Origin of the sequence: Neisseria sp. P0017.S009 (assembly GCF_051957375.1) — a bacterium.
Classification (GTDB): Bacteria; Pseudomonadota; Gammaproteobacteria; order Burkholderiales; family Neisseriaceae; genus Neisseria; species Neisseria perflava.
Genome location: NZ_JBQCWL010000002.1, coordinates 114,156 through 171,826, shown reverse-complemented (window position 1 = coordinate 171,826; position 57,671 = coordinate 114,156). Strand labels below are relative to the sequence as shown.

At 48.6% G+C, this 57,671-nt stretch carries 49 protein-coding genes and 1 pseudogene (2 of these 50 cut by a window edge); 28 read left to right on the top strand and 22 right to left on the bottom strand.

Annotated elements, in window-relative coordinates; all coding sequences use genetic code 11:
- Window positions 1-1,708: the 3' portion of an AsmA family protein gene (locus tag ACTHTG_RS03070; protein WP_440360543.1), read on the top strand. Its footprint begins 386 nt before the window's first position; only the last 1,708 of its 2,094 coding nucleotides appear in the window; the start codon falls outside the window, past its left edge; it ends in the stop codon at window positions 1,706-1,708.
- A 267-nt stretch (window positions 1,709-1,975) separates the two neighbouring features.
- Here the strand turns inward: ACTHTG_RS03070 and ubiD are convergent, their stop codons facing one another.
- Window positions 1,976-3,454, bottom strand: coding sequence for a 4-hydroxy-3-polyprenylbenzoate decarboxylase (gene ubiD / locus ACTHTG_RS03065; protein WP_308538372.1), 1,479 nt, complete (start codon window positions 3,452-3,454; stop codon window positions 1,976-1,978).
- Between the two features lie 249 nt (window positions 3,455-3,703).
- Between ubiD and ACTHTG_RS03060 the strand changes: the two genes are divergently transcribed.
- The 5 genes from ACTHTG_RS03060 to prfA all read left to right on the top strand — a co-directional run bounded on the left by ACTHTG_RS03060 (window position 3,704) and on the right by prfA (window position 8,985).
- A complete protein-coding gene (locus tag ACTHTG_RS03060) occupies window positions 3,704-4,366 on the top strand; it encodes a DedA family protein (protein ID WP_036491712.1) in 663 nt (220 codons plus the stop codon).
- A gap of 66 nt (window positions 4,367-4,432) precedes the next feature.
- Entirely contained in the window at window positions 4,433-5,416 is a 984-nt protein-coding gene (locus ACTHTG_RS03055) for an asparaginase (protein WP_308538373.1), read from the top strand.
- A 13-nt stretch (window positions 5,417-5,429) separates the two neighbouring features.
- On the top strand, window positions 5,430-6,197 hold the full coding sequence (locus tag ACTHTG_RS03050; RefSeq protein WP_070504434.1) for a TatD family hydrolase: 768 nt from the start codon (window positions 5,430-5,432) through the stop codon (window positions 6,195-6,197).
- A gap of 287 nt (window positions 6,198-6,484) precedes the next feature.
- Window positions 6,485-7,753, top strand: a complete 1,269-nt coding sequence (locus ACTHTG_RS03045) for an Nramp family divalent metal transporter (protein ID WP_049344377.1) — start codon at window positions 6,485-6,487, stop codon at window positions 7,751-7,753.
- Between the two features lie 155 nt (window positions 7,754-7,908).
- Window positions 7,909-8,985 carry a peptide chain release factor 1 gene (gene prfA / locus ACTHTG_RS03040; protein ID WP_049329850.1) on the top strand — a complete coding sequence of 359 codons (1,077 nt, stop codon included), beginning with the start codon at window positions 7,909-7,911 and terminating at the stop codon, window positions 8,983-8,985.
- Window positions 8,986-9,086: 101 nt separating this feature from the next.
- Here the strand turns inward: prfA and ACTHTG_RS03035 are convergent, their stop codons facing one another.
- Window positions 9,087-9,425, bottom strand: coding sequence for a helix-turn-helix domain-containing protein (locus tag ACTHTG_RS03035; protein ID WP_004519378.1), 339 nt, complete (start codon window positions 9,423-9,425; stop codon window positions 9,087-9,089).
- Between the two features lie 141 nt (window positions 9,426-9,566).
- Here ACTHTG_RS03035 and ACTHTG_RS03030 point away from each other — a divergent pair, with 141 nt between their 5' ends.
- The 4 genes from ACTHTG_RS03030 (at window position 9,567) to trmA (ending at window position 13,710) form a co-directional block, all read left to right on the top strand.
- Window positions 9,567-9,875 carry a hypothetical protein gene (locus tag ACTHTG_RS03030; RefSeq protein ID WP_003745794.1) on the top strand — a complete coding sequence of 103 codons (309 nt, stop codon included), beginning with the start codon at window positions 9,567-9,569 and terminating at the stop codon, window positions 9,873-9,875.
- An 18-nt stretch (window positions 9,876-9,893) separates the two neighbouring features.
- On the top strand, window positions 9,894-10,529 hold the full coding sequence (locus ACTHTG_RS03025) for a DUF805 domain-containing protein (RefSeq protein ID WP_440360532.1): 636 nt from the start codon (window positions 9,894-9,896) through the stop codon (window positions 10,527-10,529).
- A 475-nt stretch (window positions 10,530-11,004) separates the two neighbouring features.
- Window positions 11,005-12,507 carry a phosphate acetyltransferase gene (gene pta / locus ACTHTG_RS03020; protein WP_063067961.1) on the top strand — a complete coding sequence of 501 codons (1,503 nt, stop codon included), beginning with the start codon at window positions 11,005-11,007 and terminating at the stop codon, window positions 12,505-12,507.
- 117 nt (window positions 12,508-12,624) lie between these two features.
- Window positions 12,625-13,710 carry a tRNA (uridine(54)-C5)-methyltransferase TrmA gene (gene trmA, locus ACTHTG_RS03015; RefSeq protein WP_440360533.1) on the top strand — a complete coding sequence of 362 codons (1,086 nt, stop codon included), beginning with the start codon at window positions 12,625-12,627 and terminating at the stop codon, window positions 13,708-13,710.
- 69 nt (window positions 13,711-13,779) lie between these two features.
- Here the strand turns inward: trmA and ACTHTG_RS03010 are convergent, their stop codons facing one another.
- The gene (locus ACTHTG_RS03010; RefSeq protein WP_063067963.1) at window positions 13,780-14,820 is read right to left on the bottom strand and encodes a zinc-dependent alcohol dehydrogenase family protein; all 1,041 of its coding nucleotides are present in this window, start codon (window positions 14,818-14,820) and stop codon (window positions 13,780-13,782) included.
- A 162-nt stretch (window positions 14,821-14,982) separates the two neighbouring features.
- On the opposite strand from ACTHTG_RS03010, the gene mutY reads away from it, so the two are divergent.
- Window positions 14,983-16,017: an A/G-specific adenine glycosylase gene (gene mutY, locus ACTHTG_RS03005; RefSeq protein ID WP_063067964.1), complete on the top strand. Its 1,035-nt coding sequence runs from the start codon at window positions 14,983-14,985 to the stop codon at window positions 16,015-16,017.
- A gap of 6 nt (window positions 16,018-16,023) precedes the next feature.
- On the opposite strand, the gene ACTHTG_RS03000 is transcribed toward mutY, so the two are convergent.
- On the bottom strand, window positions 16,024-16,380 hold the full coding sequence (locus ACTHTG_RS03000; RefSeq protein WP_063067965.1) for a hypothetical protein: 357 nt from the start codon (window positions 16,378-16,380) through the stop codon (window positions 16,024-16,026).
- Between the two features lie 3 nt (window positions 16,381-16,383).
- A complete protein-coding gene (locus tag ACTHTG_RS02995; RefSeq protein ID WP_003745781.1) occupies window positions 16,384-16,581 on the bottom strand; it encodes a zinc-finger domain-containing protein in 198 nt (65 codons plus the stop codon).
- A gap of 113 nt (window positions 16,582-16,694) precedes the next feature.
- Here ACTHTG_RS02995 and ACTHTG_RS02990 point away from each other — a divergent pair, with 113 nt between their 5' ends.
- Window positions 16,695-17,189, top strand: coding sequence for a DMP19 family protein (locus ACTHTG_RS02990; RefSeq protein WP_063068054.1), 495 nt, complete (start codon window positions 16,695-16,697; stop codon window positions 17,187-17,189).
- Window positions 17,190-17,252: 63 nt separating this feature from the next.
- On the opposite strand, the gene ACTHTG_RS02985 is transcribed toward ACTHTG_RS02990, so the two are convergent.
- Both ACTHTG_RS02985 and ACTHTG_RS02980 read right to left on the bottom strand, forming a co-directional pair.
- Entirely contained in the window at window positions 17,253-18,026 is a 774-nt protein-coding gene (locus tag ACTHTG_RS02985; RefSeq protein WP_004519369.1) for a M48 family metallopeptidase, read from the bottom strand.
- A gap of 108 nt (window positions 18,027-18,134) precedes the next feature.
- Window positions 18,135-19,043: a serine hydrolase gene (locus ACTHTG_RS02980; RefSeq protein ID WP_371440889.1), complete on the bottom strand. Its 909-nt coding sequence runs from the start codon at window positions 19,041-19,043 to the stop codon at window positions 18,135-18,137.
- A 313-nt stretch (window positions 19,044-19,356) separates the two neighbouring features.
- On the opposite strand from ACTHTG_RS02980, the gene clpX reads away from it, so the two are divergent.
- A complete protein-coding gene (gene clpX, locus ACTHTG_RS02975) occupies window positions 19,357-20,622 on the top strand; it encodes an ATP-dependent Clp protease ATP-binding subunit ClpX (protein ID WP_004519368.1) in 1,266 nt (421 codons plus the stop codon).
- Window positions 20,623-20,830: 208 nt separating this feature from the next.
- On the opposite strand, the gene ACTHTG_RS02970 is transcribed toward clpX, so the two are convergent.
- Window positions 20,831-21,166, bottom strand: a complete 336-nt coding sequence (locus ACTHTG_RS02970; RefSeq protein WP_004519367.1) for a hypothetical protein — start codon at window positions 21,164-21,166, stop codon at window positions 20,831-20,833.
- 430 nt (window positions 21,167-21,596) lie between these two features.
- On the opposite strand from ACTHTG_RS02970, the gene ACTHTG_RS02965 reads away from it, so the two are divergent.
- Window positions 21,597-22,991: a DEAD/DEAH box helicase gene (locus tag ACTHTG_RS02965; protein ID WP_100066635.1), complete on the top strand. Its 1,395-nt coding sequence runs from the start codon at window positions 21,597-21,599 to the stop codon at window positions 22,989-22,991.
- Between the two features lie 183 nt (window positions 22,992-23,174).
- Here the strand turns inward: ACTHTG_RS02965 and acnB are convergent, their stop codons facing one another.
- Window positions 23,175-25,760: a bifunctional aconitate hydratase 2/2-methylisocitrate dehydratase gene (gene acnB, locus ACTHTG_RS02960; protein WP_004519365.1), complete on the bottom strand. Its 2,586-nt coding sequence runs from the start codon at window positions 25,758-25,760 to the stop codon at window positions 23,175-23,177.
- A 199-nt stretch (window positions 25,761-25,959) separates the two neighbouring features.
- On the bottom strand, window positions 25,960-26,997 hold the full coding sequence (locus ACTHTG_RS02955; protein WP_004519364.1) for a sensor histidine kinase: 1,038 nt from the start codon (window positions 26,995-26,997) through the stop codon (window positions 25,960-25,962).
- A gap of 92 nt (window positions 26,998-27,089) precedes the next feature.
- Between ACTHTG_RS02955 and argH the strand changes: the two genes are divergently transcribed.
- Both argH and ACTHTG_RS02945 read left to right on the top strand, forming a co-directional pair.
- On the top strand, window positions 27,090-28,469 hold the full coding sequence (argH, locus tag ACTHTG_RS02950; RefSeq protein ID WP_039861969.1) for an argininosuccinate lyase: 1,380 nt from the start codon (window positions 27,090-27,092) through the stop codon (window positions 28,467-28,469).
- Window positions 28,470-28,636: 167 nt separating this feature from the next.
- A complete protein-coding gene (locus ACTHTG_RS02945) occupies window positions 28,637-29,161 on the top strand; it encodes a hypothetical protein (RefSeq protein ID WP_004519361.1) in 525 nt (174 codons plus the stop codon).
- A gap of 50 nt (window positions 29,162-29,211) precedes the next feature.
- On the opposite strand, the gene fumC is transcribed toward ACTHTG_RS02945, so the two are convergent.
- Entirely contained in the window at window positions 29,212-30,600 is a 1,389-nt protein-coding gene (gene fumC / locus ACTHTG_RS02940) for a class II fumarate hydratase (RefSeq protein WP_004519360.1), read from the bottom strand.
- Between the two features lie 309 nt (window positions 30,601-30,909).
- Between fumC and ACTHTG_RS02935 the strand changes: the two genes are divergently transcribed.
- From ACTHTG_RS02935 to ACTHTG_RS02900, 8 genes and pseudogenes are all read left to right on the top strand, one after another.
- Window positions 30,910-32,829 (top strand): TonB-dependent receptor, encoded by a 1,920-nt coding sequence (locus ACTHTG_RS02935; RefSeq protein WP_308538375.1) that lies wholly within the window; start codon window positions 30,910-30,912, stop codon window positions 32,827-32,829.
- A gap of 57 nt (window positions 32,830-32,886) precedes the next feature.
- Complete coding sequence (locus tag ACTHTG_RS02930; protein ID WP_036491658.1) at window positions 32,887-33,864, top strand: ABC transporter substrate-binding protein; 978 nt, start codon at window positions 32,887-32,889, stop codon at window positions 33,862-33,864.
- 455 nt (window positions 33,865-34,319) lie between these two features.
- On the top strand, window positions 34,320-34,973 hold the full coding sequence (locus tag ACTHTG_RS02925) for a DarT ssDNA thymidine ADP-ribosyltransferase family protein (protein ID WP_308538376.1): 654 nt from the start codon (window positions 34,320-34,322) through the stop codon (window positions 34,971-34,973).
- Between the two features lie 2 nt (window positions 34,974-34,975).
- Window positions 34,976-35,683, top strand: a complete 708-nt coding sequence (locus tag ACTHTG_RS02920; protein WP_308538377.1) for a DarT1-associated NADAR antitoxin family protein — start codon at window positions 34,976-34,978, stop codon at window positions 35,681-35,683.
- A gap of 207 nt (window positions 35,684-35,890) precedes the next feature.
- Window positions 35,891-36,688: an ABC transporter permease gene (locus ACTHTG_RS02915; protein WP_049335418.1), complete on the top strand. Its 798-nt coding sequence runs from the start codon at window positions 35,891-35,893 to the stop codon at window positions 36,686-36,688.
- Complete coding sequence (locus tag ACTHTG_RS02910) at window positions 36,688-37,380, top strand: ATP-binding cassette domain-containing protein (RefSeq protein ID WP_009310824.1); 693 nt, start codon at window positions 36,688-36,690, stop codon at window positions 37,378-37,380. Before ACTHTG_RS02915 ends, ACTHTG_RS02910 begins: the two co-directional genes overlap by 1 nt.
- Before the next feature lie 309 nt (window positions 37,381-37,689).
- A pseudogene (locus tag ACTHTG_RS02905) lies at window positions 37,690-38,306 on the top strand (CadD family cadmium resistance transporter).
- A 251-nt stretch (window positions 38,307-38,557) separates the two neighbouring features.
- Entirely contained in the window at window positions 38,558-39,655 is a 1,098-nt protein-coding gene (locus ACTHTG_RS02900) for an NnrS family protein (protein ID WP_070588320.1), read from the top strand.
- Window positions 39,656-39,706: 51 nt separating this feature from the next.
- Here the strand turns inward: ACTHTG_RS02900 and pgi are convergent, their stop codons facing one another.
- From pgi to zwf, 5 genes are all read right to left on the bottom strand, one after another.
- Window positions 39,707-41,350: a glucose-6-phosphate isomerase gene (gene pgi / locus ACTHTG_RS02895; RefSeq protein WP_049335414.1), complete on the bottom strand. Its 1,644-nt coding sequence runs from the start codon at window positions 41,348-41,350 to the stop codon at window positions 39,707-39,709.
- Window positions 41,351-41,493: 143 nt separating this feature from the next.
- On the bottom strand, window positions 41,494-42,342 hold the full coding sequence (gene hexR, locus ACTHTG_RS02890) for a DNA-binding transcriptional regulator HexR (protein ID WP_004519348.1): 849 nt from the start codon (window positions 42,340-42,342) through the stop codon (window positions 41,494-41,496).
- Window positions 42,343-42,419: 77 nt separating this feature from the next.
- A complete protein-coding gene (locus tag ACTHTG_RS02885) occupies window positions 42,420-43,400 on the bottom strand; it encodes a glucokinase (protein ID WP_039861966.1) in 981 nt (326 codons plus the stop codon).
- Window positions 43,381-44,076 carry a 6-phosphogluconolactonase gene (gene pgl, locus ACTHTG_RS02880; RefSeq protein ID WP_039861965.1) on the bottom strand — a complete coding sequence of 232 codons (696 nt, stop codon included), beginning with the start codon at window positions 44,074-44,076 and terminating at the stop codon, window positions 43,381-43,383. Before pgl ends, ACTHTG_RS02885 begins: the two co-directional genes overlap by 20 nt.
- A 63-nt stretch (window positions 44,077-44,139) precedes the next feature.
- Entirely contained in the window at window positions 44,140-45,585 is a 1,446-nt protein-coding gene (gene zwf, locus ACTHTG_RS02875; RefSeq protein ID WP_039862026.1) for a glucose-6-phosphate dehydrogenase, read from the bottom strand.
- A 484-nt stretch (window positions 45,586-46,069) separates the two neighbouring features.
- Between zwf and edd the strand changes: the two genes are divergently transcribed.
- Together edd and ACTHTG_RS02865 are read left to right on the top strand one after the other, a co-directional pair.
- Window positions 46,070-47,905, top strand: coding sequence for a phosphogluconate dehydratase (gene edd / locus ACTHTG_RS02870; protein ID WP_004519344.1), 1,836 nt, complete (start codon window positions 46,070-46,072; stop codon window positions 47,903-47,905).
- 90 nt (window positions 47,906-47,995) lie between these two features.
- A complete protein-coding gene (locus ACTHTG_RS02865) occupies window positions 47,996-48,634 on the top strand; it encodes a bifunctional 4-hydroxy-2-oxoglutarate aldolase/2-dehydro-3-deoxy-phosphogluconate aldolase (RefSeq protein ID WP_003745733.1) in 639 nt (212 codons plus the stop codon).
- A 66-nt stretch (window positions 48,635-48,700) separates the two neighbouring features.
- On the opposite strand, the gene ACTHTG_RS02860 is transcribed toward ACTHTG_RS02865, so the two are convergent.
- The 5 genes from ACTHTG_RS02860 to ACTHTG_RS02840 form a co-directional block, all read right to left on the bottom strand.
- On the bottom strand, window positions 48,701-50,305 hold the full coding sequence (locus ACTHTG_RS02860) for an NAD(P)-binding protein (RefSeq protein WP_049335410.1): 1,605 nt from the start codon (window positions 50,303-50,305) through the stop codon (window positions 48,701-48,703).
- Window positions 50,306-50,372: 67 nt separating this feature from the next.
- A complete protein-coding gene (locus tag ACTHTG_RS02855) occupies window positions 50,373-52,064 on the bottom strand; it encodes a DUF4178 domain-containing protein (protein WP_049335408.1) in 1,692 nt (563 codons plus the stop codon).
- A 105-nt stretch (window positions 52,065-52,169) separates the two neighbouring features.
- Window positions 52,170-52,535, bottom strand: coding sequence for an adenosylmethionine decarboxylase (gene speD / locus ACTHTG_RS02850; RefSeq protein ID WP_070588314.1), 366 nt, complete (start codon window positions 52,533-52,535; stop codon window positions 52,170-52,172).
- Entirely contained in the window at window positions 52,532-54,229 is a 1,698-nt protein-coding gene (locus ACTHTG_RS02845; protein ID WP_070588312.1) for a DUF4178 domain-containing protein, read from the bottom strand. The genes speD and ACTHTG_RS02845 overlap by 4 nt, the downstream gene beginning before the upstream one ends.
- A 161-nt stretch (window positions 54,230-54,390) precedes the next feature.
- Window positions 54,391-55,404, bottom strand: coding sequence for an SPFH domain-containing protein (locus ACTHTG_RS02840; RefSeq protein WP_308538378.1), 1,014 nt, complete (start codon window positions 55,402-55,404; stop codon window positions 54,391-54,393).
- Between the two features lie 430 nt (window positions 55,405-55,834).
- Here ACTHTG_RS02840 and ACTHTG_RS02835 point away from each other — a divergent pair, with 430 nt between their 5' ends.
- The gene (locus tag ACTHTG_RS02835; RefSeq protein WP_039861962.1) at window positions 55,835-56,665 is read left to right on the top strand and encodes an outer membrane beta-barrel protein; all 831 of its coding nucleotides are present in this window, start codon (window positions 55,835-55,837) and stop codon (window positions 56,663-56,665) included.
- 201 nt (window positions 56,666-56,866) lie between these two features.
- Here the strand turns inward: ACTHTG_RS02835 and ACTHTG_RS02830 are convergent, their stop codons facing one another.
- On the bottom strand, window positions 56,867-57,265 hold the full coding sequence (locus ACTHTG_RS02830; RefSeq protein ID WP_039861961.1) for a DUF350 domain-containing protein: 399 nt from the start codon (window positions 57,263-57,265) through the stop codon (window positions 56,867-56,869).
- 205 nt (window positions 57,266-57,470) lie between these two features.
- Between ACTHTG_RS02830 and ACTHTG_RS02825 the strand changes: the two genes are divergently transcribed.
- Window positions 57,471-57,671 carry the 5' end (the start) of a CPBP family glutamic-type intramembrane protease gene (locus ACTHTG_RS02825; protein ID WP_004519330.1) on the top strand. Its footprint extends 552 nt past the window's final position, so only the first 201 of its 753 coding nucleotides appear in the window; its start codon is at window positions 57,471-57,473; the stop codon falls past the right edge of the window.

The following is a 57,671-nucleotide window of genomic DNA, read 5'->3' as shown; positions in this document are numbered from 1 at the left end:
CCTGCAACAAGACCCATCGTCAAAAGAAAGTTTTCAGCTCAACCGCATCATCATCAATAACGGCAGCATCCGTTACCACAATAAAGAACAAGATATTGCCTTAAACGATCTGCAATTTTCCCTGCGCAGAGCCGATTCAGACGGCCGTCCATTCGATATCAGCGGCACACTGCAAAACATAGGCAACCCCATCAGTTGGCAAGGGGCCGGCCATCTTGTACAAGATGATGCCGGCTGGAGCGTTCCCGCCCTCAAATTAAACCTGCAAACCGTATTACTCAAAAACAAGCTGGATGCCCAAATCGCAGGCAGCCTTAATTGGCAAAACCAAACCGCCCTTTTCCGCGACTTCAATCTGCAAGCTGAAAGCGGCTATCAAAACTTGCATATCAACGCACGCTCGCCCCTCTTGCAGTTTAAAAACGGCTATTTGCACCTCAACACACTCAACGGCGCATTGACCGCCGGCAGTGAAAACAACCAATGGGACGGTTCATTCAAACTGGACAAAGCCAACCTCTACGCAACCGTTTTGACCGCCGCCAATTTTGAACTCAAAGGCAGCCATAAAAACGACCGACTCCAAACCAACTTTACCTTTTCCAGCCCATTGGTTTGGCAAAAAGGCAAAGGCATTGATGCGCCCAAACTGCACCTCAGCACCCTGCAAGACACCATCAACCGCCTTCCCCGCCCCCGATTCATCAGTACACTCGAAGGACAGGCCAATTTCAGCCTCAATACATGGGAAGGCCGTCTGAAAGGCGCATTTGACAGACAAGCCCTCGCCTTGGCCTTTAAATACCAACGCGATGCCCAGCCGCGCCCGCACCTTGACGCCGGTATCGCCTTACAAAAACTCAATCTGACCCCTTACTTGGAAGATCTGAAAACCCAGCCATCACTGAATCTTCCTTCCCTGCTGGCCAAATCCTGGTTGCCCGACATTGAGGCCAACCTCCAAATCGGCACCATTCAAACTGCCGGCCTGCAACTTGAAAACGTCGAATCCCTGCTTACCGCAGATAAAGAACATATCGCCCTGCACCGTTTCAAAGCCGGGCTTTATGGCGGCAAAACAGAGGGCGGACTGAGTATTGCAGCCACCCAACCCGCTTCTTACCACCTCCAACAAAACGCAAAAGGCATACAAATTCAGCCTCTGCTGCAAGACTTGTTTGGCTTCCACAGCTTCAGCGGCAGCGGCGACGCCGTTATCGACATTCAAACTTCCGGCAACGACCGCGCCCAAATGATACAAGCCCTAAACGGCAGCCTGCTCCTCGATATTACCAACGGCGCATGGCACGGCATCGATATGGACAGCATTCTGAAAAACGGCATCTCTTCGGAAAAAATCGACAACAGCAACCTCAAAACCCCTTTCCATCATTTCATCCTCAATAGTGAAATCGAGAAAGGCATCAGCCATCATATCAATACCGAACTGTTTTCCGACAGCCTGCACGTTGTCAGCAGCGGCTATACCGATTTGAATACCCAAAAGCTGTCCGAAAACCTGCTTATCAGCAACGTACTGCAACCCAAAAACAAACCGATTCCCCTCAAAATCGGCGGAACCGTACAAAACCCTTCCATTACCCTTGACTACAGCCGTTTGACCAATGGCATGAACACACCGGCAGAAAAACAAAAAGCCCTGCAAGAAACCATACAAGAACAATGGAAGTGGCTCAAACCACGCTAAATTTTCAAATTAAAGGCCGTCTGAAACCCAAAAAGTTTCAGACGGCCTCTTAACAGATGTATTGTCAGAATAAGATGTTTATTGAGGAATGACCATATACACAATCAGTGCAACAATGACGGCAGACCATACGGTCAATATTATCAAGCCTTTTTTGGAGAGTTTTCTTTTTCTCCAATCGAGCCTCAATATTTTTACCGTACCCTCAAACATCGCCCCAATCATTTCCATCACGATTTGAAGTATAAATTCCAATAGAAATGACATCTATAAACCTAAACTCTCCCAAATCTCATCGATTTTGGCCGTAACGGCAGGGTCTTTTTTGATCACCCGACCCCATTCGCGGTCGGTTTCACCCGGCCACTTGTTAGTCGCATCCAAACCCATTTTGCCGCCGAGTCCGCTGACGGGGCTAGCGAAATCAAGATAGTCGATAGGCGTATTTTCCATCAAAACAGTGTCGCGAACAGGGTCCATGCGCGTGGTGACCGCCCAGATGACTTCTTTCCAGTCGCGCACGTTCACATCGTCATCAACCACGATGATGAATTTGGTATACATAAATTGGCGCAGGAACGACCAGCAGCCCATCATCACGCGCTTGGCGTGTCCGGCGTACTGTTTTTTCATGCTGACCACCGCCATGCGGTAGGAGCAGCCTTCGGGTGGCAGATAGAAATCGGTGATTTCGGGGAACTGCTTTTGCAAGAGCGGTACGAACACTTCGTTCAACGCCACGCCCAAAACGGCAGGCTCATCGGGCGGTTTGCCTGTGTAGGTAGAGTGGTAAATCGGATTTTCACGCATGGTGATGCGTTCGACCGTGAACACGGGGAAATGGTCCTGCTCGTTGTAATAGCCCGTGTGGTCGCCGTATGGGCCTTCCAACGCGGTTTCGTTCGGATGAATAACGCCTTCCAATACAATTTCGGCACGGGCAGGCACTTGCAAATCGTTGCCGATACATTTCACCAGTTCCGTCCGCGAACCACGCAGCAGTCCGGCAAACTGGTATTCGCTCAAGGTATCGGGAACAGGCGTTACCGCGCCCAAAATGGTGGCAGGGTCACAACCGAGCACGACAGCGACGGGATACGGCGTATCAGGATTGAGTTTGCGGAATTCCTGATAATCCAGCGCACCGCCGCGATGCGACAGCCAGCGCATAATCAGCTTGTTTTTGCCGATTAACTGCTGACGGTAAATGCCGAGATTTTGGCGTTTTTTGTTTGGTCCGCGCGTGACGGTCAAGCCCCATGTGACCAGCGGCGCAACGTCTTCCGGCCAGCAATGCTGAATCGGAAGTTTATACAAATCAACGTCTTCGCCTTCCCACATGATTTCCTGACACGGCGCGTTTTTCACCACGTTCGGCGCCATGCTCCAAATGTCTTTCAGCAACGGCAGTTTGGAAAACGCGTCTTTAATGCCTTTGGGCGGTTCGGGTTCTTTCAAATACGCCAGCGTCTGCCCGATTTCACGCAACTTGGACACGCTGTCCGCCCCCATGCCCAGCGCCACGCGTTCAGGCGTGCCAAACAGATTCGCCAACACGGGATAATCGTAGCGCGTACCGTCGGGCTTAATCGGGTGTTCAAACAACAGCGCCGGCCCTTCGGCACGCAATACGCGGTCGGCGATTTCGGTCATTTCCAAATGCGGCGACACCGGATGCTGAATGCGCTTGAGTTTGCCATCAGCTTCCAATCCGGCGATAAATTCTCGCAAATCTCTGTATTTCATGATTTCATTTTCCTGAACAGGCCGTCTGAAAACAGACCGCCATTTCGGGTTTGAAAGATAAACCAGCAGCTATTGTACCTGCCAAATCCGTCCATATCCCAACTTTCCACGTCCAAATTTCCATATTTTTTGCAAACTACCGTCAAATTTAAACAATATCTGCTTGTGATTGCTTTCAGACGGCCTTATCTTTGGTAGAATTCCAACTTAATCCAGTCATCAATCAATATCTATCGTGGGACGGCGGCCATGTTTGCATTTTTAGAATCTTTTTTCGTTGAATACGGCTATGCGGCCGTGTTTTTCGTTTTGGTTATTTGCGGCTTCGGCGTGCCGATTCCTGAAGATTTGACGCTGGTAACCGGCGGTGTGATTTCCGGCCTAGGTTATACCAACTCGCATATTATGTTTGCCGTCGGCATGCTCGGCGTATTGGTAGGCGACGGCTTTATGTTTGCGGCCGGCCGGATTTGGGGACAAAAAATCCTTAAATTCAAACCGATTGCACGCGTGATGACGCCCAAACGCTATGCCCAAGTACAGGAAAAATTCGACAAATACGGAAACTGGGTTTTATTCGTCGCCCGTTTCCTGCCCGGCCTGCGTACCGCCGTTTTCGTGACCGCAGGCATCAGCCGCAAGGTTTCCTACCTGCGCTTCATCCTGATGGACGGTTTGGCCGCGCTGATTTCCGTTCCGGTTTGGATTTATTTGGGTGAATACGGCGCACGCAATACCGACTGGCTGATGAAAAAAATGCACAGCCTGCAATCCGGTATCTTTATCGTACTGGGCATCGGCGCAGTCATTGTCGGTTGGATTTGGTGGAAAAAACACCGCCGCCACACCTTCTTCCGCGAGAAACTGCACGAAAAACGCGCGGCAAAAGCCAAAAAACAAACCAATCAATAAATCATTCCAGGCCGTCTGAAACACTTCCCCTCTTTCAGACGGCCTCAATCATTCATCAGAAACACCATGAAACAAAAAATCTTTGTCCTCTACACAGGCGGCACCATCGGCATGACCCAAAGCAGCGCCGGCCTGCGTCCCGATACCGCTCTCGTCGATAAAGCCCTCGCCCCCTTTTCAGACGGCCTTGATTTCGTATGGCACGTTTGCCAGCCGCTCATCGATTCTTCCGCGGTAACGCTGCAAAACCAACGCGACTGGTTGGAGCTTATTATCGCCAAGCTGCCTGACTATGACGGCATTTTGGTGTTGCACGGCACGGATACCATGGCATACACCGCCAACCTCTTCGCCCTCTCGCTGCAAGGTTTGGACAAACCCGTTATCCTGACCGGCTCGCAATGGCCTTACGATGCCGCCAACAGCGATGCGCCGCGCAACCTGGCCACCGCCGTTTCCGCTTTCTCGCTCAAGCTCAAACAAGTAGCGATTGCCTTTGACGGCAAGCTCTTCCCCGCCGTCGGCAGCAGCAAGGTCAGCACTGAAACCGCCGCAGGTTTTGACAATCTGCATTTTGGCGCACTCGCCGAATGGGAGGAAAATAAAGGTTGGCACAATATCCGTACCGCCTCGACCCAACATTCAGACGGCCTCAAACCGCGTCTTCCAAATCCTGAAGCCAAAGTTTCCGTCCGCACGCTGATTCCCGGTTATGCCGCGCAAGAACTTTCAGACGGCCTGCCCCACCTTTCCGCCCAAGCCCTGATTCTGCAAAGCTACGGCCACGGCAATGCGCCGAGTAACGATGCGTTTGTCCGAGCCGTCCAAGCCTTTACGCAACAAGGCAAATTGCTGCTCAACATCAGCCAAGTGCCGCAAGGTTGCGCCGCCGCCGTCTATGCCCAAGGCGATGCTTTGCGTCAGACAGGTATCATCAACGGCGGCAAATGCAATCTCGAAACTGCCACTGCGCTGATGACCCTTGCCATTTCCCATGACTGGAATGCAGATAAGGTGCAACAAGAATTGCAACAATTAAATCTGCTGTAAACCGCCATTTAATATGACTTTCACCGACACCCACTGCCATCTTGCCGACCCCAAACTTGCCGACATGCTGCCTGCCGTGCTTACCGAAGCGCAAGCCGTTGGCGTGGCGCGTTTTATCGTACCGGCCACATCCCCCAAAGATTGGCATCCCGTTGCGCAGTTGGAAAGGCCGTCTGAAAACATCCATATCGCTTTGGGCATTCATCCGTGGTTTGCAGACGGCCTCAACGAAGCGGCATTCCAAGAGTTAGAGAAAGAATTAATCCAGCATCCTCAGGCATGGGTTGGCGAAATCGGCTTGGATTTTTATGGCAAAGAGCAAACCCAAGCGCAACGCGACACGCAAACCGACGTCTTTATCCGCCAACTCATCCTCGCCCAAAACCTCAACCGCCGCGTCATCATCCATAATCTGAAAGCCACCGCCGCCATTGCCGCCGCCGTCAAAACCGCCGGTTTCACACAAGGCGGTATCGTTCACGCTTTCTCCGGCAGCGTAGAAGAAGCGCGGATTTTGGTGAAACTCGGCTTCAAAATCGGCATAGGCTCACTGCTGCTCAATCCCAATGCAAAAAAAGTCCGTGCCGCCTTACAAGCCTTAGATGACACGGATTTTGTTCTTGAAACCGACAGCCCTTTTATGCTCGGCCATGAAACCAATACACCAGCCAACATCCGCCGTATCGCCGAAATTGCAGCCGAACTGCGCGGCATACCGCTGGCGCAACTGGCTGAAATAACCGAGCAAAACGTGGATTCCCTGCTCCATACTTCCCCTTGATATGCCGACCTCAAGGCATCAAAAAGCCTTGCCCGGCCATTTCGTTTCCAAACCGACACACTCTGCCCTCCCTACCCCATATTCATGAATAAAAAGCGATACAAGGCCGTCTGAAAAAATGTTTTTGGCACAAAATATCGTTCACTCCGTCATCTCGGCTTTTTAACACCGTATTTTCCCTTTGATTGATAAAAAGTATTACGCATATTATTGGGCAAACTTTTTATTTACGTTAAAATATGCCTTTTTTTGATAATAAGGCCGTCTGAAAAAGGCGGAAACTAATTATGGCTGAACAACATACACACGCTTCCACCTGGAAGAGCAAAATCAATGCTCTCGGCCCGGGTATCATGATGGCTTCGGCGGCAGTCGGCGGCTCGCACCTGATTGCCTCCACGCAGGCAGGCGCACTTTACGGCTGGCAGCTTGCGCTGATTATCATTCTGACCAACCTGTTCAAATACCCTTTTTTCCGCTTCAGCGCACATTACACGCTGGACACGGGCAAAAGCCTGATTGAGGGCTATGCCGAAAAAAGCCGCGTTTATTTGTGGGTATTTTTGATTTTGTGTATTGCATCGGCAACGATTAATGCCGGTGCAGTCGCCATCGTTACCGCCGCCATCGTCAAAATGGCGATCCCATCGCTGACTTTCGATGCCGGCATGGTGTCCGTCATGATTATGGTTTCCTGCCTGCTGATTTTGGCAAGCGGCCGCTATAAAGCATTGGACAACGTTTCCAAAATCATCATCGTCAGCCTGACCATTGCCACCGTCGCCGCAGCCGCCGTGGCCATGTCTCGCGGCATGCAGATGAAACCCGACTTTATCGAGCCTACCCCGTGGACACTGGCAGGCTTGGGCTTCCTCATCGCACTGATGGGCTGGATGCCTGCACCGATTGAAATTTCCGCCATCAACTCTTTGTGGGTTACCGAAAAACAACGCATCAACCCTTCCAGCTACCGCGACGGCATTTTCGACTTCAACGTCGGCTATATCACCAGCGCGATTTTGGCGGTCGTTTTCCTCGCCTTGGGTGCATATGTACAATACGGCAACGGCGAGGAAGTGCAAATGGCGGGCGGCAAATATGTTGGCCAACTGATTAATATGTACGCCGTTACCATCGGCGACTGGTCGCGTCCGCTGGTAGCATTTATCGCCTTTGCCTGTATGTACGGCACCACCATTACCGTAGTGGACGGCTACGCGCGCGCGATTGCCGAACCGGTACGCCTGTTGCGCGGTAAAGATAAAACCGGCAACGTCGAACTGTTTGCTTGGAACGTCTGGGTTGCAGGCTCAGGCTTGGCCGTGATTTTCTGGTTCAACAGCGCGATGGCCGAGCTGCTCAAATTCGCTATGATTACTGCTTTCGTTGCCGCCCCAGTGTTCGCTTGGTTGAACTACCGCCTCGTCAAAGGCGACAAACGCCACAAACTGACGATGGGCATGAACTTCCTCGCCATTATCGGTTTGATTTATTTGACCGGCTTTACCGTTTTATTCCTACTGAACCAAACAGGCATCTTGGCTGCGCCTAAATAAGCCCATATAAAAAAGGCCGTCTGAAACTTAAAAACAGGTTTCAGACGGCCTTTCCAATCCATCATATCTTTTTGAATTTTCATTCAAACCCATTATAATGACTCCTTATTTCGCCGTTGCAGACCACCCGACGGCATCCGTATTTTGGAAAACTTATGAAGCCGTCTATCTTAGAAAAACTACAACAACTCAGCGACCGACTAGAAGAAGTCACACATTTGCTCGGACAGCCTGAAGCCACGTCCGACATGGACAATTACCGTAAACTCACACGCGAACACGCCGAACTGACCCCCGTCGTCGAAGTCTTCCAAAACTATCAGCTGGCGCAAAGCGACTTGGCAGATGCCGAAGAAATGCTGTCCGACCCTGAAATGAAAGACTTTGCCGCCGAAGAAATCGAAGCGGCAAAAGCCAAAATCGACGAACTCGATACCGAATTGCAAAAACTGCTGTTGCCAAAAGATGCCGATGACGACAAAAACATCTTTATTGAAGTGCGCGCCGGTACCGGTGGCGACGAAGCCGCGCTGTTTGCAGGCGATTTACTGCGTATGTACAGCCGCTACGCCGAGCGCAACCGCTGGCAGGTTGAAATCGTGTCCGCCAACGAAAGCGAGTTGGGCGGCTATAAAGAAGTTATCGCCCGCATTATCGGCTTGGGCGCATACAGCCGTCTGAAATTTGAATCGGGTGGTCACCGCGTACAACGCGTTCCTGCCACCGAAAGCCAAGGCCGTATCCACACCTCCGCCTGTACCGTCGCCGTCATGCCCGAAGCGGACGAACTCGAAGACATTGAACTGAATCCGGCCGACCTGCGCATCGACACCTTCCGCGCATCCGGCGCGGGCGGTCAGCACATCAACAAAACCGACTCCGCCGTCCGCATTACCCACTTACCGACAGGCATGGTAGTCGAATGCCAAGACGGCCGCAGCCAACACGCCAACAAGGCGCAGGCGATGAAAGTCCTCGCCGCCCGCTTAAACGATGCACAAAAACGTGAAGCCCAAGCCAAAGAAGCCGCCGAACGCAAATCCCTGATCGGCAGCGGCGACCGCAGCGAACGCATCCGCACCTACAACTACCCGCAAGGCCGCGTGACCGACCACCGCATCAACCTTACCCTGCACAAACTGGATTTTGTGATGGACGGCGATTTGGAAGAAATCACCAATGCCCTGATTGCCGAGCATCAAGCCGAGCTTTTGGCGGCCATGGGGGATTGATATTTGCCTCACTCTGATCATCATTACCAATATAAAAGCCGTCTGAAATGTAAATTTCAGACGGCTTTTATTTAAAAACAAACAAACCTATAAAACAGTATTTATTTTGAGATTTGCTCCAAAGTCTGGATCATCAATAATTTAAAAGACTGTTGTAAAGGTTCAGGAAGTTGTAAAAAAATCAGTTCGACCGGCATTTCTTCTAAATCCTTTAATGTATTGTTTTGCTGTCTTTCCAAGTATTCTGCTAGCAGAAAAATAGACGAAACACGGCATCCCAATGCATCAGCAAGATATTTTAAGATAGCCTCACTGTATCCTTGATTACCATTCTCAAGATTGGAGATATTACTTTTCGAAGTATTTGCAAAATCAGCAAGTTGCTGCTGTGTCCAACCTTTTTGTTTTCTCAAAAATCTAATTGCACGACTTATATTCATGCAAAAGATATTAGAGAGAAATAGATTCAATTAAAATTGTATTGCTGTACTTCTTGACATAAAAATACTTAAATGCAATACTTCATACAGTTTTACTGTACTTTTCTATTTTTATGAAACTTTAAATCTTGAGGTGACCAAATGAAAATTAAACACTATCTCTTTGCTGGGATTTTACCAGTGATGTTATTAACTGGTTGTATGGGGGGCTTACCTTCATGCGGTTCAAGTGATGCAGAAGATTTGGTTAAAAAAATCATTAACCAACGCTCATTTCTTTTAGGTCAATTTGTTTCATTGGATGATGTGGAAGAAACTGCCGTTAATCATGATGCCGAAATAAGAGTATGTTCTGCCAAATTGACCACAACAAAAGGAAGTGAAAACATCACTTACTCAATCAAATGGCAGAATAAAGATAAAAGTAGTTTCTACTTAGAAATTAATTAAATATTAGGAGTGATACAAATGAAGGGACAAATTTTAGACTTTTCAATTCAAAACGGTGGTGGTCTGATCAACGGGGAGGATGGTAAGCGTTATCCATTTAAAAGCGAAGAATGGAAAGAACAAAACATTCCTACTCGAGGCATGAATGTTGATTTTGATATTAATGGAGATGGTCAGGCTATTGGTATTTACAAGGCACTAAATAGCAGTTCATCTAATAATGTCGTAAATGCATTCAATACTGTGGCGCAATCCAAAAATGAAAATGGACAATTATCACTGTTTGCCTTATTTTTGGAAACGCTATCTAAACGTTATGCACAATTTTCAGGGAGAGCATCCAAACGAGAATTTTGGGGATATACACTCTTTAGAATAATTGCAGATTTTTCCATTTTTATTGTCGCAATAATAATGTCTGAAATTAGCAGAAGTCTTGGAGATATTTTCTTCCTCCTATATTACCTATTTGCTCTAGCTGTAATTATTCCATCTTTATCTGTCGTTATTCGCCGTCTCCATGATATAGGAAAATCAGGTTGGTGGTTTCTCATTATACTTATTCCTATTATTGGCCCAATCTGGCTAATTGTTTTGATGTGCCAACCATCCTTCAATGGGGATAATCAATGGGGTAGTATGCCTGAAAACTAACCTTCTAGAGTAAGGCCATCTGAAACAAAAATTTCAGATAGCCTTTCCCAATGAATTAATCAAACTTTGTCTTACTCATTTCTATTTTACTGATACTCTAATACTTCCAAAAATTATGACTTAACCTTCAATCACTGATCTCCATTTCTAAATTACCTGAATACCAGAATTTCCCCTATGAACAGTATATTTAAAATAGTGCGATCTTTTTTAAAATTAAAAAATATTTATTTTGAGTAAATATGTAAACTGATACTTTTAGAGAAAATCATGATGCCCTGATTGCCGAGCATCAAGCCGAGCTTTTGGCGGCAATGGGGGATTGATGGATTTGGTCCATTGCGTTTATACTTTTCAGACGGCCTGATGACATATGTCAATATGACCGTGTATATGTTATCCCAAAGTGATAAAATGCAGCACCAGCTGCACAACAGCAACACCCTTCTACAATCACCGAAAGAGAGGACACAAAATGGCAAAAATCCTGATCGCACCGGTATCTACCGGCCTGAGCGCCGATGCAGCGGCAAAAGCATTTGCAGCGGCATTGAATGCGCAAGTTTTCCAAGCCGTTGACTCCACTACAGAAACCCTGTTGGCTCAAGGCAAGAGCGACGACTGGTTTGACGCGCTTGTCGGTAAAGTTGCAGCATTGAATGCAGACAATCTCGTTATCGAAGGCATCACTCCTGATGCAGACAAATTGTTCTTGGCAGGCAAAAACGTCGAATTGGCGCTGTCTTTAGACGCTGGCGTTGTATTGGCGCTGAAATCCGACAATACCGACGCGGCCGCCATCGCCCAACAATTAAACCTCGCCAAACAGCTCTACACTAACTCCCCGGGCTTATTGGAAGGCTTTATCATTGACGGCGCAGCAGCCGCTTTAGGCGCACAAGTTGCCGAGCAAACCGGCCTGACTTTCTTCGGCTCCAGCGACAACCTACAAGACGTATCCGCTTTGGCCAAACGCGAAGCCAAACGCCTGTCTCCAGCCCAATTCCGCTACAACCTGATCGATTTTGCCCGCAAAGCCGATATGCGCATCGTCCTGCCTGAAGGCGCAGAACCACGCACCGTCGCCGCTGCCGCTATCTGTCACGAAAAAGGCATCGCCCGTTGCGTACTGTTGGCGACCCGCGAAGAAGTTGAAGCCGTAGCTAAAGAGCGTGGCATTTCCCTGCCTGATTCTTTGGAAATCATCGATCCTGCCTCTTTGGTTGAGCAATACGTCGAGCCAATGTGCGAATTGCGCAAATCCAAAGGCCTGACTCCGGAAGATGCTCGCAAACAGCTGCAAGATACCGTCGTACTGGGTACCATGATGATGGCTCAAAACGACGTGGACGGTTTGGTTTCCGGCGCAGTCCACACCACTGCCAACACCATCCGTCCTGCCCTGCAACTGATTAAAACCGCTCCGGGTGCAAGCCTCGTATCCAGCGTATTCTTCATGTTGCTGCCTAACCAAGTATTGGCATTCGGCGACTGCGCGGTTAACCCGAACCCAACGCCTGAACAACTGGCCGACATCGCCATTCAATCTGCCGACAGTGCCAAAGCCTTTGGTATCGATCCAAAAGTAGCCATGATTTCCTACTCTACCATCAACTCGGGCAGCGGCCCTGATGTCGATGCAGTGATCGAAGCAACCAAACTGGCGAAAGAAAAACGCCCTGATTTGGCCATCGAAGGCCCGCTGCAATACGATGCGGCTACCGTTCCATCCATCGGCAAATCCAAAGCTCCGGGCAGCGCTGTTGCCGGTCAAGCAACCGTTTTGGTTTTCCCAGACCTCAATACCGGCAACTGTACTTACAAAGCCGTACAACGCAGCGCCAACGTCCTGAGCGTAGGCCCGTTGTTGCAAGGTTTGCGCAAACCGGTTAACGACTTGTCCCGTGGCGCATTGATTGAAGACATCGTCTTCACCATCGCCCTGACTGCCGTTCAAGCCAAACAAATGCAAGGCTGATTGACAAGCTGATGCTTTGAAATCAAAGGCCGTCTGAAACCGATGTTTCAGACGGCCTTTCGTATCTTTGCGCCAACTATATTATAATTCGCCATTATTTTCTGAAAGACTGCCCCAATGACTGCCTACCAGCAACAACTAGCCGACAAAAAGCAATATCTTCAGCAACTTTTCCAAGGACTGGATTTCCCTGAAATCGAAGTCTTTGAATCTCCGGAACAGCATTACAGGATGCGTGCCGAGTTCCGTATCTGGCATGAGGGCGGCGAAATGTTTTACGCCATGTTTGAGCGCGGGCAAAAAGCAAACGGGGCAAGCCTGATCCGTTGCGACCAATTTCCTGCCGCATCCGAATCCATCAATACCTTGATGCCGAAACTGATTGAAGCCGCGTCCAATCATCCCGAGCTGAAAAACCGCTGGTACGCCGTCGAATTTTTGTCCACTTTAAGCGGCGAAATGCTGGTTACCATGATTTACCACAAGAAGCTGAACGACGCATGGCAACAAGCCGCGCAAGAGCTGGCGCACAATTTGGGCATCCACATCATCGGCCGCAGCCGCGGACAAAAAATCGTATTAAGCCAAGATTTTGTGACCGAAGCGTTGGAAGTCAACGGCAAAACCTTCCGCTATCGTCAAATCGAGGGCAGCTTTACCCAACCCAATGCCCAAGTATGCCAAAAAATGCTGACTTGGGCGTGTGATGCTGCGCAAAACTTAGGCAAAGACATGCTTGAGTTGTACTGCGGCAACGGCAATTTCACCCTGCCGCTTTCGCAACATTTCAATCAAGTGTTGGCGACCGAAGTATCTAAAACCTCCGTCAACGCCGCCCAATGGAATATTGAAGCCAACCAAATTATCAACCTCAAAATCGCCCGCCTGTCTGCGGAAGAGTTTACCGAGGCCTACACGCAAAACCGTGAATTCCGCCGCCTGCAAGAACAAGGCGTCGACTTGAAAAACTATGATTTTTCAACCATTTTCGTTGATCCTCCACGCGCTGGTGTTGATGATGAGACGCTCAAATTAGTTGCCCAATTCGACAACGTCCTCTATATTTCCTGCAATCCTGAGACCCTGCGCACCAACCTCGACACGCTCTGTCAAACCCATACCATCGAACGCGCCGCCCTGTTCGACCAATTCCCATTTACCCACCATATCGAAAGCGGCGTTTGGTTGAAGAAGAAAAAATAAAACCATACAAAAAGGCCGTCTGAATGTTCAGACGGCCTTTAATTAACGGCATATTAAGTGATTTTCAAATCAATCCGCTTCCAAAACCACTTTCATGGCTTGGTTTTCAGCAGCGTGTTTGAATACATCGTAAGCTTTTTCCAATTCGCTGAATTTGAAATGGTGGGTCATCATTTTGGTGTAATCCACTGAGCTGCTGGAAATGGCTTTCATCAGCATTTCGGTGGTATTGGCGTTAACCAGGCCGGTAGTGATGGCAAGGTTTTTAATCCACAGTTTTTCCAGTTTGAAATCAACAGATTGGCCATGTACACCAACCACAGCGATATGACCGCCGGGTTTCACAATGTCTTGACACATATTCCAAGTCGCAGGGATACCGACCGCTTCAATGGCGCAATCTACGCCGTCTTCGCCAACAATGTCGGCAACTTGCTTGCTCACATCGCCGGAAGCAGGGCTGATGGTATGGGTTGCGCCCAATTCTTTCGCCAGTTTCAAGCGGTTTTCGTCCATATCGCAAACGATGATGGCGGCAGGGCTATACAGTTGCGCAGTCAGCAACGCAGACATACCGACAGGGCCGGCACCGGCGATGAATACGGTATCGCCAGGTTTCACATCGCCATATTGCACGCCGATTTCGTGGGCGGTCGGCAGGGCATCGCTCAACAGTAGGGCAACTTCTTCGTTGACGTTGTCAGGCAGCGGAACCAAGCTGTTGTCGGCATAAGGAGTACGGACGTATTCGGCCTGAGTACCGTCAATCATATAGCCCAAGATCCAACCGCCGTTGCGGCAGTGTGAATAAAGTTGGATTTTACAGTTGTCGCAAGTACAGCATTTGCTGACACATGAAATAATGACTTTATCACCGACTTTGATGTTTTTTACAGCATCGCCGACTTCTTCTACAATACCGATACCCTCATGACCGAGAATACGACCGTCGGCAACTTCAGGGTTTTTACCCTTCCAAATACCCAAGTCAGTACCGCAAATCGTGGTTTTAACGATTTTGACGACTGCATCGGTCGGATCGATAATTTGAGGGCGGGTTTTTTCTTCGAAACGAATGTCGTTTGCGCCATGATAAACCATTGCTTTCATGTGAATCTCCTTGAGCGGTTAATAAACTTTAACAATACAACGTAAATCCACGTTAACTATATTTATATACCCCTCCACCAGATAAGTCAATCCTGATTATTATTTCGTATGTTATAGTGTAACGCTATGTTTTAAAAATAAATAATTAAAAAGTAAATATTAATGAACACATCCACATCCTTCGCGCGACGACTCATCGATTGGCAACGGCTGCATGGCCGTCACAACTTGCCTTGGCAGGTCAAAGACCCTTATTTCGTCTGGCTTTCAGAAATCATGCTCCAACAAACGCAGGTTGCTACCGTATTGGACTACTATCCGCGTTTCTTAGCCAAATTCCCAACCATACAATCGCTTGCCGCCGCGCCGCAAGACGAGGTTTTATCCTTGTGGGCAGGCTTGGGCTATTACAGCCGCGCACGCAATCTGCACAAAGCATCGCAACAAGTCGTCGGACAATTCGGCGGTATCTTTCCATCCGAGCGCAAAGACTTGGAAACACTCTGCGGCGTAGGCAGAAGTACAGCCGCCGCCATTTCTGCCTTTGCTTTTAACCGACGAGAAACCATCTTGGACGGCAACGTCAAACGCGTTCTCTGCCGTGTTTTTGCCCAAGACGGCAATCCGCAAGACAAAAAATTTGAAAACTCGCTCTGGTCACTCGCCGAAAGCCTGCTGCCGTCTGAAAACACTGATATGCCTGCCTACACGCAAGGCTTGATGGATTTGGGCGCAACCGTCTGCAAACGAACAAAACCTTTGTGCCATCAATGCCCTATGGCAGACATCTGCGAAGCAAAAAAACAAAACCGCATTGACGAGCTACCCCGTAAAAAAACTGCTCCCGAAGTGCAAACCCTACCGCTTTATTGGCTGATTATCCATAACACTGACGGCGCATTATTGCTTGAAAAACGCCCTGCCAAAGGCATTTGGGGCGGTCTGTATTGCGTACCCTGTTTTGAAAAATTAGACGATTTGTATGCTTACGCAGAACGCTTCGGTATTATTTCAGACGGCCTTGAAGAACAAACCACATTTACCCACCGCCTGACCCACCGCTTATTGATGATTACCCCTTTTCAGACGCAACAAAGGCCGTCTGAACATCTTTCAGACGGCCTTTGGGTATCATTGGAACATTTAGCAGATTATGGTTTGCCCAAGCCTTTAATCAAATATTTGGCTAAAGGCTAAACCGCCCTATTCCACAATCTCTTTAAATACAACTTCTTTTCCGCCGCGAATCAGCACGGCAAACCCGTCGCCAATCTGCCAACGCGAGCTTGGATTGGCGTACTCGACACCCTGACTGCGCAAGCGGACTTGCACCAGTTTCTCAACTGTATTGCCTTCACGCAGCTCAACCATCATCGGGCTGTGGCTGTTGATATAAATTGCAGTAATCGTCCGACCTTGTACGGATTGATAACGGACAGAATACGTCTGCGCCTGTGCAATGACCGGTAACGGCGCGTCTGGACGCACGGCCTTATACGAACCGCACGCAGCGCACAAACTCACACACAAAGCGCAGATGATTTTGTTCAACATAGGCATAGATTAGTAATGGTGATGCGGAATCTCGCCATCAAGACGGTAATAAGTGCCGCAATACGGGCATTCAATCTCACTGTTGGACTGAATCGGCAAGAACACGCGCGGATGGCCGTTCCATGTTTCATGATTAGGGCCGGAGCAATGCAGCGGCAAATCCTGCGGCTTGATGACTACAACGTTTTTTTCAGACTGTGTACTCATGGTTTGGTTCCTCACTATGTTTTCTTATCTTCCAATATTGTAAAGCAAAACGGCCGATAGGTTCAGACTGAAAACATTATATAATCACTTTTTTCAGACGGCCTTTAATGATTATGACTACCCTGCTCCGCCTTCAAGATTTCGATACTTCCGATTCCGCTTCATTTCTTTATACACTCAGCGCAGCCTATTTGGATCACACCGAACAGGCAGGTGATGAGGAAATGTCCGGCCTCAACGACGAACAGCATACATTAATCGCACTTTGTTATCTCGACAGCCAAATTCAAGAAGGCGGCTTCGTACAGCTTATCGCTTCAGGATACGGAGAATACATCTTTGGCAACCCGGTTGCCGACAGCCTGCGCCGCTGGCGCATCAAGCCGATACCGAAAATCTTAGACAAAGCCAAAGCCCTGTACGAAAAACACGGCGAAGCCATTGAAAAAATGGCAGACGAGCAAAGGGATTTCGACGAAATCCGCAAAGCTTTTCCTGATTTTGAAGAGCTTGACGGCGATTATTATGACGTTGCCGACGAAGACTTGGAAACTGCGGCAGCGTATGTTCAGGCAAATTGGGATAAATTTGCCAAACTGTCAGACTGAAACCATAAAACTTTGCCGGTTCGAATCATCTGTTCAAACCGGCAAAATTATAAGTACATCAAATTAACGTTTGTTTTTCTGATAAATCGGCATTACTTCAGGCAACATTTTGCGGATTGCATTGATACGCGCCTGATTGGTCGGGTGGGTCGACAAAATAGACAATGAGCTGCCGCCATGTACTTTGTTCATTTTTTCCCACACGCTTACCGCAGCCTCAGGGTTGTAGCCTGCTTCAGCCATCAAACGCACACCGCCGGCATCCGCTTCGCTTTCCTGATGGCGTGAGAACGGTTTGGTTGCCAACAAATCTGCTCCCAAGCCAACCAAATCACCATCTACACCGGTTGAGCTGGCCAAAATCGAACCACCCAAGCCGGTCAATACTTGCCCGCCCAAAGCTTTTTTACTGTGCTCCAACAGAGCATGGGTCATTTCATGGCCGACAACGGCGGCAATTTCAGCATCCGTCAGCTTCAATTTTTCTACTATGCCGGTGTACACGGCCATTTTACCTCCCGGCATTGCCCATGCATTCATTTCATCACTGCGGATAACGTTCATCTGCCAATTGAAAGGCACACCGGTTTTGTTAGCGCGCTCAGCATGAGGACGCAGACGTGCAAACACACGTTGAACACGTTGAGCAGTTGGAGAGGAAACATCCAAAGCTTTTTGACCACGCGCTTTTTGAATGACTTGTGAATAACTTTTAGCCGCGTCTTCATTTAAAGTCGCAGTATCGTAGCCAACCATATCCGCTACAGAAGTACAGCCGGTCAACGCCAAAATCACGCCCATGCCGGCCCAATATTTTTTATTCCATTTTTTCAACATGTTTTCTCTCTGTGTTTTTAAGTTAATGTAACGACATTGTACCCAAATTTAATACACTTTACACAAAAGGCCGTCTGAACGGTTTCAGACGGCCTTTAAGCGTAATATTTAAGAACGGCGCTGCAGCATCCAAGACTCAATCTTACGCGCATCGTTCACGCGGGTTGTGGAAGACGGAGAGTTGAGCAACACAATGGTAATCGGCTGATTCTGCACATTGGCCTTAACCACCATAGAACGTCCTGCTTCACGAATATAGCCTGTTTTCTGCAATTCAATATTCCAGCTGCCCTCACGCACCAAGGCATTGGAGTTTTTGTAGTTTTGACGACCGTTTGCCGTCCAAACCGAGCCGTAATTTGAAGTCGAATTTTTACGGATCAGCGGATATTTGCTGGCTGCCGCAACCATGCGGTTCAAATCACGCGCAGTTGAAACGTTTTGGAAATTCAAACCGGTAGGCTCATAGAAACGGCTGCTGGTCATACCCAGGCTTTGCGCTTTGGCATTCATTGCCGCAACAAACGCGCTCATACCGCCCGGATAAGTACGGCCCAATGCATGAGTGGCACGGTTCTCACTGCTCATCAGGCTCAAATGCAACAATTCGCCGCGTGTCAGCGTCGTGCCGATGCTCAAGCGGCTGCCCGTACCTTTCAGACGGTCGATTTCAGCCTCGGTAATCGTGATCGGCTCGTTCATATCCAGATGCGCATCCAAAACCACCATCGCACTCATCAATTTGGAAATAGAAGCAATCGGCATGACACGATCAGGGTTTTTCTGATACAGCACTTCACCGGTTTTATTATTGAAAATCAAAGCAGATTGCGAAGAAAGCAGAGGACCGGCCAAAGCGGCTTGAGCTTCGACTTGGTCGGCATGACTCAACGCAAAAGCTTCCATCGGGTCATTTTGCACTGGGAAATTTTGCTCCAAAAATTGTCCCAATACATCCATATCATCGGCAACGGCAGGCGCGGAAGCAAAAGCCAATGCCACACCTGTCCATACCATTCCTAAAGTTTTATAGAATTTCATATCTGCCAATTCAAAAAAATACATTTAATTCAACATTCTGTTAAATTTTTCGCTAATTGTAAAGCGAGTTGAGAAAACTTTGCGTTTGTTTGCGAGATATTCAAATCCAGCGCCCTCATCTGTTTCTTAGACGATACGGCGCAATGCCTGCTCTGATTTGAAAAAACACAAGATAGTCATTATACTTAGGCTCCCTTGTCAGAGGCATTCCCTCAATCCGGCAATACGCCCGAAATATCTGTTCCCCCTTTACAACACAGCCTCCATACAACCATACGAAGAAATTATTATGTCTGAAGAAAAACGCACCTGTTCATTTTGCGGGAAGTCCGAAAACGACGTTAAAAATCTGATCGAAGGCGAACACGCCTTCATCTGCAACGAATGTGTAGAAACTTGCGGCATGATGCTGCAAGACAACGAATCCGGCGAAATTGAAAACGAGCTTGCCAAAGCAAAAGAAGAAAACACCGAGAAAAAACTGCCTACCCCGGCCGAAATCGTTGCCAACCTCAACGACCACGTTATCGGTCAGGAACACGCAAAAAAAGCGTTGGCAGTATCGGTTTACAACCACTACAAACGCCTGCGCCATCCAAAAGCGGAGGGCAAAGTCGAGTTGTCCAAATCCAATATCCTGCTCATCGGCCCTACCGGCTCAGGTAAAACCCTGTTGGCGCAATCTTTGGCGCGCAAACTGGATGTACCTTTTGTCATGGCGGATGCCACAACTTTGACCGAAGCCGGTTATGTCGGTGAAGATGTCGAACAAATCATCACCAAACTTTTGGGCAAATGTGATTTTGACGTTGAAAAAGCCCAGCGTGGCATCGTTTATATCGATGAAATCGATAAAATTTCACGCAAAAGCGACAATCCGTCGATCACGCGCGACGTATCCGGCGAAGGCGTGCAACAAGCCCTGCTGAAACTGATTGAAGGCACGGTAGCCAGCGTTCCCCCTCAAGGCGGCCGCAAACATCCGAACCAAGAATTCATCAACGTTGATACCACCAACATCCTCTTTATTTGTGGTGGCGCATTTGCCGGCTTGGAAAAAGTCATCCGTCAACGTACTGAAAAAGGCGGTATCGGCTTTGGTGCGGCGGTGCACAGTAAAGATGAAAACGCCGATATTTCAGCTCTGTTTGAGACAGTCGAGCCTGAAGATTTGATTAAATTCGGTTTAATTCCCGAGCTTATCGGCCGTCTGCCCGTGATTGCTACATTGGCAGAATTGGACGAAGATGCTTTAGTCAACATTTTGACCGAGCCGAAAAATGCCTTGGTCAAACAATATCAAACCTTGTTTGAAATGGAAGATGTCGGCCTTGAGTTTGAAGAAGATGCTTTGCGCAGCATCGCCAAACTAGCAATGGAACGCAAAACAGGTGCGCGCGGCCTGCGCTCTATCGTCGAACGTTGCCTCTTAGACACCATGTACACTCTACCAGATTTGAAAGACGTAGCAAAAGTCGTCATCAATAAAGAGGTCGTGGAAAAAGGCGAACAGCCAAAACTTTTCCGTGAAGACGGCAGCGAATATAAGCAATAAGGTTTATTCTCCGAAAAAGACGTGTACCCGTTACACGTCTTTTTTATTTTCTTAATAAAACCAAAACCATATTTCCTAATAATGCCCTTATACATAAAAAAACAAAGGCCGTCTGAAACATATTCAGACGGCCTTTGTTTTCAAGTTGCTCTAAGTCTGTCTTCATCCGGAGTATTGATGAGAGTGACTTCCTTGAATTTTATGAAGCTTATTTTTTTGCTTTTTTAGCAGCTTTTTTTGCAGGAGCGGCTTTAGCAGCAGGCTCGGATGCGGCAGCTTCAGGAGTAACAGCCTCAGGCGCTGCTACAGGTTCAGAGGCAGCAGGCTCGGAAGCAGCTGATTCAGCGGTACGTTGATAGCCTTTGTCTTTCATGCAGGCGTCAAACACAGCGCGGTCAGCATTTTCACCAGATGCCTGTTGGCATTGGGTCATTGCTTCTTCAACAGTGACGCGTGGCGCTGCCGCTTCTTCAGCAGGTTTGGAAGAAGAACAAGCTGCCAACATCAGGCTACCGGTTGCAAGAGCGATCAATAAAGTTTTCATAATTGTATATTCCTAAATTTTGATTTTATGGTTTACCGTTAAACGGGAGATACAGGCTACAAAACAAGCTCTGCACCTCAATATTGAGTACGTGAGTACAATTTAGTTTCATTTCAGCCTGTAAGTTTTTGATAAATTAATTCTATTGACGTTAAGACAAATGCTTAATCCTCAATAAACTCAAAACCTTGCAGGCCAGTAAATTTTTCTGTTTTTGAACTGTAAAAATATCAAAACTTGGTCAATTCTAGCCGCAACCATCATTTGGGGAGTCCATCTTTTTATGGCATAATGGGCTACTTGACGGATTATTCCGCTCCCCATTTTTTTCAAACCGCAGAATCAAAATCATACTGCGGTTTATCCATTTCAGAATCAGATTTTTCAGACGGCCTCACCATTCAAAAAGCCGTCTGAACAGAAAGCCACCATCATGAATCCTTTCTCTTCACTCGGTTTAGGCAGCGAATTAGTCTCTGCCCTGACCGATCAAGGGTATGAAAACCCGACGCCTATCCAAGCCGCAGCGATTCCTAAAGCCTTGGCAGGACACGATCTTTTGGCCGCAGCACAAACCGGCACAGGTAAAACCGCCGCCTTTATGCTGCCCAGCCTCGAACGCCTGAAACGCTACGCCACATCCAGCACCTCCCCTGCCATGCACCCTGTCCGCATGTTGGTATTAACCCCTACCCGCGAACTGGCCGATCAAATCGATCAAAACGTGCAGGCATACATTAAAAATCTTCCTTTGCGCCATACCGTCCTCTTCGGCGGCGTCAATATGGACAAACAAACTGCCGACTTGCGCGCTGGTTGTGAAATCGTTGTCGCTACGGTTGGCCGACTGCTCGACCACGTCAAACAAAAAAACATTAATTTAAACAAAGTTGAAATCGTCGTACTCGATGAAGCCGACCGTATGCTTGATATGGGTTTCATCGACGATATCCGCAAAATCATGCAGATGTTGCCCAAACAGCGACAAACCCTGCTCTTTTCCGCCACTTTCTCACCGCCTATCCGCAAACTTGCGCAAGATTTTATGCACACGCCCGAAATGGTTGAAGTGGCTGCGCAAAATACCACCAACGCCAATGTCGAGCAACACATCATCGCCGTTGATGCACTCAAAAAGCGCAACCTGCTCGAACGTCTGATTGTTGATTTGCATATGAATCAAGTCATTGTATTCTGCAAAACCAAACAAAGCGTCGATCAAGTTACCCGCGACCTCGTCCGCCGCAACATTGCCGCTCAATCCATCCACGGCGACAAATCCCAACAAAGCCGACTGGAAACCCTCAACGCCTTTAAAGAAGGCACATTACGCGTTTTGGTTGCCACCGATGTTGCTGCGCGCGGTTTGGATATTGCCGAGTTGCCTTTTGTCATCAACTACGAGCTGCCAACCCAACCTGAAGACTACGTCCACCGCATCGGACGCACCGGCCGGGCCGGTGCCGACGGCGTTGCCATTTCCTTGATGGATAAAACCGAACAGAAAATGTTTGAATCCATTAAAGAGCTGACCGGCAGCGATTTGAATGTGGAACGCATCGAAGGCTTTGAGCCGTATTGGTGGGGCAACGACAATCAAGATGAAGCTGAAGCACAACCGGTTCAGCACAACGACAGCCGCTCTCGCCGCGAAGATAGAAACAAACGCAACGAATACGCGAATAAATCAGATAAAAGCTCAAAAAAAGCAGAAGAGAAAAACGATCCGGGTATTGTCTGCGGCAAAATTGCCGGCAGAACACGCCGCAGCCGTCACGAGCGTCAGCCTTGCGCCCTGCTCCAACCTGGTTTTGGCGTAAAGTAAACAACGCTGATTAATCGGTTTTCTGATTATTTATCCTAAGCAAAGGCCGTCTGAAACTTATCTTTCAGACGGCCTTTTATTAAACTAAAAATAAAAAGGACGTGATGAACACGCCCTTTATTTTTCCGTTTCAGACGGCCTTTATTATTTAAGGCCGTCTGAAAATCGGTTTACCTTGCTATATTAAACATTCACTTTCTCGGCTACTTCGTTGTAGCTGTCGATTTCATTGAAGTTCATGTAGCGGTAGATTTGGTCGCCCTGCTCGTTAATGATGCCGATATTGGCTTGGTATTCTTCAACAGTCGGGATTTTACCCAGTTTGGAGCAGATTGCCGCCAACTCAGCCGAGCCGAGGTAAACAAAGGTGTTTTTACCCAAGCGGTTCGGGAAGTTACGGGTAGAAGTGGACATTACAGTCGCACCTTCGTGTACTTGCGCTTGGTTACCCATACACAATGAGCAACCCGGCATTTCCATACGCGCGCCTGCACGGCCGAGTACACCGTAGTGACCTTCGTCAGACAACTCTTTCGCATCCATTTTGGTCGGCGGTGCCATCCACAGACGTACCGGGATGTCGCTCTTGCCTTCCAAGAGTTTGGAGGCGGCGCGGAAGTGGCCGATGTTGGTCATACAAGAACCGATGAACACTTCGTCGATTTTGGTGCCGGAGCGTTCAGACATGAAGCACACGTCGTCAGGGTCGTTCGGGCAAGCAATAATCGGCTCTTTAATGTCGTCCATGTTGATTTCAATCACGGCGGCGTATTCGGCATCTTTATCCGCTTCGAGCAATTCAGGATTTGCCAACCATGCTTCCATGGCTTTGATACGGCGTTCCAAAGTGCGTGAATCTTGATAGCCGTCGGCAATCATGTTTTTCATCAACACAATATTGGATTTCATGTACTCGATAATCGGCTCTTTGTTGAGCTTCACGGTACAGCCAGCAGCAGAGCGTTCGGCAGACGCGTCAGTCAATTCAAAGGCTTGTTCCACTTTCAAATCAGGCAGGCCTTCGATTTCGAGGATGCGGCCGGAGAAGATGTTTTTCTTACCGGCTTTGGCAACAGTCAGCAAACCTTGTTTAATCGCGTACAACGGAATTGCATTTACCAAGTCACGCAGGGTGACGCCCGGTTGCAGTTTGCCGCTGAAGCGTACCAATACAGACTCAGGCATATCAAGCGGCATTACGCCCGTGGCTGCTGCGAAAGCAACCAAGCCCGAACCTGCAGGGAAAGAAATACCGATAGGGAAACGGGTGTGGCTATCGCCGCCTGTACCGACTGTATCAGGCAACAGCAGACGGTTGAGCCATGAGTGAATCACGCCATCACCCGGACGCAGGGATACACCGCCACGGGTAGAGATGAAAGCAGGCAATTCTTTATGAGTTCTCACATCGACAGGTTTTGGATAAGCCGCGGTGTGACAGAAAGACTGCATCACCATATCTGCTGAGAAGCCCAAGCAAGCCAGGTCTTTCAATTCGTCGCGAGTCATCGGGCCGGTAGTATCTTGCGAGCCGACAGTAGTCATGCGTGGTTCGCAGTAAGTACCCGGACGCACGCCTTTGCCTTCCGGCAAACCGCAGGCGCGACCAACCATTTTTTGAGCCAATGTGAAACCGGCTTTGCTTTCAGCTGGCGCTTGAGGCAGACGGAACTCGGTAGAAGCAGGCAATTTCAGTGCTTCGCGCGCTTTGGCAGTCAAACCGCGACCGATAATCAGGTTAATACGGCCACCGGCTTGCACTTCGTCCAGCAATACTTGTGATTTCAATTCAAACTCGGCAACAATCTCGCCGTTTTTCACGATTTTGCCTTCATAAGGCAGGATATCGACGACATCGCCCATTTTCAGAGCAGATACATCGACTTCAATCGGCAATGCGCCGGAGTCTTCTTGAGTATTGAAGAAAATAGGAGCAATTTTGCCACCCAAGCACACACCGCCGAAACGCTTATTCGGTACGAACGGAATATCTTCGCCTGTATGCCAAATCACGGAGTTGGTAGCAGATTTACGTGAAGAACCGGTACCGACCACGTCGCCAACGTAAGCAACCGGATGGCCTTTGGCTTTGAGTTCTTCCAACAATTTAATCGGACCGACTTCGCCCGGTTTGTCAGGATTGATGCCGTCGCGCGGGTTTTTCAACATAGCCAGCGCGTGCAGAGGGATATCAGGACGGCTCCATGCATCAGGTGCAGGAGAGAGGTCGTCTGTATTGGTTTCACCGTCGACTTTGAAGACGGTAACAGTGATTTTTTCTGGAACTTTGGCACGAGAAGTGAACCATTCGGCATCTGCCCAAGATTGCAATACTTCTTGCGCGTATTTGTTGCCTTTTTCGGCTTTTTCTTGAACATCGTGGAAAGAGTCAAACATCAACAGAGTGTGTTTCAGACCATTTGCAGCGATAGGCGCAAGTTTGTCGTTGTCCAAGAGTTCGATGAGTGCATGAATGTTGTAACCGCCAAGCATAGTACCCAACAGCTCGGTAGCATACTCAGGGGAAATCAGCGGACTGGATGCGCTGCCTTCGGCAACGGCAGCCAAAAATGAGGCTTTAACTTTGGCGGCATCGTCCACACCGGGTGGTACGCGGTGAGCCAACAGCTCAACCAAGAACTCACCTTCACCGGCAGGTGGATTTTTCAGCAGCTCAACCAAATCAGCAGTCTGCTGAGCAGTCAGAGGAAGGGCGGGAATACCAAGGGCGGCGCGCTCGGCGGCGGCTTTACGATAGGCTTCTAACATCTCTTTGTTCCTTTTTCTGTTTTTTCTTCTGGACAATTGCAAATGATTTGCAATTAAGGATTGTAAACAATCCTTTTAAGTATCATAGACCAGTTTTCAAAAAATGGGAACAGTTATGTTACTAAGTGTAATAAATTTAAACTATTTTATTTAATGTGTTAATAGTCTAATTATCTAAAGCTGCCCTATTCTAGGCGTTTTAGCCAAACAGACGGGAAACTTCGGCTGATTTTTTACGGTACGGCAATATGATTTCAACGCGGAACAGGCCGTCTGATTGGATATATCTGATTTTCGCGTCGGTGTCATACATCAAAGTCAGGCGCTCTTTCAGATTGCGCAAGGCCATAGAATTACCTTTATGCGGCTTGGTATTTTCGTTGGGTTCCGTTCCGCACGGATTTTCGATACTGATGAAAATAGATGATTTTTCCAATTTTGTTAATACCGTAATTATCCCTGGACGGTGGATAGATTCGACACCATGGAATACGGCATTTTCCAAAAGCGGTTGCAACAACAGATGCGGTGTTTCCGCATCATCAGGCGCATGGTGCTGCCACATGACCTGTACGCGCATATGTCCCATGCGGATTTGCTCGATGGCAATATATTCCTGCGCCCACTCGATTTCCTGTCCTAAGGTACTGTTTTGACTACCGTCGCGCAGTTGTGCGCGGAACAAGTTGGCCAAATTTTCCAGCAAAGTCTCCGCGTCATACGGACGCAGACGGATTAAGCTGATGGCGGCATTCAAGCTGTTAAACAAGAAATGCGGACGGATACGCGCTGTCAACGCGCTCAGTCTGGCTTCGGAAATGGAAGGCGCAAGGCTATTGCGACGGGCTGCTTCGATGTACATGAAACTGAAACAAAAAAAGGTCAGCAAGAAGAAGTGTTGAATCAGCAGCCAAATTTCCGTCTTCAAAATCACTAGATCGACAAACAAGAAAATCAGCAGGTTGGAGACGTAGGAAACCACAACGCTGTACTGCGAGCGAAGCAGGGAAGGCGCAAATGCCTGTAAGAAATAGACCTTGAGTAAAATTAAGAGGATGACGGGGCAAGCCCATGAAAAATGTTGGAAAATCTGTTCCGGATAAGGCACACCCGATACCGTCATCAACGGAAAGATAAACAAACTGATTAATAAAACAATAAGCAGGCGCACCAAAGTTGCGGAATTGCGCAAATCCGGCACTGCGAAATTCTGGTTTATTTGACGTATAATAGACATGATTTCAACCGTTTTCTTTCATAATGTATAGACGGGTCTGCTATATTGAAGACGTAGACCCTGTTTTTTATTTATATTTTAAGGATGCTGATATGAGCAAGGACAAAACCTGGTCAGGCCGTTTTAACGAACCTGTTTCCGAGCTGGTCAAAAAATATACCGGCTCGATTGATTTTGACAAACGGCTGGCAGAATGGGACATCCAAGGCTCGCTGGCACACGCGCAAATGCTGACACAGTCGGGCGTTTTGAGCGAAGACGACCTCTTTGCCATCCGTCAGGGCATGGCCGAGATTATAGCAGAAATCAAGGAAGGAACGATTTCCTGGTCGCTGGATTTGGAAGATGTCCACATGAACATCGAACGCCGCCTCACCGACAAAATCGGCGATGCCGGCAAACGCCTGCACACCGGCCGCAGCCGCAACGACCAAGTCGCTACCGACATCCGCCTGTGGCTGCGCGACCAGATTACCGTCATTCAAGACCTGATTCAAAACCTTCAGACGGCCTTGGTTGATTTGGCGGAACAAAACGCCGAAACCGTCATGCCCGGCTTTACCCACCTGCAAGTTGCCCAGCCGGTCAGCTTCGGGCATCACATGCTCGCCTACGTTGAAATGCTCGGCCGCGATTTCGAGCGCATGGTCGACTGCCGCAAACGCGTCAACCGTATGCCGCTCGGCGCCGCAGCCCTTGCCGGTACCACCTACCCGATTCAACGCGAAATTACCGCCGAGCTGCTGGGATTTGAGCAAATCTGCCAAAACTCACTCGATGCCGTATCTGACCGCGATTTTGCCATTGAGTTCACGGCCGCCGCTTCTCTGATTATGGTCCACCTGAGCCGCCTTTCCGAAGAATTGATTTTGTGGATGAGCCCGCGTTTCGGCTTTATCGACATTGCCGACCGTTTCTGCACCGGCTCGTCCATCATGCCGCAAAAGAAAAACCCCGACGTACCCGAACTCGTGCGCGGTAAATCCGGTCGCGTGATTGGCCACCTGATCGGCCTGGTTACCCTGATGAAATCTCAACCTTTGGCATATAACAAAGATAATCAGGAAGACAAAGAGCCTTTGTTTGATACTGCCGATACGCTTATCGACACCCTGCGCATTTACGCCGACATGATGCGCGGCGTAACCGTCAAACCCGACAACATGCGCGCCGCCGTAATGCAGGGTTTTGCAACTGCTACCGATTTGGCGGATTACTTGGTGAAAAAAGGCATGCCTTTCCGCGACAGCCACGAAGTTGTTGCCCAAGCCGTGCGCCATGCCGATGAAGCTGGCGTTGATTTGAGCGAATTGCCGCTTGAAGTCTTGCAAGGTTTCAGCGGTTTGATTACCAACGACGTTTACAGCGTGCTAACACCCGAAGGCAGCTTAAACGCGCGCAACCACTTGGGCGGCACCGCGCCTGAACAAGTCCGTTTCCAAATTAAACGCTGGCGTGAATTGTTGGCTTAAACCCATCTAAATACATAATAAAAGGCCGTCTGAAAATTTTCAGACGGCCTTTTGATTACCCGTGTTACACTCAACCGCACAATAAAAACAGATAAACCTAAACTTACCTTCAAACGAGAAAACACGCCTCCTGACTTTGCCGCCATCTTCAAACAAAAGGAGCAAGGATGAAAAACATTGTCTTAAAATTGGTTATGATCTGCCTATGCTGCGGATGCTATGCCGTATTCGTTGCCTGGGAAAATGGCGGATTCAGCCAGCTCCATGATTTTCAAGCAATAGAGAGCAACGGCATGAGCGTATACCTTCATCAAATCTCCGCCGCCACCATGCAGGCTGAAAAAAACGAGCTGTCGATTTTGCAAAACAACCAAAACAGCTTAGCCTCTTGCGTCGGCATTGAATCTTTATGCGAACACGCCAAGCCGGGCATCTGGGTTGAACATGCCAAATTCTTACAGCATAAGGACACGGGCAAATTATTGGTACTTTCGTTGGACTATTTAGAAAACAGTGACACCGCAAAAACCCTACACAACCGCTATTCTGCATCGCTCCTACCCCAAGCAGATAGAAAGGATGCGTGGCATTACGCCTGGCGTACATTTTTGAGCTCAATAATATTTCTAATGGTCGTCAATCTGACGCCAATGATTTTTGCCCTATTCGAAGAAAAGACAAGCGCAGCATAAAAACATGCCGTCTGAAAACATTTTCAGACGGCATGTTTCATTATTAAAGCTTAACGCGGATGAACCATATCGGCAGGAACGACCAATTCGTCAAACTCTTCGCCTGTCAACAAGCCCAATTCGATGGCGGTTTCGCGCAACGATTTGTCGTTTTTATAGGCGGTTTTGGCGACTTTGGCGGCGTTTTCGTAGCCGATTTTGCGGTTTAACGCAGTAACCAACATCAGAGAATGGTGCAAGAAATAATCGATTTTTTCCGGTACGGGTTCGATGCCGACGGCGCAGTTTTCGTTGAAGCTGTTGCACGCATCGCCCAACAGGCGGATGGATTGCAAGAGGTTGTAAGCGATAACGGGCATATAGACGTTCAGCTCGAAGTTGCCCGATGCGCCTGCCATGCCGATGGTGACGTCGTTGCCGAACACTTGGCAGCACACCATGGTCATTGCTTCGCATTGGGTCGGGTTGACTTTGCCCGGCATGATGGACGAACCCGGCTCGTTTTCGGGGATTTTGATTTCGCCCAAACCGCAGCGCGGGCCGCTTGCCAGCCAACGGATGTCGTTGGCGATTTTGTTCAGGCTTGCCGCCAGCGTTTTCAATGCGCCCGAAGCGGCAACGGCGGCATCGCGTCCGCCCAAGGCTTCAAATTTGTTCGGCGCGCTGACAAATGGCAGGCCGGACAGTTCGGCGAGTTTGGCGGCGGCTTTTTCGGCGTATTCGGGATGGCTGTTTAAGCCCGTGCCGACCGCCGTGCCGCCCAAAGCGAGTTCATACAAGTCTTTAAGCGCATCGTTCAGACGGCCTAAACCGTGATCGAGCTGGGAAACGTAGCCGGAAAATTCTTGTCCCAAAGTCAGCGGCGTCGCGTCCTGCAAATGGGTGCGGCCGATTTTGACGATAGGGGCGAATTCTTTGGCTTTTTTGTCCAATGTATCGCGCAGGGCTTTTACCGCCGGAATAAGGTGGCGGTTGATTTCAATCGCGGCGGCAACGTGGATGGCGGTCGGGAACGCATCGTTGGTCGATTGCGCGTGGTTCACATGGTCGTTGGGATGGACGGGCTGGTACGCTGCCAAACCCGTACCAGCGATTTCGTTGGCGCGGTTCGCCAGCACTTCGTTCATGTTCATATTGGACTGCGTGCCGGAGCCGGTCTGCCACACTACCAATGGGAACTGCCCGTCAAGCTTGCCGTTCAACACATCATCTGCCGCCTGCGTAATCAAATCTGCCTGTTCGGGCTTAATCCTGCCGAGGGAAACATTGGTGGCGGCTGCGGCTTTTTTTACCAGCGCCAAAGCATAAATCAACGGCTGCGGCAGGGTTTCGCCGCCGATTTTGAAATTGTTGCGGCTGCGCTGGGTCTGCGCGCCCCAATAGGCTTCGGACGGGACTTCGACATTGCCCATGGTGTCGTGTTCGGTACGGGTACTCATGCGTTTCTCCTATATTTAAACAGAAATAATAATGATTCTTAAATTTATTATACCCAGCAAAAGGCCGTCTGAAAAGAGAGGGGTTTTCAGACGGCCTTTTGCTTTATTACCCTGAAATATTAATAGTAGACAAAACCCGATTTCGGAGCAAATACAACCTGCGCCGCCACTCCCCTCTTCTAAAAATTCTCCTTCTTGCCGATTTGTATTTTGCGCTAGGTGTTTATCGACAATAAATACCTTATCGTTTCTTTACTTTGCTTCTCTCTAAGAGCATAATAAATAAAAATGATTATCAGGATATAGATCATGAAACAAAACCATTTGATTTGCTTGTTAATGAGCAGTTTTGCCGCCGCAAACGGCTTTGCCGAAACCTTGGCAGACCCAGACGAAATCCAGCCTGTCAAAACCTTCTCCCCTCCCAAACCGATTGCACCAACCGCCGCACAAGGCTATTTCCCCGAAAACCAATTCGACCGCACCGACCGCAGCGATCATTACTTTGTTACCGAAAACATAGACCAAGCCTTCCGTCCGCTGAAAGCAAACAGCGGCTTCTACGGCAAAAGTTTTTACAATTCCGTTACCGCGCAAGCGCGTGGAGCAAAAGTGTACGGCGTGGTCAACCTCAATCACACCAAGGCCAACGGCTATAAAGACGGCGACAGCAATCAGACCGATTGGAAATATAGCCGTTTTAATCAAGCTTTGGTACTCGGTTTCGTGCCGTCTGAAAATCAGGAATACCGCCTCACCTACCTACACGACGACATTAACAACGACCGCCAGCCGCAGTTCGTCAATGACGCATTGGATACCGAACGCCACATCGCCAAACTCAACGCGCGTTGGGGTAATGCCGATTTGAGCAATACGGTCAGCGCGGAAGCAGGCATCATCAAACTCAAACGCCGCGCCGACAATTACTCCCTGCGCCCAAACAACACGCCGCAGCAAGTGTTCGTAGAACTTGACCGCAAAGTGTACGACTTCTCACTCAAACACGATGCGGACTTTGGTAAATTCCACAACAACGTCGCCGTCAGCTACCGCAACGACAGCCAAAACGGCGAGCGCAACGCCCACACCGCCATGCGCGACTTCCTCAACGGCTACCGTTTCGCCGATGTACACATCGACCGCTGGCGCATTGCCGATACCCTGTCTTACAAGTTTGACGACCGACACAAACTGGGCTTGGGCTTAAGCTACGAAATCAACGAAGCGGACGTACGCAAAAATACGGCGCAGCCCGCCCATCCGATGAACCGCAACCTCGCCTTCGCCTCATCACAACAAATCTGGAAAACCCATTACGGCTACGACTTCGACGGCAAAGTGCGCCGTCATGCCTTCTCAGGCGAACTCAAATACGATTTCACGCCGTCTGAAACGCAAAAATACAGCGTTTCCCTTGCTCACTTAGAACGAATCGGCGACAACACCGAACGCTTCAACTCGCTTGCCGCCATCGTGCAAAACCGCATGAACGGCATGCTGATGAACCAAAACCCAGCCGCCGCCATCGCAGGCAATCCCCTGCTGAAAACCGAAAAACACAACCGCATCAAGCTCACCGCCGACAGCCGCAACGACTACTACAACGGCTACATGAACTCGCTCGCAGGCGCAGGCTGGAACGTAGGCGGCACGCTTGTGGCGGATAAAGTCAAAGACCTGATTATTTTTGACCGCGCCCACGGACAAAGCGGTACGGCCTCCAAAGGCGGCGGCATCATCACACGCAACGTGGATGCGCGATTGTTTACCGCTCAGGCCTACGCGCGTTACAACTTCAATCCGCACTGGGCGGCAGGCATCAAAGCAGCCTACAACTACGGACACAACGAAACCGACGGCAGACCGCTCTATCAAATCCGTCCGTTTGAAGCCGCAGTCCAAGCCGACTACAAAAATTATTTTGCCCACGGCAGCTACAACATCGGCGCCGCAACACGCTTTGTCGCCAAACAAACGCGCGGCGATTTTGACGCGGCAAGCGGTTTGGGCATAGACAAACGCGAAGCCGCCAAAGGCTTTACCGTTGCCGACCTTTACGCAGGCGTAAACATCAAAGACAAATACGGCTTACGCTTAGGCGTGAACAACGTGTTCAACAAAAAATACGCCGAATACATCAGCGGCGACCACGTCCTCGCCCTGTCGCCCAGTGTCGTGTATGCACCGGGCAGGACATATTGGTTGAGTTTGCATGCGGCATTTTAAAATCAGGCCGTCTGAAAGAATACCTGCATTGGCTTATTAAGAATTAGGAGATAAAAAATGGAACTGAAAAGACGCGATTTCTTAAAAATGACCGCCGCGCTGGCAGCCGCAGGCGTTTCGCCTTCATTGTTGGCAGCCGGTAAAGAGCAATTTACCGTGTACGGCGCACCGGCGATGCCCAGCGTTACCATTGCCGTAGCGGCGTTGCAAGGCAAGCTGGCGAAACAGGCGGATGTATCGCTGAAAATCTGGCGTTCGCCCGACCAACTGCGTGCAGGCGTAGCAAGCGGACAATTTAAAGTGATGATGAGTCCGAGCAATGTCGGCGTAAACCTGCGCAACCAAGGGCAGAAAGTCGGCATGGTCAATATTTTGACCAACGGCATCACGCAGCTGATGTGCAAAGGCAGCGCGATTACCTCGCCGCAGGATTTGGTCGGCAAAAAAATCCTTGTGCCGTTTAAAAACGACATGCCCGACATCGTGCTGCAAGCCTTGTTGAAAAAACTGAAAATCGACGCACACAAAGTCGGCATCACTTACACCGCCACGCCGCCCGAAGCAGTCGGACTGTTTTTGAGCAAGGACTACCACGCCGCCATCCTGCCTGAACCGATGGCAACCGCCAGCCTACTTAAAGGCAAAACCATGGGCGTAAACGTCGTGCGCGGCTTTGATTTAGTGAAAGCATGGGGACAGGCGTTTGACACCAAACCGCTGATTCCGATGGCGGGCATCATCGCCAACGAAGAATATTTCCACGCACACAAAGCGCAGTTCGACATCTTCCATCAGGATTTGAAAAACGCGCTCAACTGGATACTTGCCAACCGCCAAAGCGCGGCGAAAATCGGCAAAAACTACCTCCCCGCCCCCGAACCCGCCCTAGTCATGGGCTTGGACGGCGCGCGGCTGACGGTAACCAAAGGCAGCGAAGTGAAGAACGAGATTTTAAAGTTTTACGAAATCCTGATGCAGTTCAACCCGAAACTCTTGGGTGGCAAGCTGCCAGATAATGGGTTCTTCTTGGCTTAAAAGGAGAAGAGGCCGTCTGAAAATAGTGGAATAGCCATAAATATCTGATTTGTCATTTTCAGATGGCCTGTCAGATAATAATTAGAACAGTACACAAAAAGCCGTCATTCCCGCATAGGCGGGAATGACGATCGGTGGTAACCGTGGATTGGGTTGTTAAAACCCAATAAAACCGTCGGATTGCCTGAAAAATTGGGTTATGAGCCAATCTACGCTTGCTGATTTATCATGTTTCAGACGATCTATTAGAGGATTATCTGCCATTGATGTTGAGTAGAAATCCCCATAATCTTTGGACTACCTAAAAAGTTGAGTCATAATCTAGCCTATGTTTGCAGGAAAGCCTGATTTTTGATGAAGATTTATCAGACGGAGTTGCTGGGGAAAAGGGATAGATTGGTAAGTTATGTGACGAGGTTATTTGAGTAATTGTTTAATATTAAGGGAGTATTTTTATGTGTATTCAAAATATATTGAGAGAAAGACAAATTCAATATTTATGTCATTTCACAAGATTAGAAAATCTTGAGTCAATTTTAACTCATGGATTAATTCCTAGAGCTGATTTATATAATAAGGAATTTAACGATAAGCATAATTTATCTATTCATGGCATTTTTAATGATGAGCATCGCTTTGATGGAAAACCAGAAGCGATTTGTCTGTCTATTTCATTTCCCAATAGTAGTATGTTTTATAGATTACGTCGTGCAGATAACCGCACTAAATGGGCTGTAATTGTGTTAAGTGCTGATGTTTTAATAGATAAAAATTGTGCTTTTTATCCGACTAATGCTGCAAATAATTGTGTTCGTCATTTACCTACTGCAAACTTTCAAGGAGTTGATGCTTTGAATGCTTTATTTGAGGGAGCTGATGAAGAGCGTGAATATCTTTTACCCAAAGATCCAACAGATGTGCAGGCAGAAGTTCTCGTCTTTGATAAAATTGAGCAGAGGTATATCGTTAGTTGTGTATTTGATTCAGATGATTTAAAAAATGAATTCATGAATAAATTTCCAAATTATAAATTTAAATCCAATCAAAATAGATGGGGCGTATTTAATGATAGATTTTACGCACGAAAAAACGGTTTTAAGGATTATTAAATATGGCAATTCGTCCGATTTTTATTCCAAAATTTGAAGGCAATTTTTTAGTAAAAACCCAAAATATAGACTTTGAATGGTTTCCAGGTCTTTCAGTTTCACAAAAACAAAAGTCCATAGATTCACTACATTTGGAAGCTAAAAAACTTGAAGATGTAGAAAAAGTTTTAGAAATTTCAAGCAAATCTAAAAACGAATTAGGTGTTGCCTTAAGTGCTTTTAATCTGATGATTAAAAGTGCAAGAGGTAAACAAGTAAGTGTTGAGTGTGTCTTCCAAAGCAGCAAAGTTTTTGAGGGAGATATTCAATACTTAGATTTGCTTGAAGTGTCATCAAAAGAAGCAAAAAAAGACTCTAGACTCAAATCATCTGGAAGAGTAATAGCTTTTCGTACCTATGGAAAAAAAGATAAAGAATGGGGAACTGAACCTATTACAGCCTATTATGATTGGCTATATGTTAATGCTTTAAATCAGCATACAGAATTTCATGAAGAGCTTCTGGAATATTCAGCATTTAGTGATATTGAATTTAATCCTGAAAAATCGCTCAACTGTCAGGCATATTCAGTAGCATTATTCTGTGCTTTGTATAGAAGAGGAATTTTACAGGACATTCTCAAATCTCAAAAAGATTTCTTATCTATATATAAAGATTACAAAATTGATAACTCTTATACTTCAAGAAAGCAGTTAGGAATATTTTTATAAATCATTTATAGCTTGTACCGTTTTTCTGCAATCTTAGGTTGGCTTAGTCGCAGTCGTAACCCAACAAAATACCAAAATCCCAAACCAAGGTCGTCTGAAAAACACTATTACCGTTTCGTTGGATTGCGGCGTTCCATCTAACCCAATCAACCATTTTTCAGACGACCTACTGTCCCCAAACCATCCCTATCAACCAACACTCAAACCATGATTAAAACCGACAAAATCCGCAAACCGCAGCCTGCGCTGTTTTACATCATCGACTACCTTTGGAGCGGCTTTGCCGGTCTAGGCGTGGCGATGGTAGTGGTGGCGTTGTGGGCGTGGGGCAGTGCCGTGTTCGGCGAGTTTATGCTGCCTGCGCCGGTGGAGGTGTTTCAAAAATCTTTGGCTTTATTGAAACATTTTCAGGAAAACGAAATCGGGATTTCGCTGTGGCGGTCGGTGGTGGGGATTTCGGTTGCGCTGGTAGCGGGATTGGCGGCGGGACTGGTGGCGGGCAGTTTTAAGACGGCGATGGCATTGCTTAAACCTGTGATTACGACTTTGTTGGCGATGCCGCCGATTATTTGGGTGGTGATGGCTCTGTTTTGGTTCGGGTTCGGCAATCCGAGCGTGCTGTTTACCATCATTGTGTTGGTTGCGCCGCTGACGTTTGCGAGTGCGGCGGTCGGGATGGCGAGCGTGAACAAGCAGCATGAGGAATTGTTTGACGCTTATAAATTAGGCCGTCTGAAAAAAATCCGTTATCTGTATATCCCGCATCTGACGGGTTATGTGATTTCCAGCATCGGCGTGGCGGTGGCGATGGGGGTGAAGGTGGTGATTATGGCGGAACTCTTGGGCGCGAGCGAAGGCGTAGGCGCGCGGATTGCAGACGCGAGGGCGATGCTGGAGACTTCGACGGTGATGGCTTATGTGGTGTTGGTTATCGTGTTTGTGTCACTGTTTGAATACCTGATTACCAAACCTTTGGAAATTTTGTTTATGCCGTGGAGGAGATGATGCTCTGTCTTGAAAACGTGCGTTTTGAAATTCTCCGCGACCCCATCGTGCGCGATTTCAGTTTGAACCTGCAACATGGCGAAGTGAAAGCTTTGTTCGGGCCGAGCGGCTGTGGCAAGACGACGGTTTTGCGTTTGATTGCGGGCTTGGAAACGCCGAAATCGGGCACGATACGCAATACTTTCCGCAAAACGGGTTTTCTGTTTCAGGAAAACCGCCTGCCGGGAAACTTGACCGCGATGCAGAATATCGCTATTTTTATGGACAAACCCGATGAAGGCGAAATCATCGCGCTGGCGGCGAAAGTCGGGCTGACTGCGGGCGATTTGAACAAATATCCGACCGAATTGTCCGGCGGCATGGCGAAACGGGTAGCATTTTTGCGCCTGCTGCTGTGCGGCTGCGACCTTGCCTTGCTGGACGAGCCGTTCGTCGGTTTGGACCGCGATTTGCGCGATATTTTGGTCGCCATGCTGGTGGAAAAAATCGAGCGGCAGGGCATGGCGTGTATGCTGGTAACGCACGACCGCTTCGAAGCCGCACGCCTGAGCCATGAAATCATGCTGCTTTCCACTAAGGGCATGAACGTGCAAAACGTGATTACCCTGCCTACGCCGCTGTCCGAACGCGATTCGGCTTTTGAAGAAGCCGTGGTGGCAAGAGAGTTTCAGGGGATTCATTATTATGAGTGATAGGAATTTAAATTTCTGACAAACCTTGCGGTTCGTTGCCCTCTCCCTAACCCTCTCCCACGGGGAAAGGGGATCAGGTTTCTCAAAATCAGAGAGCCGTAGAATTGGGAATCAGATGTCAGGTAAACCTGAAAATGTTCAGGCTCGACAGCCCAATTCCCTCTCCCCGTGGGAGATGGCTAGGGAGAGGGTAAGCAAGCCGCAGGCTTGCCTCTTTAGCGAAAGATACGAATCTGTTATCCGAACGCGATTCGGTTTTTGAAAAAGCCGTGGTGCCAAGGGGGCAGGGGATTCATTATGAGGTGCTTTATGTTTTCGACTGTGATTACTGCTGCTGTTTTATATATTGCTACAGCAGTAGATTTGTGTTGGTAATACTATTAATATTTTTTGCTAGAGCAAATACTAGAAAAGAATATCGAGATATTTATATCGGACAATATTTAGGTTCTGTAATTTTAATATTAGTTAGTTTATTTCTAGCTTTTGTTTTGCATTATGTTCCGGAAAAATGGGTGTTGGGTTTATTAGGTTTAATACCGATTTACTTAGGTATTAAAGTTGCTATTTACGACGATTGTGAGGGCGAAAAAAGAGCTAAAAAAGAATTGGATGAAAAAGGGTTGTCAAAATTAGTCGGTATTGTTGCTTTGGTTACAGTTGCTAGTTGTGGTGCAGATAATATTGGACTTTTTGTTCCTTACTTTGTGACTTTAGATCTTGTCGACTTATTAGTTACTCTTCTTGTATTTTTAATATTGATTTTTGTTTTAGTATATACAGCACAAAGATTGGCTAATATTTCAGGTGTTGGTGAAATTGTAGAGAAGTTTAGTCGTTGGATAATGGCTGTTATTTATATTGGTTTAGGGTTATTTATTATTATTGAAAATAATACAATTCGAACAATAATATCAATAATATGAATGATACGGGCATTTGAGTATCTGACAAACCTTGCGGTTCGTTGCCCTCTCCCTAACCCTCTCCCACGGGGAGAGGGAATCAGGTTTCTGAAAATCAGAGGGCGCTCGACAGCCTAATCCCCTCTCCCCGTGGGAGAGGGCTAGGGAGAGGGCAAGCAAGCCGCAGGCTTGCCTCTTTGGCGAAAAATACAACCCTGTCCGCCCAATAAATCCATATCCGAAAGCATCTTCATGCAGAATCAAGCCAAGCCATGAATAAATTTTTCACCCACCCCATGCGGCCGTTTTTTGTCGGTGCGGCGGTACTTGCCATATTCGGCGCGTTGGTGTTTTTCATCAGCCCCGGTGCCGTCATTTTGCACCGCCAAATCTTCTTAGAACTCATGCTGCCTGCGGCATACGGCGGCTTCCTGACTGCAGCCATGCTCGAATGGACGGGTTATAAAGGCCGTCTGAAACCTGTCGCTACTTTGATGGCGGCATTACTGCTCGCCGCATCTGCCATACTGCCCTTTTCGCCACAAACTGCCTCGTTTTTCGTTGCCGCCTATTGGCTGGTATTGCTGCTGTTTTGCGCCTGGCTGATTTGGCTCGACCGCAACACCGACAACTTTGCCCTGCTGATGCTGCTTGCCGCGTTTACCATTTTTCAGACGGTCTATGCTGTCAGCGGCGATTTGAACTTACTGCGCGTGCAAGTACATCTGAACATGGCGGCAGTGATGTTTGTATCCGTGCGTGTCAGCATTCTTTTGGGCGCGGAAGCCCTTAAAGAATGCCGTCTGAAAGACCCCGTATTCATCCCCAACGTCGTCTATAAAAACATCGCCATTACTTTCCTGCTCTTGCACGCCGCCGCCGAACTTTGGCTGCCCGCGCAAACCGCCGGTTTTACCGCGCTTGCCGTCGGCTTCATCCTGCTCGCCAAGCTGAGTGAGCTTCACCATCACGAACTCCTGCGCAAACACTACGTCCGCACTTATTACCTGCTCCAACTCTTTGCCGCCGCAGGCTATCTGTGGACAGGCGCGGCGAAACTGCAAAATCTGCCCTCCTCCGCCCCATTACACCTGATTACCCTCGGCGGCATGATGGGGGGCGTGATGATGGTGTGGCTGACCGCCGGGCTGTGGCACAGCGGCTTTACCAAACTCGACTACCCCAAGCTCTGCCGCATTGCCGTCCCCATCCTCTTCGCCGCCGCCGTCTCGCGCGCTGTTTTAATGAACGTGAACCCGATATTCTTCATCACCATTCCTACGATTCTGACCATCGCCGTGTTCGTACTGTATCTTTTCACGTTTGTACCGATATTTCGGGAAAATGCGTTTACGGATGATCCGGAATAAAACAAAAGGCCGTCTGAAACTTTCAAACGGCCTTAGCTTTAAATAAATGCTTTATTTGTTGGCGTTCAAATAAAGATTAATTAGGCGTGTAGTGGAACTGTCGTGTTTTTGCACTTCGGTCTCGCCGGTCAATTCGGCAAGAATGGTTTTGGCCAGTTGTTTACCGAGTTCTACGCCCCATTGGTCAAAGCTGTTGATGCCCCAAATAATGCCTTGAACGAAAGTTTTGTGTTCGTACATGGCAATCAGGCTGCCCATATTGCGCGGGTTGATTTTGTCCATTAGGATGAGGTTGGTCGGGCGGTTGCCTGAGAAGGTTTTGTGCGGAACCAGCTCTTCGATACGCTCTGCTTCCATGCCTTGGGCTTGAAGCTCGGTGCGGACTTCGTCAGGCGTTTTGCCGCGCATAAAGGCTTCGGCTTGGGCAAAGACGTTCGCCAGCAGGATTTCGTGGTGACCGCGCAGGTTGCTGCGTTTTTCAAGGGAGGCGATGAGGTCAATCGGCGTGATGTGCGTACCTTGGTGCAGCAGTTGGAAGAAGGCGTGCTGGCCGTTGATGCCGGTTTCGCCCCAAATAATCGGCGAAGTTTCGTAACCGACCGGTTTACCGTCAAGGGTAACTTGTTTGCCGTTGCTCTCCATGTCGAGCTGCTGGATGAATTTGGGCAGGCGGTGAAGATGTTGGTCGTAAGGCGCGATAACATGGCTGCCGCCGCCGTAGTAATTGATGTACCAGATGCCGATGAGGGCGAGGATGACGGGCATGTTGCGCTCTAGCGGCGTGTTGATGAAGTGTTGGTCCATCAAGTGCGCGCCGTTGAGCATTTCGATGAAGTTTTCTTCGCCGAGATACAGCATAATCGGCAGGCCGATGGCCGACCACAGGCTGTATCGTCCGCCGACCCAGTCCCAAAATTCAAACATATTGGCGGTATCGATACCGAATTCGGCAACGGCTTTTTGGTTGGTCGATACGGCAACGAAGTGTTTGGCCACGGCGCTTTCATCGCCTGCATGATCCAAGAACCATTTACGCGCGGTCAGGGCGTTGGTCAGGGTTTCTTGGGTGGTAAAGGTTTTGGACGCAATGATGAACAGCGTAGTTTCAGGGTGGACTTTGGACAATACGTCGCGCAGTTGGGAGCCGTCCACATTGGAGACGAAGTGCATGTTCAAACGCGGATGGCCGAAAGGCTTGAGCGCGGTACACATCATCAGAGGACCGAGGTCAGAGCCGCCGATACCGATGTTGACGACGTCGGTAATGACTTGATTGGTATAGCCCAACCAGCTGCCGCTGCGGACTTCATGCGCGAACTCGCCCATGCGTTGCAGGACATGGTTGACCTTAGGCATGACATCTTCGCCATCCACGACGATAGGGGCGTTGGTGCGGTTGCGCAGGGCGACGTGGAGAACGGCGCGGTTTTCCGTCGTATTGATTTTTTCGCCGTGGAACATTTGCTGCATCCGCTCCGGTACGCCTGCTTCACGCGCCAGCTCGAACAACAGTGCCATGGTTTCGTCGTTGATACGGTTTTTAGAATAATCCAAAGTCAGGCCGCCAACCTGCAGCCAGTAGCGCTCGGCACGTTCGGGATCTTGCTCGAACATTTCGCGCATGTGTTGTTCTTTGGTTTCGTCAAAATGTATCCATAATTTTGACCAAGCTGGTAAATCGTGAAGGTGTTTCATCGGATGCTCTCCTGGATAGTGGACAGTTTTGTTGAGAAAACGGCCGTGAGGTCGTCTGAAACGGGAACGGGGTGGTTTCCGTTTTTTGAGGTTTCAGACGGCCTTGATGTGGGTTGGGGCTGTCTGAAGATATCAATGAAGAATCAATCTTTATCGTATTCGATGTGCTTGTTATGTATGCTTTTTTTACTTTTTTGCAGTTGCGTACTGGCAGTATCGCCCAAACGCAAGGCCAAGCCGATGGCAAGAATATCGATAACGGCCAGCTGCAGAAGACGGGACACCATAGGCGTATAAAGCTCGGCATTTTCCTGAGTAGCAATGCTCAATACACAGTCGGCCATTTGAGCCAACGGTGAATCATTGCGGGTCAGCGCGATAACGGCTGCGCCGTTTTCTTTGGCGATACTGGCCGCATCCAACAATTCGATAGATGAGCCGGTATTGGAAATCGCCACCAACACATCCTGCTCGGTCAATACGGAAGCCGCCATCAGCTGGGTATGTGTATCGACATAGGCAACGGTGGACATACCGAAGCGGAAGAATTTGTGTTGCGCATCTTGGGCAACGATGCCGGAGTTGCCGACACCATAAAACTCAACGCGTCGCGCGTGCATCAGAATGGCAATCGCGTTTTCCAGCTCGGATTCTTTCAGGAAACGGCGCTCACCCAAGAGGGAGGCTGCGGCATTGCCCAATACTTTTTCGACCACGCTGCCCATGTTGTCATCGGCGTTTAATTCTTCATGAACGTAAGGCATGCCTTCGTGGCCGATGCTGGCAGACAAAGCGAGTTTGAACTCAGGCAAGCCTTTGTAACCCAAGCTGCGGCAGAAACGGATTACAGTCGGCTGACTGACGGAAGCACGCTCGGCGATTTCCGCCACAGCAGCATGAACGAACCATTTCGGCTCGGCCAACGCAGATTCGGCAACTTTGCGTTCTGCGCCGGAGAGGTTGGACAATGATTCGCTGATTTTGCTTAACATATACTCTACCCTTTGATTCTTTGACGTTCAGGACAAGGTTTTTTTCCACCCCCTGCCCTGCACCGCCGTTTGTGTGTTTAAACGTTATTTAAATGATTGTCTAATGCGACCGCCGCGCCGACGATGCCCGGAAATTCGCTCAATACGACATACACGGGAATAGCGGCAAGATAAGCCTCAAAGCGGCCTTTGTTTTCAAAGCGGCTGCGGAATGGAGACGTTTTAAAGTAATCCAACACGCGCGGGATAATCCCGCCGCACAAATACACGCCGCCGCGCGCACCCAATGACAAAGCCAAATTGGAAGCAACCGTACCCAGCATGGCGCAGAAAATATCCAAAGTCTGACGGCAAATCGGCGATGTTCCGCTCAATGTCTTATCGGTGATTTCAGAAGGCTTCAGACGGCATTGTTTGATGTTGTCGCGTTTGGCCAATGCTTCGTAAATCAGGCTCAGACCTGCGCCGCTCAAGAAACGCTCGGCAGAAACATGGCCGTATTTGTTTTTAGCGTATTGCCAAATCAATACTTCCATATCGTCAAACGGCGGGAAGCTGGTATGGCCGCCCTCGCCTGCCAACGCCACCCAGCCGGCAGCGCTGTGCACCAAACCGCTGACACCCAAACCGGTACCCGGACCGATAACGGCTTTAGGCGCAAATTCGATTGGTTTTTGACCGCCGATTTGTATCAAGTCTTTCTTATCGGTTTTTGTTACCGCCAAAGCCTGGGCGGTAAAGTCGTTCAACAGAATCAACGTTTCAAAACCCAAAGCCTGGCGGGTGGTTTCGATGGAGAATGCCCAGTGGTGGTTGGTCATCTGCACCCAGTCGCCCAAAATCGGATTGGCAATCGCAAAGGCGGCGTGCAAAACTTTCGGACTGCCTGCGCGTTCCAAATAAGTTTTGGCGGCATCAACAATGGTGTCGTAATCCTGGCAAGGCAAGACTTCAGCCTTTTCAATGACCTGTGGTGCAGTTTCAAGTGCAAAACGGGCATTCGTACCGCCGATATCGGCGACCAAACGAGGATAAGCTTCAGTGTGCATAGTAGACATGGCAGTTAATCCCTTGATGATTGAGAATCAGGCTGGTCGGATATTCGGTATCGACCCTTGCTGCAGCCTTGTCGAATACCGCTTTTTTCTCTGCGCCTTGAATGGCCAAAAATACATTCGGCGTTTTGGCAATCGCACCCAAAGTCATACTCACACGCTCATGCGGCGCGGTAACCGGCGTAGTATGAATCAATGTCGGGTCATTGGCTTCATTGATTGCTGCCTGTAATTGAGGCGCTTGAGGGAACAACGACGCCGTATGTCCGTCCCCTCCCATGCCCAACACCAGCACATCAGGTTGCTTATAATGTTTCAATGCGTAAGCAACGACAACTTCAGGTTGTAATTCAGTTTCAGACTTTCCGTCTTCAACAACAGGAATCCATGTGGCAACGGCCGCGTTATTTTTGAGCAGATATTCGCGTACCAAGCCTGTATTGCTGTCGGCATGCGTGGTCGGAACGATACGCTCGTCCACCAAAGTAATGCCGACGTTTTGCCAATTTAAATCTTTTTGCGACAAAGCCTCGAAAAACGCAATCGGCGAACGACCGCCGGAAACGGCCAAAACCGCATGGCCTTTCTCATTCAACGCGGCTTGCAATGCGGCGGCAACGGCATCGGCGAGAGCTTGCGCAGCAGTTGCAGCATTTTCTTGTTCGTGCCAAACAAACATGTTTCGTCCTTTCATGGTTTCAGACGGCCTTTTGTTGGAAAACAAGGCCGTCTGAAAGAAATATTATTGCTCTTCGTGCCACTTGTTACCGTCACGGGCCAACAGCGCGCGCGCAGCTTCAGGACCCCAAGAATGGGCTTCGTAAGCATGTGGAGGCGTTGTATTGTTCGCCCAGTTTTCCAGGATAGGCATCACATATTCCCAAGCAGCTTCGAGTTCGTCACGACGGTTGAACAAAGCGAGTTTGCCGTTAATCACATCCAGCAGCAGGCGTTCATAAGCCTCGGCACGGCGACCCTCGACGGCTGTGCCCAAGTCCACGCCAATCGGTGTCACTTCGACTTTGTTGCCAGCACCCGGGGTTTTCACTTGTGTGTAAAGACGGACGGATTCGGTCGGTTGTAGTTCAATAACCAAACGATTCGGCGCAGGTTGGCTGTTGTCAAAAATATGGTTTTGCAGCGGACGGAAGTTCAACACGATTTCCGCCACTTTGCCTGCCATGCGTTTGCCGGTACGCAGGTAGAAAGGTACGCCTTTCCAACGCTCGTTTTCGATTTCGGCTTTGATGGCAACATAGGTTTCAGTGAAACTGTCTTTCGGTACGTCGACTTCTTCCAGATAGCCGTTCATACCGTTTGCTGCAACATATTGGCCGCGAATAACATTTTCGTTGACGGATTCGATGGTCAGCGGTTTCAGCGATTTGATGACTTTCACTTTCTCGTCGCGTACGGCATCGGCATCCAAGCTTGCCGGCGCTTCCATCGCAGTCATACAAAGCATTTGCATCAAGTGGTTTTGCACCATATCGCGCAATGCGCCGGTAATGTCGTAAAACTCACCGCGTTCTTCCACGCCCAACTGCTCGGCGATGGTCAGCTGTACGCTTTCAATATATTTGTTGTTCCACAAAGGCTCGAACATCACATTAGCAAAACGCAAGGCCAGCAGGTTTTGCAGGCTTTCTTTACCCAAATAATGGTCGATACGGTAGATTTGTTCTTCTTTGAAATAACGGGCTACATCTGTATTGATTTGTTGGGAAGAAGCCAAGTCCGTACCCAACGGTTTTTCCAAAACCACGCGCACGTTATCGGCATTCAAACCGATTTCGGCAAGATTTTCACAGGCTTGTGCAAAGAATTTCGGCGCAGTTGAGAGGTAGATCACGACATTCTCAGTATTCTTGCGCGCTTTTACCAAGTCGCCCAAAGCAATGAAGTCGTCTTTCTTTGTCACATCGACTTTCAAATACTCAAGACGTTGGATAAACGATGCCCACGCTTCATCTGAGAAGTTTTGTTTGACATGGATTTTAGAATTCGTTTCCACTTTAGCCAAAAAGCCGGCGGTATCCAATTCGCTGCGGCTTACGCCCAAAATACGACCTTCGGGATGAAGCAAACCGGCTACATGCGCCTGATACAGGCAAGGCAAAAGTTTACGCATTGCCAAATCGCCGGTCGCGCCAAACAACACCAAATCAAAATTTGTCTGTGTACTCATTGTTTCATCTCTCGTTGAGGAAGCTTGCTTCAAAACTTTTGGACTGTCGTCATCCATAAAAATCGATTAAAATCAAAAGCCTTTAAGCAATAAGCAGTAAAGAACCAATCGCCTGCACCAAAATTTCAAACAAGCGGGCTAATGAGTAGTAATACTACACATGGCTACACATTTTGTCTATTCTCATTTTTACAAATTGTTTGATTTAACATAAAAGTTTGATGACTTTTGCAGCCTGCCATTTTACGAATTGACCATACCTCGATTTAAATCAAATTTCTTCCACTTAGTAAATTATTTTGTAACAAAATTACAGATTTTGTACTATAATATGCGGACGCTTCGAAGAGAAAATCTTCAAATATTCAGACGGCCCATATTATTCATTCCCACAGCTCAAGGCCGTCTGAAGAAAACACCCAATACAAAAATCAGAAACGCGCAAACAAAATCCCTATCATATCGTTTAGCCAGGAGACCGCACATGAACCCCACTCCTATTCACCCGAAACTCGCCGAAATTACCGAGCGCATCATCGAGCGCAGCCGCCCGACGCGTGAAAAGTATCTGGCGAAAATCCGCAGCGCCAAACAGATGGGACGCTTAGAGCGCAACCAGCTCGGCTGCAGCAACTTGGCACACGGCTATGCCTCCATGCCTAAGAGCATCAAAATCGAAATGCTTCAGGAAACCGTCCCCAACTTAGGCATCATCACTGCCTACAACGACATGGTTTCCGCACACCAGCCGTTTAAAGACTTCCCTGACCAAATCAAAGACGAAGCACAAAAAAACGGCGCGACCGCCCAAGTCGCCGGCGGCACGCCCGCCATGTGCGACGGCATCACGCAAGGCTACGCCGGCATGGAATTGTCGCTGTTTTCCCGCGACGTGATTGCCATGAGTACCGCCATCGGTCTGTCGCATCAAATGTTTGACGGCAGCTTGTTTATGGGCGTATGCGACAAAATCGTTCCGGGCTTAATGATCGGTGCGTTGTCTTTCGGTCATATTCCTGGCATCTTCGTTCCGGCAGGCCCGATGTCTAGCGGTATCGGCAATAAAGAAAAAGCCCGTACCCGCCAGCTTTTCGCCGAAGGTAAAGTCGGCCGCGACGCCTTGCTTGAAAGCGAAATGGGCTCTTACCACAGCCCGGGTACTTGTACCTTCTACGGTACCGCCAACTCCAACCAGATGATGATGGAAATGATGGGCGTACACCTGCCTGCTGCTGCCTTCGTCCACCCTTATACCGACCTGCGCGAAGCACTGACCCGCTACGCAGCCGGACACCTCGCACGCGGCATCAAAAACGGCACCATCAAACCATTGGGCGAAATGTTGACCGAAAAATCCTTCATTAACGCCCTGATCGGCCTGATGGCAACCGGCGGCTCGACCAACCACACCATGCACCTCGTTGCTATGGCGCGTGCTGCAGGCGTGATTTTGAACTGGGACGACTTCGATGAAATTTCTTCCATCATCCCATTGCTGATCCGTGTGTACCCCAACGGCAAAGCCGACGTAAACCACTTTACCGCTGCCGGCGGCCTGCCTTTCGTTATCCGCGAATTGCTGGACGCAGGCCTGTTGCACGATGATGTCGATACCGTTGTCGGACACGGTATGCGCCACTACACCAAAGAGCCTTTCCTCATTGACGGCAAACTTGAATGGCGCGAAGCCCCTGAAACCAGCGGTAATGAAGACATCCTGCGCAAAGCCGACAACCCGTTCTCCCCAGACGGCGGTCTGCGCCTAATGAAAGGCAACATCGGTCGCGGCGTAATTAAAGTGTCCGCCGTGCGCGAAGGCTGCCGCATCATTGAAGCACCCGCCATCGTGTTCAACGACCAACGCGAAGTATTGGCCGCATTTGAACGCGGCGAGTTGGAACGCGATTTCGTCTGTGTTGTCCGCTACCAAGGCCCGCGCGCCAACGGTATGCCCGAATTGCACAAACTGACCCCTCCTTTGGGCATCCTGCAAGACCGCGGCTTTAAAGTGGCACTGCTGACCGACGGCCGTATGTCCGGCGCGTCCGGTAAAGTTCCGGCCTCTATCCACATGACGCCTGAAGCCCTGATGGGCGGCAACATCGCCAAAATCCGTACCGGCGACTTGATCCGCTTCGACTCCGTTACCGGCGAACTCAACGTCCTGATCAACGAAGCCGAATGGAACGCCCGCGAAGTCGAACGTATCGACTTGAGCGCGAATCAACAAGGCTGCGGCCGCGAACTCTTCGCCAACTTCCGCAGCATGACCAGCAGCGCAGAAACCGGTGCCATGAGCTTCGGCGGCGAATTTGCCTAAACCCTTTTCAGACGGCCTCTTAAAACAATCAGGTCGTCTGAAACCATGTTAACGACCCTATTACGATACAGTCCCCAACGGAGACCTAAAATGTCTAAACTGACCCCTCGTGAAATTCTGACTGCCGGCGCAGTTGTGCCGGTAATGGCGATTGACGACTTGAGTACTGCCGTCGATTTGTCCCACGCCCTTGTCGAAGGCGGCATTCCCACCCTCGAAATCACCCTGCGCACCCCTGTCGGTCTCGACGCCATCCGCCTGATTGCCAAAGAAGTTCCTAACGCCATCGTCGGCGCGGGTACGGTAACCAATCCCGAACAGCTCAAAGCCGTCGAAGACGCAGGCGCGGTTTTCGCCATCAGCCCGGGTTTGCACGAATCCCTCGCCAAAGCCAGCCACAACAGTGGCATCCCCCTGATTCCGGGCGTTGCCACTCCTGGCGAAGTCCAACTGGCTTTGGAACACGGCATCGACACCCTCAAACTCTTCCCTGCCGAAGTCGTTGGCGGCAAAGCCATGCTCAAAGCCCTGTACGGCCCTTACGCCGATGTTCGCTTCTGCCCGACCGGCGGCATCAGCCTGGCAACCGCTCCCGAGTACTTGGCGCTGCCTAATGTCTTGTGCGTCGGCGGCTCATGGCTGACCCCAAAAGAAGCCATCAAAAACAAAGACTGGGATACCATCACCCGTCTGGCTCGCGAAGCTGCCGCTTTGAAACCAAAAGCCTAATCAGGTTATTAAGTTAAAAGAGAAAAGGCCGTCTGAATATGATTTCAGACGGCCTTTTTATATCAATTAAGCCAATACTTTCCGCGCCGCTTCCACACCCCAATACAAAGCCTCTTCAAACACCGAATAGCTGCTTAAGTCACTGTGTGCAAATAATAATCCAGTATTTCGATTTCTGATTTTTAATAAAGCCTCATCGCTTAAATAGCCGGGTTTCGGCACGCTCATGCCATGCCCGCGAACGGTAATGTCAACATGGGAAACATGCCGCCAAAAGCCTTCGCCGTAAGCGGTAAGCAGATCTTGTGCGGCAAACTGGAGCAGCTCTTCATCGCTTGCTTCAAGCAGCTGGCGGCGGACGGCTTGTGGCGTATCGTGATTGAGCGCGGCGTAGGCGGTAAAAATCGTACGTTCAGGACGGGCAACCCGGATAAGCTGGTTGGTCGCAACAACATAGCCCAGTCCTTGGCTGCCGTAAACCACATTGTCCCACGCAAGTTCGCTGTTGTTTTTTTCTTTCGGAAAACTGTGCAGTTCAAAATTGGAAACCAGCCATGGCGCGTATTCGGGAATATTCAGACCAAATTGTTCGGGAGATTCAATAATGTGGGCGGCAACCATCAGCGGCATGGCGGAGATAACGTGTTGCGCGGTGACGGCAACGGTTTCCCCTTTTGCATTATCACGCAGCCACACTTCAATCCGGCCGTCTGAAAGCGGTTTGATTTTGACGGCAGAAGCATTAACCGAAGCAGGTTTCTCCAAACGGATACTGTTTTCAGACGGCCATTGCCAGCCTTCCTGCAAATCGGCATGACGGCGCAGGTTTTCAGAAAGATGTGCCAAACCTTCGGGCCAAGTGAGGACAGTTTCTGCATTGTTGCGGGCGGCAAAATAATGCAATCCGGCAAAGGCAGATACTTGCCCGATGCCTTGTCCGTAATCGTCGCGGCAACAATAATCGAGATACCACAAAAGCTCGGGCGAATGGTAACCTTCCTGATCAAGCCATTGTTGAAACGTCAGATGATCGAGCTTTCGCCATGTTTCATCTATCGATGACAGCGCAATCGGAATGGCAAAAATTTTCTTACCGTCATTGCCGTAAGCCTGTTTCAGACGGCCTATCAAATCAAAAAACCGTTTGGAATCCGCATCTTCTTTCGGCAATAAATGTTCTACCCATTTATCCTGATATAAGAGGCGCGATTCGGGCGCATAGACCAAATCGGTTTCCCTAAAGCTGCCATCCGACTGCAAAATACCGAAATCCGCCAACATCTCGCGCACATACACGCTTTCTTTCGACGGCAAAGCCAAATAATGCGCACCGCTCGGCGCTTTCAGGCCGTCTGAAGACGTATAGGCGGCATTGTTGCCATTACGTTCAAACCCTTCTGCCAACAATACATCGCGGTGATTATGCTTCGCCAAATACCACAATGCTCCCAACCCAGCCGCACCGCCGCCGAGTATCAACGTATTGCATTCATAACGACGGGTCGGCGAACTGAGCAATTCCCCGTCACGCAACAAATGCCCCAACGGCAAGCCGACACGGTTAATAGAAACCGGCGGTTTGCGGTTGAGGTACTTATAAGTCTGCCAAGAGAAAGCAGAGGCGGCACCAAGCACGGCGGTATAGCTGAGAAATTGACGGCGGGTTAGCATGTTTTATAAAAAGGTCGTCTGAAAAAATAAAAGTAAAACGATACAACGAGGTTAAGCAGATCTCACGTTATTTATGCCCTGCCGAATAACCATGATAGGATCTGCCGGAATGCGATGAATCACTGTCTTCCGCTTGGACATAGTTGAATAAGACGGTAAGAAAAATGATGAAAGCAAAGAAAATAATCATCCCTACCCGTTCTTCTTCGTAATCACGATCGTTTTTATATCTGTCAGAAATCCATATCCATACCAACGCACACAGACTGACCACTATACCGACAGGACTACGTAGATGCGGCGACAGCCAGGCCGGAAGGTTGACGATGATAAGAATCAGCATAGCAATGATACGGGCTACATTATCTCTACTCCCAACATTTCTATTGTCGCCCTTCAGCCAGTAAGAGAGCATCTCCTTAGTATCAAAAGACAGACCGAATGCCTTTCTCATTTGACGGTAAGACACAGGACTGCTTTTACTCCAGACAATTTCGTCCTTGCTCTGCTCGGAACACAGAATGACATTCCGGCCATAACTTTTCTTGCCGCTATATTCCTTGTAATGAAGCAAATCGCCTTGTTTGACTTTCCAATAAAAAGCACCAGCCGCTACCTCGACCTGCCCGCGGTAATGATCAATCAACATTTCACCGGCAGGATTGCCACTTGAATCAAAGTCCGGCCATGTTTGTAAGGTTTCTGACAGCCGCCAGCGTTTTCCAGACTCAATCAGCCAGGCAAAACCTTGTTGAGTGTTATAAAGCAGATATTCCGTCCAGTATTCGGACTGATTTTGATTATAGGACGATATCTCGACAAATCTTACAGCCCCGATAATCAGATATTCTGTATCGTTCAGACGGCCTTTCGTACCAATGGAAAGTGTGAACAGATTTTCTTGTTCTTTCCTTTGGGCATTTGCCTCCATCAACGCAACAGTATCTTTTGTCGTATTCAAACTGCTGCCGCAAGACTGACATAAAAGGAAAGAAGTAACACCCCTTGGCCAATGAACAGGAGAGCCGCAATGCGGGCAGTTTTCAGAAAGAATCTCTCCTTTCAGACGACCTGCACTTTCATGGATTTCATCATCACTGCGCTTATTTTCCAGCTTCAAACTGTCCAAACTGACTATGCGTCCGAAGTAGGAGTCCATTGGAAACGTCGAATAATCCAAGGTCAAAAACAAATTGCCCCGTCGCCAGTCGCAAACCTCGCCTGCCGCTTGGTTCTCAGATAAGTTGAACGGCAACTCGCCTTGCGCATCGGTATTACGGTAATGTATGGTGCGGACATCTGACGCAATAAAGGTTTGGCCATTAAAGATCAACGAACTGGAACCGGCTTTCACCGACTTAAAATTTTTCGGCCCCCGTCTCCTCTTCTGGGCAAGTAAACATGTCATCACATATAAATCGCCAACCTCGGAAAGCCAGCCGGTCTGCCCGTCATCAAACAAGACATACCATTCATTCCATGCGCCGACATCGTAATGCACCTGCAATCGCCCAATCAGCGTAAATTTCCGATCATCAAAAACGCCTCGCGTTCCAATCTGCAACGGACTGAAATCTTCCAGCAACGCAGAATCACGCCCTGAATTGGCAACAAAATATCCGCTCCTCCCCTTACCGATTCTAGCAACCAGCATACTGTGACAATGGCCACACACCAGCGTCACGGCAGTAGCGGAATACGCCTCCACAGGCGCACCACAGCTTGGGCAATCGGTTTTAAAAAAAGGCGTTTTTTCCATATAACGTCAATATTTCAGTTTAATCAGAACAAGGTTTAAGGCCGTCTGAAAACGGATTGAATATGCTTTCAGACGGCCTGACAGATTTTATTGTTCAACCGATGGTTATATATCGTCCAGTATACCTTCGCCACGTTGCGCAACCGTCCAAACAGCCCTTTCCGCCGCCAACTCCCTGCACAACACTTCCTTCACTTTTTCCAATTTCATGCCACCGCAGATAAATGCGTCAATGGCGACGAAGCGGTGTTCCGGCCAAGTGTGGATACTGATATGGGACTCGGCAAGCAGCAAAACACCGGTTACGCCGCCTGCGCCGCCGAAGGTATGGAAGTGTTCGGTCAATATGGTGGCTTCTGCGGCCTGTGCAGCAGCCATCAAAGCGGTTTTCAGACGGCCTTCATCTTTTAAGATGGCTTCATCGCAGCCATATAAGTCCAATAGGCCATGATTACCGGGCATGTGGGTCATTTATGGCCTCCAGAATAGCTACCGCTGGAAAAGCCACCGTAGCTTCCGCCTGAATGAACTCGGCTGCTGTCATCATCCAAATCAGACAAATCTGCATAATTCATCATCGTAACAAAAACAATCAAAGCCATTGCACAAATAACATATCCCACTCGAGAGATACTCTGTTCGCCATTTTCATCTCTCTTCCGTCCAACTATAAAAAGAGTATAGACACCCCAACCGATAAGAAATATATCGAACAGTATATCGAAGCCATTCATAAACAATGACGGAATATTGACGATAACCAAAATAGCAATCATCAGAAGTCGTAATTTTTCATCGATATCATCCGCACTCATTTTCACGGTATAAGATGATATTTTATTGGTCAGATTAAACGCATCTGCAATTTCCCGATAAGCAATTGGGGCACTTCTAGTCCATGCCATTTCGTGACTGTTTAGTTCGGAGCCAATCTTACGGCTTTGTCCGTCTCGGTAATCGCTGTAATAGTTCAAATCACCGTTTCGGACACGCCAATAAAACGCGCCGCTGGCAATCCTGACCCGTCCGCCATAGTCATAAAGTTTGCCATATCCTTGCGGTTGGCAGTTGCGGTCAAGGCGCGGCCAATCGTTCAAGGTTTCGGAAATATTCCAACCTTCATCAGTTTCAACCAGCCATAAGAAACCCTGAGTTGGGTTGTAAAGCAGATACTCCGTCCATTGCCCTTCTGGTGCCAATGTATGTTTGGCACCTTTGAACAAGTTATCAAATGTTTCCTGCGCATCTGTTTCTAAATATCGGATTGCGCCGATAACATGAAATTCTTTATTTTTCAGACGGCCTGTCGAGCCGACAGGCAAAGTAAACATCGTATTTTGTGACAAACGCAGATTGTTCGCGGTAATAAGCTCCGCTTTATCTTTGCCAACCGCCAATTCGCTGCCGCAACTTTGACAGTTAAGATGGGAAGTCAGCCCGTTTACCCAATGAATGGACGAGCCGCAGTTAGGACAGTTTTCTGAAGTAATACTGCCTTTCAGACGGCCTGCGCTTTCTTTAATTTCATCTTCGTGGCGCGTGTTTTCCAGCTTCAAATCATCTAGGTTTACCATCCGCCCGAAGAAGGCTTCGGGTGTTTCATTGTTGTAATCGAGCGTGATGAAAAGGTTTTCGCAACGCCAGTCGGAAACCCGATTTTCTGTATCCTCTTTCAAAACAAACGGCAATTCGCCCTGCGCGGCGGCGCGTTTCAAGCTGATTTTGCGGACATCGGAAGCAATATAGTGCTTATCTTGAAAAGTCAGCTCGCTAAATCCGGCTCGCGTGTCTTCAAATTTCGGCGGATTATCGATTTCGACCGGCATGGTCATCACATATAAATCGCCCGCCTCAGAAAGCCAACCGGCCCTGCCGTCGTCAAACAGCGCATACCATTCATTCCACGCACCATCATCGTATTGCACCTGAAGCCGTCCAACCAAGGTAAAGCGTTGAGCGACAAATGTGCCGCTGGTTCCGATTTGAAGCGGACTAAAATCTTCCAGCAATGCGGAATCGCGGCCGGAATCGACAACGCCGTTATCTTTCCGCACCAGCATGCTGTTGCAATAGCCGCACACCAGCGTCACGGCAGAAGCAGAATGCGCCTCGACAGGTGCTCCGCAGCTTGGGCAGTCGGTTTTGAAGAAAGGAGTTTGAGACATGGGTTTGCTTTTTCAGAATGGGTTGGAGTGTTTCAGACGGCCTTAACGTTTTTGAAGTCGGACAGGCTTAATCAAATCATTTGAAAGGCCGTCTGAAACATTTTCATAGAAGCAGCTCAACGCTTCTTTTGAATGATATTTTTCAGACGGCCTTCAATTGATCAACCAATCAGCTGTTTCAACACTTCAGCCTTGGCTTTATCAAAATCTTCTTGCGAAATCAAACCGCCATCCAGCAAAGACTTGAGTTTCACCAATTTCGCCTGCGGATCTTCGGCAGCCGGCTGAGCATTTTGTTGTGCTTGTTGCACATTCGGCTGCATCATGCCAGACATGGCACCCGCCATCGCCTGACCAATACCGGCACCCACGCCTAAGCCTGCACCGATTCCGGCAAGTCCGCCTTCATTTTGTGCCGCAAGCGGGATGGATTCGGCAGTTTGATATTGGGTGTAGCGTCCCAAATCGCCGATAACACCCATCGAAATTTTCTTATCCAACGCAGCCTGAATAGATGCAGGCAAGGTAATGCTTTCAACAGTGAAGTTTTCCAGCGCCAAACCCAGCTTGGCAAATTCCGCTCCAAGCAATTCGCCGATTTTTTGCGACAGCAAAACTTGGTTCGCCGCCATATCCAAGAACGGGATACCGGAGCTGCCAAACGCGGCCGCCAATTGGGTAACTGCAATATTACGCAGTTGGTTTTCCAAGTCTACGCCGCTGTATTGCGCCGCCACGCCGCTGACTTCTTTGAAGAATTTTGCCGGATCGCTGATACGGTAAGAATACATACCGAACGAACGCAGTTGCACCGCGCCAAACTCGGCATCGCGCACGGTAACAGGTTGGGATGTACCCCATTTACGTGCAAGCTGTTGTTTGGTGTTGAAAAAGTAAACATCCGATTTAAACGGAGACTCAAAAAGCTTGTCCCAGTTTTTCAAGTTGGTCAGCACTGGCAGCGTTTGCGTATTGAGCGTGTAACGCCCCGGCCCAAACACGTCGGCGGTTACGCCTTCATCGACAAACATCGCCATCTGCGCCTCACGCACAGTCAGGCTCGCACCGTTTTGAATCTCCTCATCGGCAATCGGAAAACGCCACATCAGCAGGCTGTCATCGGGATTTGGCCATTGAATAACGTCGATAAACTGTTTCTTGATAAAGTTGAACATCGCAGTTCCTTATTTGAAGAAGAAGGGATAACTTATGGGCAGTCAGGTTAATTTGCCTGATCGGTTATATCGCTTATTTTATACAAATAGAATGTCATATGATATAAACATTCAAAATGTCTTTATGCATGGGAATAGAGTGGGTGGCTGCATATACTTTTATCGCAAACTAAATAATAACTATATAGATATTAACTTTTGAAAACTTCGAAATTAAACCTCTTACCGACTCAGTTTTACACTATTTCCAGGTTTTTTATCCATACTGTCTCATAAAAAAGACAAATATTTGCGATAAATCATTAAAGAATATAATAAAAGTAAATATATTACCCCATCAGCATTGTTAATGTTCATTAAATATTATAAACTTTGCCATGCAATAACATTAAATTATCACACTGATTTTCCCAAACTAAAAGGAATTTACATGAAAAATTCTGCTCATTTCTGTCTTGCTGTGTTAGCACTGTCTGCTGCAGTAGGCGCACAGGCTGCCCGCCCTGTTGAATTTACCGTTGGCAGCGAATATTACAACGAAACCTATCGCGAATATGAACAAGATGGTAGTCGAATAATGCAACAAAAAGGCAACCTGTGGTCTATTAATGCGGGGGTTAAATACCGTTTCAACGATCGCCATGCGGCAAAATTGGAAGGCCGTTATTCCCGTGGTAAATCAGATTACACAGGAAGCTTCCAAAATGGATTTGGTGAATCCACAGGTTATGGTTCTGCCACACTCAAAAATGCACCTCGCCGCGCATACGATATCCGTGCCTTATATGAATATACACATCCAATTAACGATCGCTTTAGCCTGACTGCCGGTGCAGGCTTGGGACACCGTGTTCTGAGAGATTTGAGCCGACGTGTCGATCCTGATGATTATGACCGCAAAAACCGAACCACATATGCGCAAATCAATGCCGGTGTAAATATCGCACTTCCAGCAAACTTTGAGATTGCTCCTCGTATTGCCTACAATCGTGCCGTTAAGGGCCGCCAGTATTCTTACGAGCCAGATCGAGAAGAAACCAGAATGAAACAAGGCGGTGGACAAGGTATTGAGGTTGAAGTACCTGTATCTAAAAAATTCTCTAACGGTTCTAAAATCAGTCTGACCCCGTTCTATCGCGGCTGGAAAGTCAAAGATTCAAACTTCACCGTTACAGAAGACTATGGCTTCATTCAATTGGGCGCGATCGAACCTAAAAACCGCACCCGTGAAACAGGCATAAGATTGCAATACTCGTTCTAATTTAGCAAACTTAAGTAGTTAAAACATTTCAGACGGCCTTGTATATAACAGGCCGTCTGAATTTTTTGATGCTTTCAGAATTTCACTATAACGCCAATACCATCAGACATAAGACCTTATCAGTCAAAAAAATCTACCGATAATTTTTCTAGGTAGGAGTCAGGAACAGCACATCTTTTGCTATCCAACCGACCATCAAAATCAAGTCAAGCAAGCCGCATTCAAAATGCCGATCGAGATGGACACTGCACCAAACAACGCGCCGACGGCAACATTGTTACCGATGAGTTCTGCGGTAGCGCCTTTAATCATCATTGTCGCAGCGAAATAGACAAAAATCTGAATTACGGCTGCGGCAAGGGCCCACAGGATAAAATCGATGAAGCTGACGCTGTGTGCAATGCTTGAGGCAAGCGTCAGACAAAAACCGACCAACGCGCCGCCAAATGACAAGGCGCAGGCAAGGTTGCCGTTTTTAATCAGGCGCAATTCTTCAACGGGTGTAATCCGCAGATATACGGCAGCAAAAACAACGGTCATGGCGATACCTGCCAACATGTATTGCAGGTAGAGCAGATATTGGGACAGAGAAATACTCACGATAAGATTCCTTGGTTTGCAATAAAGTGATTATGCCATATTTTTGAAGATAAACCCTTCGAAAAATATGGCATTTTTAGAAGCGCTTCAGGCCGTCTGAAACGGTCTGATTTTTAATTCATGTTTTATTGTGATAATCGTTGACGATTTTTGTATGTTTATGTAACTATTGCGCACCGTTATTTATTAGAGCAAAGAGGAGAATATGAGCATACTCGCCGCTATCCGCCCTAAAGAGCCTTTGCGCCATTTGCGCTGGTTTGACATGCTGATTGTGACCGCTATCCTGTTCGGTCAATTTGCCTACCGTTCTACCCAACTTTATATCGCCAGCCTGATGCCGCAAGTGGAAACAGCCGCGGTTGCCGAAGAGGCGCGCGATACTGCGGTAACCGGCGTGGCTTAT

Bases quoted from the DNA above. Each gene is read 5' to 3' on its own strand.
- ACTHTG_RS02915 (WP_049335418.1), top strand. From the start codon at position 35,891: ATGATTAAAACCGACAAAATCCGCAAACCGCAGCCTGCGCTGTTTTAC.
- ACTHTG_RS02840 (WP_308538378.1), bottom strand. From the start codon at position 55,404: ATGTTCAACTTTATCAAGAAACAGTTTATCGACGTTATTCAATGGCCA.
- mutY (WP_063067964.1), top strand. From the start codon at position 14,983: ATGAACACATCCACATCCTTCGCGCGACGACTCATCGATTGGCAACGG.
- clpX (WP_004519368.1), top strand. From the start codon at position 19,357: ATGTCTGAAGAAAAACGCACCTGTTCATTTTGCGGGAAGTCCGAAAAC.
- ACTHTG_RS02920 (WP_308538377.1), top strand. From the start codon at position 34,976: ATGGCAATTCGTCCGATTTTTATTCCAAAATTTGAAGGCAATTTTTTA.
- ACTHTG_RS02930 (WP_036491658.1), top strand. From the start codon at position 32,887: ATGGAACTGAAAAGACGCGATTTCTTAAAAATGACCGCCGCGCTGGCA.
- hexR (WP_004519348.1), bottom strand. From the start codon at position 42,342: ATGTTAAGCAAAATCAGCGAATCATTGTCCAACCTCTCCGGCGCAGAA.
- pta (WP_063067961.1), top strand. From the start codon at position 11,005: ATGGCAAAAATCCTGATCGCACCGGTATCTACCGGCCTGAGCGCCGAT.
- ACTHTG_RS02860 (WP_049335410.1), bottom strand. From the start codon at position 50,305: ATGCTAACCCGCCGTCAATTTCTCAGCTATACCGCCGTGCTTGGTGCC.
- argH (WP_039861969.1), top strand. From the start codon at position 27,090: ATGAGCAAGGACAAAACCTGGTCAGGCCGTTTTAACGAACCTGTTTCC.
- fumC (WP_004519360.1), bottom strand. From the start codon at position 30,600: ATGAGTACCCGTACCGAACACGACACCATGGGCAATGTCGAAGTCCCG.
- ACTHTG_RS03045 (WP_049344377.1), top strand. From the start codon at position 6,485: ATGGCTGAACAACATACACACGCTTCCACCTGGAAGAGCAAAATCAAT.
- trmA (WP_440360533.1), top strand. From the start codon at position 12,625: ATGACTGCCTACCAGCAACAACTAGCCGACAAAAAGCAATATCTTCAG.
- ACTHTG_RS02980 (WP_371440889.1), bottom strand. From the start codon at position 19,043: ATGGTATGGACAGGTGTGGCATTGGCTTTTGCTTCCGCGCCTGCCGTT.
- ACTHTG_RS02955 (WP_004519364.1), bottom strand. From the start codon at position 26,997: ATGTCTATTATACGTCAAATAAACCAGAATTTCGCAGTGCCGGATTTG.
- ACTHTG_RS02885 (WP_039861966.1), bottom strand. From the start codon at position 43,400: ATGTCTACTATGCACACTGAAGCTTATCCTCGTTTGGTCGCCGATATC.
- ACTHTG_RS02990 (WP_063068054.1), top strand. From the start codon at position 16,695: ATGACTACCCTGCTCCGCCTTCAAGATTTCGATACTTCCGATTCCGCT.
- ACTHTG_RS03035 (WP_004519378.1), bottom strand. From the start codon at position 9,425: ATGAATATAAGTCGTGCAATTAGATTTTTGAGAAAACAAAAAGGTTGG.
- ACTHTG_RS03010 (WP_063067963.1), bottom strand. From the start codon at position 14,820: ATGAAAGCAATGGTTTATCATGGCGCAAACGACATTCGTTTCGAAGAA.
- ACTHTG_RS03000 (WP_063067965.1), bottom strand. From the start codon at position 16,380: ATGCCTATGTTGAACAAAATCATCTGCGCTTTGTGTGTGAGTTTGTGC.
- ACTHTG_RS03050 (WP_070504434.1), top strand. From the start codon at position 5,430: ATGACTTTCACCGACACCCACTGCCATCTTGCCGACCCCAAACTTGCC.
- ACTHTG_RS02835 (WP_039861962.1), top strand. From the start codon at position 55,835: ATGAAAAATTCTGCTCATTTCTGTCTTGCTGTGTTAGCACTGTCTGCT.
- ACTHTG_RS02900 (WP_070588320.1), top strand. From the start codon at position 38,558: ATGAATAAATTTTTCACCCACCCCATGCGGCCGTTTTTTGTCGGTGCG.
- acnB (WP_004519365.1), bottom strand. From the start codon at position 25,760: ATGTTAGAAGCCTATCGTAAAGCCGCCGCCGAGCGCGCCGCCCTTGGT.
- ACTHTG_RS02910 (WP_009310824.1), top strand. From the start codon at position 36,688: ATGCTCTGTCTTGAAAACGTGCGTTTTGAAATTCTCCGCGACCCCATC.
- ACTHTG_RS02945 (WP_004519361.1), top strand. From the start codon at position 28,637: ATGAAAAACATTGTCTTAAAATTGGTTATGATCTGCCTATGCTGCGGA.
- speD (WP_070588314.1), bottom strand. From the start codon at position 52,535: ATGACCCACATGCCCGGTAATCATGGCCTATTGGACTTATATGGCTGC.
- pgl (WP_039861965.1), bottom strand. From the start codon at position 44,076: ATGTTTGTTTGGCACGAACAAGAAAATGCTGCAACTGCTGCGCAAGCT.
- ACTHTG_RS03030 (WP_003745794.1), top strand. From the start codon at position 9,567: ATGAAAATTAAACACTATCTCTTTGCTGGGATTTTACCAGTGATGTTA.
- ACTHTG_RS02925 (WP_308538376.1), top strand. From the start codon at position 34,320: ATGTGTATTCAAAATATATTGAGAGAAAGACAAATTCAATATTTATGT.
- ACTHTG_RS02935 (WP_308538375.1), top strand. From the start codon at position 30,910: ATGAAACAAAACCATTTGATTTGCTTGTTAATGAGCAGTTTTGCCGCC.
- zwf (WP_039862026.1), bottom strand. From the start codon at position 45,585: ATGAGTACACAGACAAATTTTGATTTGGTGTTGTTTGGCGCGACCGGC.
- ACTHTG_RS03060 (WP_036491712.1), top strand. From the start codon at position 3,704: ATGTTTGCATTTTTAGAATCTTTTTTCGTTGAATACGGCTATGCGGCC.
- pgi (WP_049335414.1), bottom strand. From the start codon at position 41,350: ATGAAACACCTTCACGATTTACCAGCTTGGTCAAAATTATGGATACAT.
- ACTHTG_RS02995 (WP_003745781.1), bottom strand. From the start codon at position 16,581: ATGAGTACACAGTCTGAAAAAAACGTTGTAGTCATCAAGCCGCAGGAT.
- ubiD (WP_308538372.1), bottom strand. From the start codon at position 3,454: ATGAAATACAGAGATTTGCGAGAATTTATCGCCGGATTGGAAGCTGAT.
- ACTHTG_RS03055 (WP_308538373.1), top strand. From the start codon at position 4,433: ATGAAACAAAAAATCTTTGTCCTCTACACAGGCGGCACCATCGGCATG.
- ACTHTG_RS02865 (WP_003745733.1), top strand. From the start codon at position 47,996: ATGTCTAAACTGACCCCTCGTGAAATTCTGACTGCCGGCGCAGTTGTG.
- ACTHTG_RS02855 (WP_049335408.1), bottom strand. From the start codon at position 52,064: ATGGAAAAAACGCCTTTTTTTAAAACCGATTGCCCAAGCTGTGGTGCG.
- edd (WP_004519344.1), top strand. From the start codon at position 46,070: ATGAACCCCACTCCTATTCACCCGAAACTCGCCGAAATTACCGAGCGC.
- ACTHTG_RS02845 (WP_070588312.1), bottom strand. From the start codon at position 54,229: ATGTCTCAAACTCCTTTCTTCAAAACCGACTGCCCAAGCTGCGGAGCA.
- ACTHTG_RS03025 (WP_440360532.1), top strand. From the start codon at position 9,894: ATGAAGGGACAAATTTTAGACTTTTCAATTCAAAACGGTGGTGGTCTG.
- prfA (WP_049329850.1), top strand. From the start codon at position 7,909: ATGAAGCCGTCTATCTTAGAAAAACTACAACAACTCAGCGACCGACTA.
- ACTHTG_RS02985 (WP_004519369.1), bottom strand. From the start codon at position 18,026: ATGTTGAAAAAATGGAATAAAAAATATTGGGCCGGCATGGGCGTGATT.
- ACTHTG_RS02970 (WP_004519367.1), bottom strand. From the start codon at position 21,166: ATGAAAACTTTATTGATCGCTCTTGCAACCGGTAGCCTGATGTTGGCA.